The 57,671-nt window shown below is 35.1% G+C and carries 47 protein-coding genes, 1 tRNA gene and 2 pseudogenes; 24 read left to right on the top strand and 26 right to left on the bottom strand.

Translation table 11 applies throughout. The annotated features are described in order from the left end of the window. Positions 1–1,144: 1,144 nt before the first annotated feature. Positions 1,145–3,880: a T9SS-dependent M36 family metallopeptidase gene (locus AABM59_RS06885; protein ID WP_338408241.1), complete on the bottom strand. Its 2,736-nt coding sequence runs from the start codon at positions 3,878–3,880 to the stop codon at positions 1,145–1,147. Positions 3,881–4,178: 298 nt separating this feature from the next. Between AABM59_RS06885 and AABM59_RS06880 the strand changes: the two genes are divergently transcribed. The 3 genes from AABM59_RS06880 (at position 4,179) to rlmB (ending at position 9,595) form a co-directional block, all read left to right on the top strand. After that, entirely contained in the window at positions 4,179–7,214 is a 3,036-nt protein-coding gene (locus tag AABM59_RS06880) for a TonB-dependent receptor (RefSeq protein WP_338408240.1), read from the top strand. A 16-nt stretch (positions 7,215–7,230) separates the two neighbouring features. Further along, positions 7,231–8,790, top strand: coding sequence for a RagB/SusD family nutrient uptake outer membrane protein (locus tag AABM59_RS06875; protein WP_338408239.1), 1,560 nt, complete (start codon positions 7,231–7,233; stop codon positions 8,788–8,790). Positions 8,791–8,860: 70 nt separating this feature from the next. Continuing rightward, on the top strand, positions 8,861–9,595 hold the full coding sequence (gene rlmB, locus AABM59_RS06870; protein ID WP_338408238.1) for a 23S rRNA (guanosine(2251)-2'-O)-methyltransferase RlmB: 735 nt from the start codon (positions 8,861–8,863) through the stop codon (positions 9,593–9,595). Between the two features lie 37 nt (positions 9,596–9,632). Here the strand turns inward: rlmB and AABM59_RS06865 are convergent, their stop codons facing one another. Next, entirely contained in the window at positions 9,633–10,412 is a 780-nt protein-coding gene (locus AABM59_RS06865; protein WP_338408237.1) for a rhomboid family intramembrane serine protease, read from the bottom strand. Between the two features lie 236 nt (positions 10,413–10,648). Here AABM59_RS06865 and AABM59_RS06860 point away from each other — a divergent pair, with 236 nt between their 5' ends. Further along, on the top strand, positions 10,649–11,926 hold the full coding sequence (locus AABM59_RS06860; RefSeq protein WP_338408236.1) for a replication-associated recombination protein A: 1,278 nt from the start codon (positions 10,649–10,651) through the stop codon (positions 11,924–11,926). A gap of 1 nt (position 11,927) precedes the next feature. Here the strand turns inward: AABM59_RS06860 and AABM59_RS06855 are convergent, their stop codons facing one another. From AABM59_RS06855 to AABM59_RS06835, 5 genes are read right to left on the bottom strand one after another with little or no spacing between them, the layout of a single operon-like run. After that, the gene (locus tag AABM59_RS06855; RefSeq protein ID WP_338408235.1) at positions 11,928–12,728 is read right to left on the bottom strand and encodes a hypothetical protein; all 801 of its coding nucleotides are present in this window, start codon (positions 12,726–12,728) and stop codon (positions 11,928–11,930) included. Between the two features lie 2 nt (positions 12,729–12,730). Further along, on the bottom strand, positions 12,731–13,426 hold the full coding sequence (locus AABM59_RS06850) for a YjjG family noncanonical pyrimidine nucleotidase (protein ID WP_338408234.1): 696 nt from the start codon (positions 13,424–13,426) through the stop codon (positions 12,731–12,733). A gap of 3 nt (positions 13,427–13,429) precedes the next feature. Further along, on the bottom strand, positions 13,430–14,122 hold the full coding sequence (gene radC, locus AABM59_RS06845) for a DNA repair protein RadC (protein ID WP_338408233.1): 693 nt from the start codon (positions 14,120–14,122) through the stop codon (positions 13,430–13,432). Positions 14,123–14,128: 6 nt separating this feature from the next. Continuing rightward, a complete protein-coding gene (locus AABM59_RS06840) occupies positions 14,129–15,484 on the bottom strand; it encodes a Mur ligase family protein (protein WP_338408232.1) in 1,356 nt (451 codons plus the stop codon). A 6-nt stretch (positions 15,485–15,490) separates the two neighbouring features. Then, positions 15,491–16,165 (bottom strand): tetratricopeptide repeat protein, encoded by a 675-nt coding sequence (locus AABM59_RS06835; protein ID WP_338408231.1) that lies wholly within the window; start codon positions 16,163–16,165, stop codon positions 15,491–15,493. A 123-nt stretch (positions 16,166–16,288) separates the two neighbouring features. Between AABM59_RS06835 and AABM59_RS06830 the strand changes: the two genes are divergently transcribed. Beyond that, a complete protein-coding gene (locus AABM59_RS06830; protein ID WP_338408230.1) occupies positions 16,289–17,104 on the top strand; it encodes a UDP-2,3-diacylglucosamine diphosphatase in 816 nt (271 codons plus the stop codon). 40 nt (positions 17,105–17,144) lie between these two features. Continuing rightward, on the top strand, positions 17,145–18,137 hold the full coding sequence (locus AABM59_RS06825; protein WP_338408229.1) for a glycosyltransferase family protein: 993 nt from the start codon (positions 17,145–17,147) through the stop codon (positions 18,135–18,137). Between the two features lie 73 nt (positions 18,138–18,210). Here the strand turns inward: AABM59_RS06825 and obgE are convergent, their stop codons facing one another. From obgE to hpt, 4 genes are all read right to left on the bottom strand, one after another. Beyond that, the gene (obgE, locus tag AABM59_RS06820) at positions 18,211–19,212 is read right to left on the bottom strand and encodes a GTPase ObgE (protein ID WP_338408228.1); all 1,002 of its coding nucleotides are present in this window, start codon (positions 19,210–19,212) and stop codon (positions 18,211–18,213) included. Positions 19,213–19,291: 79 nt separating this feature from the next. Further along, positions 19,292–20,566 (bottom strand): hemolysin family protein, encoded by a 1,275-nt coding sequence (locus AABM59_RS06815; RefSeq protein WP_338408227.1) that lies wholly within the window; start codon positions 20,564–20,566, stop codon positions 19,292–19,294. Between the two features lie 25 nt (positions 20,567–20,591). After that, entirely contained in the window at positions 20,592–21,164 is a 573-nt protein-coding gene (locus AABM59_RS06810) for an adenylate kinase (protein WP_338408226.1), read from the bottom strand. A gap of 26 nt (positions 21,165–21,190) precedes the next feature. Beyond that, on the bottom strand, positions 21,191–21,721 hold the full coding sequence (gene hpt, locus AABM59_RS06805) for a hypoxanthine phosphoribosyltransferase (protein WP_338408225.1): 531 nt from the start codon (positions 21,719–21,721) through the stop codon (positions 21,191–21,193). A gap of 223 nt (positions 21,722–21,944) precedes the next feature. Between hpt and AABM59_RS06800 the strand changes: the two genes are divergently transcribed. The 3 genes from AABM59_RS06800 (at position 21,945) to AABM59_RS06790 (ending at position 25,808) form a co-directional block, all read left to right on the top strand. Further along, positions 21,945–23,102, top strand: a complete 1,158-nt coding sequence (locus AABM59_RS06800) for a 5-(carboxyamino)imidazole ribonucleotide synthase (RefSeq protein ID WP_338408224.1) — start codon at positions 21,945–21,947, stop codon at positions 23,100–23,102. Positions 23,103–23,152: 50 nt separating this feature from the next. Further along, positions 23,153–23,635: a 5-(carboxyamino)imidazole ribonucleotide mutase gene (gene purE, locus AABM59_RS06795; protein ID WP_338408223.1), complete on the top strand. Its 483-nt coding sequence runs from the start codon at positions 23,153–23,155 to the stop codon at positions 23,633–23,635. Positions 23,636–23,762: 127 nt separating this feature from the next. Then, entirely contained in the window at positions 23,763–25,808 is a 2,046-nt protein-coding gene (locus AABM59_RS06790) for a M3 family metallopeptidase (protein WP_338408222.1), read from the top strand. A 34-nt stretch (positions 25,809–25,842) separates the two neighbouring features. On the opposite strand, the gene AABM59_RS06785 is transcribed toward AABM59_RS06790, so the two are convergent. Continuing rightward, positions 25,843–26,682 (bottom strand): hypothetical protein, encoded by an 840-nt coding sequence (locus AABM59_RS06785; RefSeq protein WP_338408221.1) that lies wholly within the window; start codon positions 26,680–26,682, stop codon positions 25,843–25,845. Between the two features lie 136 nt (positions 26,683–26,818). Here AABM59_RS06785 and gcvP point away from each other — a divergent pair, with 136 nt between their 5' ends. The 7 genes from gcvP to AABM59_RS06750 all read left to right on the top strand — a co-directional run bounded on the left by gcvP (position 26,819) and on the right by AABM59_RS06750 (position 34,432). Continuing rightward, positions 26,819–29,668 (top strand): aminomethyl-transferring glycine dehydrogenase, encoded by a 2,850-nt coding sequence (gene gcvP / locus AABM59_RS06780; RefSeq protein ID WP_338408220.1) that lies wholly within the window; start codon positions 26,819–26,821, stop codon positions 29,666–29,668. A gap of 50 nt (positions 29,669–29,718) precedes the next feature. Beyond that, positions 29,719–30,081, top strand: coding sequence for a group III truncated hemoglobin (locus AABM59_RS06775; RefSeq protein WP_338408219.1), 363 nt, complete (start codon positions 29,719–29,721; stop codon positions 30,079–30,081). A 139-nt stretch (positions 30,082–30,220) separates the two neighbouring features. Beyond that, positions 30,221–31,279: a ketoacyl-ACP synthase III gene (locus AABM59_RS06770; RefSeq protein ID WP_338408218.1), complete on the top strand. Its 1,059-nt coding sequence runs from the start codon at positions 30,221–30,223 to the stop codon at positions 31,277–31,279. A gap of 95 nt (positions 31,280–31,374) precedes the next feature. Next, positions 31,375–31,899, top strand: coding sequence for a methyltransferase (locus AABM59_RS06765; protein WP_338408217.1), 525 nt, complete (start codon positions 31,375–31,377; stop codon positions 31,897–31,899). 62 nt (positions 31,900–31,961) lie between these two features. Beyond that, a complete protein-coding gene (locus tag AABM59_RS06760; RefSeq protein ID WP_338408216.1) occupies positions 31,962–32,810 on the top strand; it encodes a glycosyltransferase family 2 protein in 849 nt (282 codons plus the stop codon). A gap of 114 nt (positions 32,811–32,924) precedes the next feature. Then, positions 32,925–33,674, top strand: a complete 750-nt coding sequence (locus tag AABM59_RS06755; protein ID WP_338408215.1) for an ABC transporter permease — start codon at positions 32,925–32,927, stop codon at positions 33,672–33,674. Continuing rightward, positions 33,671–34,432, top strand: a complete 762-nt coding sequence (locus tag AABM59_RS06750; RefSeq protein ID WP_338408214.1) for an ATP-binding cassette domain-containing protein — start codon at positions 33,671–33,673, stop codon at positions 34,430–34,432. Before AABM59_RS06755 ends, AABM59_RS06750 begins: the two co-directional genes overlap by 4 nt. On the opposite strand, the gene AABM59_RS06745 is transcribed toward AABM59_RS06750, so the two are convergent. From AABM59_RS06745 to AABM59_RS06725, 5 genes and pseudogenes are all read right to left on the bottom strand, one after another. Continuing rightward, entirely contained in the window at positions 34,429–35,355 is a 927-nt protein-coding gene (locus tag AABM59_RS06745; protein ID WP_338408213.1) for an EamA family transporter, read from the bottom strand. The genes AABM59_RS06750 and AABM59_RS06745 overlap by 4 nt on opposite strands. Before the next feature lie 36 nt (positions 35,356–35,391). Further along, positions 35,392–36,453 carry a mannose-1-phosphate guanylyltransferase gene (locus AABM59_RS06740; protein ID WP_338408212.1) on the bottom strand — a complete coding sequence of 354 codons (1,062 nt, stop codon included), beginning with the start codon at positions 36,451–36,453 and terminating at the stop codon, positions 35,392–35,394. A gap of 137 nt (positions 36,454–36,590) precedes the next feature. After that, entirely contained in the window at positions 36,591–37,190 is a 600-nt protein-coding gene (locus tag AABM59_RS06735) for a SprT-like domain-containing protein (RefSeq protein ID WP_338408211.1), read from the bottom strand. Positions 37,191–37,209: 19 nt separating this feature from the next. Further along, positions 37,210–37,562 (bottom strand): annotated as a pseudogene (locus AABM59_RS06730) (four helix bundle protein). A 25-nt stretch (positions 37,563–37,587) separates the two neighbouring features. Further along, the gene (locus tag AABM59_RS06725; RefSeq protein ID WP_338408210.1) at positions 37,588–38,265 is read right to left on the bottom strand and encodes an SDR family oxidoreductase; all 678 of its coding nucleotides are present in this window, start codon (positions 38,263–38,265) and stop codon (positions 37,588–37,590) included. A 132-nt stretch (positions 38,266–38,397) separates the two neighbouring features. Here AABM59_RS06725 and AABM59_RS06720 point away from each other — a divergent pair, with 132 nt between their 5' ends. Continuing rightward, the gene (locus tag AABM59_RS06720) at positions 38,398–38,976 is read left to right on the top strand and encodes a GNAT family acetyltransferase (RefSeq protein WP_338408209.1); all 579 of its coding nucleotides are present in this window, start codon (positions 38,398–38,400) and stop codon (positions 38,974–38,976) included. Positions 38,977–39,084: 108 nt separating this feature from the next. Here AABM59_RS06720 and AABM59_RS06715 read toward each other — a convergent pair whose 3' ends face one another. Then, the gene (locus AABM59_RS06715; protein WP_338408208.1) at positions 39,085–40,227 is read right to left on the bottom strand and encodes an acyl-CoA dehydrogenase family protein; all 1,143 of its coding nucleotides are present in this window, start codon (positions 40,225–40,227) and stop codon (positions 39,085–39,087) included. 93 nt (positions 40,228–40,320) lie between these two features. Here AABM59_RS06715 and AABM59_RS06710 point away from each other — a divergent pair, with 93 nt between their 5' ends. The 7 genes from AABM59_RS06710 (at position 40,321) to AABM59_RS06680 (ending at position 46,366) form a co-directional block, all read left to right on the top strand. Continuing rightward, positions 40,321–41,394, top strand: a complete 1,074-nt coding sequence (locus AABM59_RS06710) for an anhydro-N-acetylmuramic acid kinase (protein ID WP_338408207.1) — start codon at positions 40,321–40,323, stop codon at positions 41,392–41,394. 141 nt (positions 41,395–41,535) lie between these two features. After that, complete coding sequence (nhaD, locus tag AABM59_RS06705) at positions 41,536–42,912, top strand: sodium:proton antiporter NhaD (protein WP_338408206.1); 1,377 nt, start codon at positions 41,536–41,538, stop codon at positions 42,910–42,912. A 49-nt stretch (positions 42,913–42,961) separates the two neighbouring features. Continuing rightward, positions 42,962–43,666, top strand: coding sequence for a MotA/TolQ/ExbB proton channel family protein (locus AABM59_RS06700; protein ID WP_338408205.1), 705 nt, complete (start codon positions 42,962–42,964; stop codon positions 43,664–43,666). A gap of 2 nt (positions 43,667–43,668) precedes the next feature. Beyond that, the gene (locus AABM59_RS06695) at positions 43,669–44,064 is read left to right on the top strand and encodes a biopolymer transporter ExbD (protein ID WP_338408204.1); all 396 of its coding nucleotides are present in this window, start codon (positions 43,669–43,671) and stop codon (positions 44,062–44,064) included. A gap of 7 nt (positions 44,065–44,071) precedes the next feature. Beyond that, complete coding sequence (locus AABM59_RS06690; protein WP_338408203.1) at positions 44,072–44,941, top strand: energy transducer TonB; 870 nt, start codon at positions 44,072–44,074, stop codon at positions 44,939–44,941. Between the two features lie 26 nt (positions 44,942–44,967). Next, positions 44,968–46,188, top strand: a complete 1,221-nt coding sequence (locus tag AABM59_RS06685) for a folylpolyglutamate synthase/dihydrofolate synthase family protein (protein WP_338408202.1) — start codon at positions 44,968–44,970, stop codon at positions 46,186–46,188. 103 nt (positions 46,189–46,291) lie between these two features. Beyond that, a tRNA-Val gene (locus AABM59_RS06680) sits at positions 46,292–46,366 on the top strand. 50 nt (positions 46,367–46,416) lie between these two features. Here AABM59_RS06680 and AABM59_RS06675 read toward each other — a convergent pair. The 8 genes and pseudogenes from AABM59_RS06675 to AABM59_RS06640 form a co-directional block, all read right to left on the bottom strand. Next, a complete protein-coding gene (locus AABM59_RS06675; RefSeq protein WP_338408201.1) occupies positions 46,417–47,121 on the bottom strand; it encodes a PHB depolymerase family esterase in 705 nt (234 codons plus the stop codon). A 71-nt stretch (positions 47,122–47,192) separates the two neighbouring features. After that, positions 47,193–47,855 carry a GDSL-type esterase/lipase family protein gene (locus tag AABM59_RS06670; RefSeq protein WP_338408200.1) on the bottom strand — a complete coding sequence of 221 codons (663 nt, stop codon included), beginning with the start codon at positions 47,853–47,855 and terminating at the stop codon, positions 47,193–47,195. Then, complete coding sequence (locus AABM59_RS06665) at positions 47,852–49,681, bottom strand: glycoside hydrolase family 2 TIM barrel-domain containing protein (protein ID WP_338408199.1); 1,830 nt, start codon at positions 49,679–49,681, stop codon at positions 47,852–47,854. Before AABM59_RS06665 ends, AABM59_RS06670 begins: the two co-directional genes overlap by 4 nt. Before the next feature lie 32 nt (positions 49,682–49,713). Then, positions 49,714–52,392: a beta-L-arabinofuranosidase domain-containing protein gene (locus AABM59_RS06660; protein ID WP_338408198.1), complete on the bottom strand. Its 2,679-nt coding sequence runs from the start codon at positions 52,390–52,392 to the stop codon at positions 49,714–49,716. Between the two features lie 5 nt (positions 52,393–52,397). Further along, positions 52,398–54,374: a sialate O-acetylesterase gene (locus tag AABM59_RS06655; RefSeq protein ID WP_338408197.1), complete on the bottom strand. Its 1,977-nt coding sequence runs from the start codon at positions 54,372–54,374 to the stop codon at positions 52,398–52,400. 39 nt (positions 54,375–54,413) lie between these two features. Beyond that, the gene (locus AABM59_RS06650) at positions 54,414–56,042 is read right to left on the bottom strand and encodes a cellulase family glycosylhydrolase (protein WP_338408196.1); all 1,629 of its coding nucleotides are present in this window, start codon (positions 56,040–56,042) and stop codon (positions 54,414–54,416) included. A gap of 113 nt (positions 56,043–56,155) precedes the next feature. After that, entirely contained in the window at positions 56,156–57,256 is a 1,101-nt protein-coding gene (locus AABM59_RS06645; RefSeq protein WP_338408195.1) for a glycoside hydrolase family 16 protein, read from the bottom strand. Between the two features lie 105 nt (positions 57,257–57,361). Beyond that, positions 57,362–57,671: pseudogene (locus AABM59_RS06640) on the bottom strand (hypothetical protein); the annotation flags it as partial.

Here is a 57,671-nt window from a genome sequence, read left to right as displayed (position 1 = left end):
AAAAAAATCTATAACAAGTGTGACCTAGGTGCTGGAACGACATTGTTTAATTTAGATCAAAAGAAGGCATATATCGAAACCGAATTAGGTTTACCGTCAGATATTATTTTGTATTTTTATCCCAATAAAAACGACGCTGCTTTAGGTAAAATGTATTAAAAGAATACTGTTTTTTAAATTAAAAGCGCTCTTTATTCAGGGCAAAAATAGCGAGGGGTGTTATGGTACCTGAAAAAAATTTTGGGTTACAGAACTGACTCTAAATACAATTCCAATTGAAAACAAGAAACTTTGTGAAGGGTATACTACTCTGACTATACTATTAGATTCAGGAATAATACCACCATCTATTTCTGGTGATTTTACTTATTTAAGATCAACAAATGAAACTACTACAAACATAACTTTAAATAATAAAGACGAATATACAGACATTATTAAAAATAAAACGAATGTACATCAATCATAAAAGTATTGTTATCTTATCCTCATTAGCAAAAACAAACAACATTTTTATCAAAGATTTGAAACCTGAAAATCAAATAACAGTTGATCTGATGAATACAAAAATTATTGATTTATAATAAAACATAAAAATAAATCCTCTTTACCATTTCAAAACTCACCTTGTTTTGTTATTTCTAACTGGAATTCATGAATTGATTATAAAAAATATTGATAGCTGTGGATAAATAAATTACTATTCTTGATGCTCCAAAATTCTTTACTCCAAACAATCATGGAATAAACGATTATTAGAATTTAAAAGGTGGTAATTCTAATGCATATTTAAACATATTAATTTTTATATACAACAAGTATGAGGAATTACTGAAACTATTAATTCCATCATCTAAGGGTGGAACGGAACTTTTAACACATTCTCTATGCCTACAAACGACTATTAGTACACCATAAAACTAGAAGACGGACGAGAAACTAGAGGGAATTTTAGTTAAAAAGTTAAAAATGGGTTATTATGTCCTAAATAAAAGCAGTCTGGTTTATTAGACAGCGTTTTTTTATTAAAATTTGTCCCTTATAAAATATAATAAAAAAATAGAAAAATATTAATGCAAAAGCTTTTTTAAAGTAGTGAATTAATACTATTATTAGTAGTGGGATATTTTAAAAATTACAAAAATTACTTAATAAATATTTTTTCTGTATAATTAATGGTTTCATTATTAATTCTAAGTATGTACATCCCTTTTTGCAAAAAACTAAGATTAATTATTTTATCCCCTGAGATTCTAGTCTCATAATTTTCGTTTATAGAATCAAAAACTAGTCTTCCGTTTAGATCAACAACTTGAATATTAATTTTTTCAACAACTTTATTGAAATGGATGTTTAGTATTCCTTTAGGAGCTGGATTAGGATATACCCTAATTAAGTCATCATTAATAAATTGATCTACCTTCAAAGTACAACTTACTAAAGGACTAGGTTCTGTAAAATCTTCAACTTGATCATTAATAGCTGCTATATTAGTTCTGTCTCCACTATTATCCCCCGAAGAAGCTTTAACTCCTAATCCTCTTCGAGCAAAAACTTTCCAAATCATGCAATAGTCTTGTCCACCTGTTGTTGCTTGATCCGCTGCGATTATAGCATCTCTTGCTTCAATATAGGAAGGATTACAGGGTTGTATTTTCATGGCATCTAAAACAAGTCGCATCACCTTATTATTTCCACCTGTTCCTGAATAAATATTTGAACTAAAACCATATTTACCTATATAAGACCATGTTAAATCCCATAATGTAGCTGCCCAAATTTCACCAGTGTTATGAGGTGAAACCTTTTCTATATTATCTTCTGGGTCAATAAAAGTTCTCCCATTTGTATCCGCAAAGGTTAACGGGTTAATTGCCATATCTGTAGAATAAGAGTAATTCCTAATACCTCCGCCAGTTGTTGCTTCATTAATAGCGTAAGTCCCAATTCCTTTAGCGGTATTCCCAGAATCTCCAGTTTTTAATTGCATCATTAAAGTGACCCAATCTGACCATCCTTCTCCCATTTGCTCAGGAGAAGTTAAACAGCTTGTGTTTGTTTTACCACCTGTCAATCTATTAGAAATACCGTGAGCATATTCATGTGCAATAATGCCATTATCAAAATCTCCATCAGCATACAAATATAAATTTGTTGGCACTTCTAATTTCACATTAACTACTCCATTAGCCAATTCTAAAATAAAAGAATCTCCAATTTCTTTGGTTATAAAAACTGCTGGAATTGTTATTCCCAATATCTCACTGGAACTCATGGAAAGTCTAGTTGGATTGTTAGGAATACTATCCATCATAATAACCGCAATTGCTCCAGCATCCTGAGCATTTTTTACTTTTAAATTAAAACTACATCCTCCTCTTTTTATTAATGCAATTTTACCAGCTAAGGCTGGCGCATTAATTGGGGACTGACAAGCTGAATTATATCCTGGAGAGATTGGTTTGTTTTTGTATAAAACTAAATCAGAAGAAATGCCATTAGGAGAGGCCGGTACAGGAACTCGATCGGTCCCTTCAAAGACATTCGTTGTTGCCGCTCTAGGGCCGGAAAGAGATTCTGGAGAATTTACAAAAATATATTCAGCAGGAGGAGCTCCAGCTGTCCATAAATACATTTGAAGCCTTGGACTAGTTCCATCACCTGGTGTAGCAAAATTAGCATTATTTAAAGTAGCATTAGCTTGTGAATAGCCATCTTGTGAGTCAGCGTAAACAAAATCTCCAGATGTGGGTTTAGGACCGTCTTTACCATAATTATTTTGTTGGAAATTTCCGGAGGCCTCATCAAAACCATATTGGTACCAAACATCGTGTAAAATGTTTACCATATAAAATAAATTGGTGGATGCTGCAGAAGTATACGCTGTAGGTAAAGATGTCGGACCAGGATATAGAAAATCAAAAATCAAAGAAGCGCCTCCATCGGGATAGTTACCAGTACCATTATTCCCATTAGCATCTTCCTGGACCAAAACGTTATTGCCTCTTGTATATGTATGTTTTAGAGAAGGATTAGTTCCCCCTATAGCATTGGTATCGTGCCAGCCATTAGGAGATGCGAGTGCATCACTTGGCGAGGCTATTAATTGAAATGGACTGTGATTAGGACTTTCATAATTATAAGGGATTACTCTATAGGAACCCGCATTAACCTGTACTAGAGAATTAGCATTGCTTGAAATCACATTATTATTAAAATTAAAAGGATAGTTTGGCGGGTAATAATTTGGGCTTGGTTTTCCAAAATTGCAACTTACAACTAAGTCTTGCTTTTCTAATATTAGTCCGTTTAGTGCATCTATTCTTAAGTCCCAAAGGTGCTTCCCATCAGGAGAATAAAACTGAAATGCCCAAGCTAGTTTTAATTTATTATCTACTGTAGATTGATAAACTAATTTAGCACTAATTAAGTCTTCCTGAATCCCATTACTTAGTTTAAAAGCTTTTTCGTCACTAGTTTTAACTATTGAAAAAGTAGCCAGATCTTTTATTCCTAAATGATAATAGGCGCTTGCTATAGCTTGTAAAACAGATAATCTGGGCACAATTGCATTTATTTTTTTGTCAATATTTTTTTTAAAATTATTGCTAAAACCTATGATATTTCCATCTTTCATTGAGATGTTAGATTGACTATTGAAAATTTCAATCCCTTTATATCGTTGATTTATATAATAATTAGTGATTTTAGTACCTTCAGAAGTGGCTTCGCTTTTAATTACCCAATCAGTAACATCCTTGTTTGATAATCCATATGTTTTCATGTCATTATTAAGCCTTGACTGGATCTTAAGCTTACTCGTTTGGGAAAACCCAGTAAAGGAAATGAAGAGGATAAATAACAGTGCGCTTCTTTTCATGATTTATTATTTTAAATACAAACTTAAATTATTATTTCTATTCAATAGTCATATATAAAACGAATAGAGCAATTATTTATAAAATAAGTTAGCGTGTCTAGTAACAAAAAATAAATTGTATGATTTATTTTTTAAAGTAATTATGTTTATAAAACATAATATATCACGCTATTCATAAATAAAGTAAAAAATGTTTGGTGATTTAACAAATTATTGTGATTTTTGTTGCACTAATTTAAAATCTTAAAAAAAAATGAAACTAAAGTTAAATGGATTCTTAGTACTCTTAGTAGTACTTGTGACGCAAATTACTTTTGCGCAAGAAAGAACTGTTTCGGGTGTTGTTTCTGACAATGCAGGATTGCCTTTACCAGGCGTGAGTGTATTGTTAAAAGGAACTCAATCTGGAACACAAACTGATTTTAATGGGAATTATTCCATTAAGGCCTCGACAGGAGCTGTTTTACAATTCAGTTCTGTTGGTATGAAAACCAGCGAAAAAACCGTAGGCACTTCAAACAATGTAGACCTCGTAATGCAAGAAAGTACAAAAACACTAGAAGAGGTAATAGTGGTTGGTTATGGTTCACAAAAAAAGAGCGAGGTTACAGGATCTATTTCCAAAGTGAAAGGAAGTGAAATTGCTACCTTAGCTACTCCAAGTTTTGAGTCTCAATTAGCAGGTAGAGCTGCTGGAGTTCAAATTACAACTCAAAATGGCGTTTTAGGAGAAGCTCCCCGTATTCGCATCAGAGGTATTGGCTCTATTTCTTCAGGAACGTATCCTTTAATTGTAGTAGATGGTATACCTATATTCACAGGAGACTTGGGTGGTTATGCTTCTACAAACTCATTAGGAGACATTAATCCATCTGACATTGAATCTATTGAAATTTTAAAAGACGGTTCTGCAACAGCAATTTACGGTTCTAGAGCAGCTAATGGTGTGGTTTTAATTACAACCAAAAAAGGAAAGGGTGGTAGATTTACAGTTAATTACAACAACTACGTTGGGGTTGCTTCTCCCGTAGGTTTATTTGACTTGCTTAAAACTCCTGATTTTACTACTATTTCTAATGAGAAAAGATCCAATAGAGGTCAAGCTGATTGGGCAGCGGGAAGTGTAACATTAAATACGGATTGGCAAAAAGCAGTTTTAAGAGACAATGCTTTGCAACAAGATCATTCCTTATCAATGTCTGGTTCAACCGATAAAGCAAATTATTATTTTTCTTTAGGATATTCTAGCCAAGAAGGGGTGACGCTTCCAAATGACATGACTCGTTATTCTATTAGAGCTAATGTTGATCAAAAAGTGAAAGATTGGTTAACTTTAGGTGCAAATATTTCTATCTCTAAAACACAATATGACGGCTTAAATACAGGGGGAAATTCACTGTCTGGAAATATTTTTAACGCGACTCGTCAACATCCAAACGTACCAATTTATGATGTAACTCATCCAACGGGATATAATATTGATTTAATAGATCCTTCAGTTGTGGGGCGTTGGGACAACAATACTACAATTGGTGATAATTTACCTAATATTATGTATGTTCTTGATAACAATGTGTTTAAATCTAATGTTAACAGAACTATTGCTAGTATGTTTGCTGATATAACCATTTTACCCTCTTTGAAATTTAAAACACAAGCAAGTGTAGATCAAGGCCTAACAGATGGTTTTTATTATTATAACCCAGTACACGGAGATGGAAGAGGTTCTCAAGGACGTGTAGGTAATAATTACTTAGATGCCACTCGTTGGAACTGGCAAAATATATTATCATTTAATAAAACCTTGGCAAATGATCATAATATAGCCGTAGTATTAGTTAATGAATATCAAAAACAAAAAATAAGCTCTTTCTATGGTGGAGGTTCCGGTTTAGCCAATGAGTTTTTTAATCAAAATTTAATTTCGGGATCTTATGGAACACAATCTTCTGGCGGTTCCGTTAATGAAAATGGATTTATTTCATACGCAGGACGTTTAAACTATAATTATAAAGGAAAATATTTTATACAAGGGTCTATGCGTTATGATGGAATTTCTTCTTTGCCAAAAGCTAATAAATGGGGAATGTTCCCAGGAGCTTCTGTAGGATGGACAGTGTCTAAAGAGTCATTTATGGAATCATTACAAAATGTTGTTTCTGATTTCAAATTAAGAGCGTCTTACGCTGAGGTAGGTAATACTTCTATCGGAAATTATCCATATTTAGGATTGTACAGTAATGCAAAATATGCTGACATCAATGGTATTGCTTACTCTCAAATGGGTAATGACCAATTAAAATGGGAAACAAGTACCAAATATGACATTGGATTTGACGCATCTTTTTACAATGGTAAATTTAAATTAAGTTTTGATTATTTCTTAAACAATCAAGACGGCTTAATTTTAGCCGCACCAACGCCTCCATCGTTAGGGATTCCAGGAAACTCAGTATCTAAAAACATCGGTAGTTTAGATAACCACGGTTATGAATTTACAGCTGAAGCTACTTTAATTAATAATGAAAATTTTAATTGGTCTATTGACGCAAATTTATCATTAGTCGGTAATAAAATTAAAACTTTAGTAGCAGGTCAAGATATAACATACGAAAATCAAATTCTTAGGGAAGGTGAAACAATGTATGCTTTGTATGGTTATAAATATTATGGCTCAAATCCAGCTAATGGGAATCCTGTTTATTACAAAGCAGATGGAACTTTAGTACAAGGAAACATTCCAACTTCTACTTACAAAGTATTTGATCCTGCAAATCCCGGTGATATAGCAACAGCTTCTTCTCTTGGTAGCTCAGATAAATCTATTTTAGGTGATGTATTACCAACTTATTTTGGAGCATTTAACACTAAAATGACTTATAAAAACTTTGATTTAAGTGCCTTAATTCGTTTCAGTGGAGGTAACGTCATTCATAATTCTACACGTAGAGATTTGTTGAATTTAAACTTTACCAATAACAGTACAGAGATTCTAGGTCGTTGGCAGAGTGTTGCTGCACCAGGAGATGGTATGACACCAAGATTATGGGCGTCAGGTAACACCTTTGTGAATTTAACTGGTAATGCTACTACACGTTTTGTGGAAGATGCAGACTATATAAAATTAGACAACATATCCTTAGGATATTCACTACCTAAATCAATTTTAGATCGTACAGGAATTAATAAATTAAGAATATTTGTTCAAGGACAAAACTTATTTATGATCACTGCTTATAAAGGAATAGATCCTGAAATGGAGTCTACCGGGGTTGATTTAAATGGTACTCCACGTCAACGTGTATTCACAATGGGTGTTAACTTAAGCCTATAATTAATAAAATTTTATCATGAAAAATATATTTAAATCGTTCAAAAATTTCCCTAAAAGGGTATTAATTGTACTTGTTTTAGTAATGGGATCTATGCTGTCTTCGTGTAATAACGACATTATTGAGCTAGAACCATTTACTAGTGTATCTGAGACCTCAGCGTTTTCGACTCCTTCCTTAATTGAATTAAGCGTGAATGGGATGTATAATGCAGCTGCAATAGGATTGTATAATGGTTCCGGCAGGGGTTATCCTTTTGGAGCCGCTCATGTTCAACAAGGGGACAATAGAGGTGAAGATGTAGTGAATACAGCTACATTCTATCAATTAACCTATACCGCTACTTACTCTACAACGACTGCGAATAATGTTTATATGTGGTTAGACACGTATCGTTTAATCAATAGAAGTAACATCATTATTGATGGAGTTACCAAAGCCGTTGCAAATGGTACAATTACAGCAGCAGTAGGAGATGATTATATAGGTCAAGCATTGTATTTTAGAGCAATTGCACATATGGAATTATTAATCCATTTTGCAAAACCATATAAATTTACAACTGGTGCGACACATGAAGGCGTTCCTTACAGAGCACTTCCTTATACTACCCAAGATAATGTTGACATAGGGACACTACAGGGAAGAAACTCGGTTAAAGATTGTTATGATTTAATTGTCAAAGATTTAAATGACGCAGAGGCTAAACTATTACCTAAATCATCGATTACAAGGGCCAGTAAAGAAGCTGCGATCGCAATGAAAACTAGGGCATTCTTGAATATGGGAGATTGGGACAAAGTAATTACTGAAGGATTAAAGTTAACTGGATTTAGCTTAACACCTTCCCCTAACGGACCTTTTGATAATAGTTATAGTAATACAGAATCCATTTTTTCTATGGCAATGTCAGCTACTAATAACCCTGGTGTAAATGCTGCTTTAGCATCACAATACAAAAGACGTAAATTAGTATGTATGAGTCCAATTATTTGGAGAGATTCTGAGTGGTTAGTAGATGATAAACGCAGAACTGACGGCGAGTTAATATTTAAGAGTGGAAGTGTTATATATACAAACAAGTATAAAGATGATGTAAACTATACAGATGCCTCTCCAATTATTCGATATGCGGAAGTGCTGTTAAATATGTCTGAAGCTTATGCCCGTAAATCTACTCCAGATTTAACCAATGCTTTAGCTAAGTTAAATTTAGTAAGAAATAGATCATTAGCCAGCCCTAGTACTCAAGCTTACACATCTGGTGTTTTAAGCACTCCAACGCTAATGGTAAATGCCATTCTTAAAGAGCGTAGAATCGAATTTGTTATGGAAGGTTTAAGATGGGGAGACATTCACCGTTTACAACACGAAACGATTGGAGGTGTCTCTGGCATCCCCGCTAAATTAGCTAACGGAACTCCATCGGCAGCTTCTTTTACTCTAGGAACTCCTTATTCTGGAGCATTAGGAACAACTGCTGTTCCTTATTCAGATTATAGATTTTTATGGCCAATACCTCAAGTAGAGGTAGATGCTAACCCTACCCTAGCGGCAGTACAAAACCCAGGTTATTAATCATTTAACATTATAATCTAATATTATTTAAACCACCTCAAACGAGGTGGTTTTTTTATATCTTTGCGCCATGGAAAAAGAACATCTAATATTCGGAATACGAGCCATTATTGAGGCCATACAAGCAGGAAAGGAAGTCGATAAAGTATTCATTCAAAAGGAAATTTCCGGCGAATTAATGAAGGATTTGATGAAAGTGATGAAACGTGCCAACGTGAATTTTTCCTATGTTCCTGTCGAAAAACTAAATCGATTAACTCCTAATAACCATCAAGGTGCTGTAGCCTCTATTTCACCTATTGGATTCTTAGACTTAGAGCATTTAGTAGAGGCTACGGTAGAATCCGGGAAAGTGCCTTTGTTTTTGATATTAGATCAAATATCGGATGCGCGTAATTTTGGTGCTATTATTAGAACTGCAGAATGTACTGGTGTAAATGGAATTATTGTTCAAAAAGCGGGTTCAGCACCAGTAAATGGTGACACCGTAAAAACTTCGGCTGGAGCAGTATTTAATGTGCCTATTTGCAAAGTAGAGCATATCAAAGACGCCATTTTTTACCTACAAGGTTCCGGAATAAAAACAGTTGCCGCTACCGAAAAAACAGACCAAAACATCTATGATGTTGATTTAAAAGAAGGAGTCGCCATAATTATGGGTTCCGAGGATAGAGGAATCAATCCTTCGGTTCTTAAAATCGTCGATGAAAAAGCAAAATTACCCATGTTCGGAACCATAGGTTCGCTCAATGTTTCTGTAGCTTGTGGTGCCTTTTTATATGAAGTGGTGAGGCAGAGAAGTTAATTGTAGATTTCAGAGTTCAATAAATATAGAAAATGAATTAGAGTTCTGGTTCCTTTTTTTTGTTTTCTACAATCTCATAATTTACAGGAAATCCAGAGGAATAATACTTAAGTAAATCTTCTTCAATCTCAATTATTGGAATATTCACAAAATTTCCATCTTCGTTAAAACGCCGCATAAACTTATCTTCCTGAGGGTTGAAATCAGGATGCTCCCAATCGTATTTGATAATTTTTTTATATTCGGGTGTTTTGTAGATTACGGACAATACAAAACCCGTAATTAATCCGGACAAATGTCCTTCCCAAGAAATTTGATTATCTCTTCCCATGGTATCGGGATTAGGAAAAACATACCAAACTAAGCCGCCATAAACCAAGACCACAGCCAATGATAAAGCAACCAATCGATAATACTTGGTTTGAATTCCTTTGAAAAAGATAAAACTAACCAAAACGTAAATTAAACTACTGGCTCCAATGTGATAGCTCCCCCTGCCAATTAGCCAAGTTATTACTCCCGAAAGTAAAATTCCGTAGCCTATAACTGCCATCGATTGTTTAGCATAAAAATAGCGTAAGGCAGCCAACAAAATCAACAACGGGATTGAATTGTTGTACAAATGATCCATATTAGAATGAATAAATGGACTGAAAACCACTCCTTGCAAGCCCGAAAATGTCCTGGGATAAATTCCGTTTTGGACAAAATCGTAACCAGACCGAACTTCTAGCCAATACACGAACCATAAAAACCAAACAAAGAATAGCGGAAGCGCTAATACGGAATTGGTGTATTTGAAATTGTTATCGTTCATTGAGGGGGTATCAGTTGTCGGTTATATAAATCAAAAATTTAACCAAAAGCAATTTAGTGCTATTTTGTCATATTTAGAAAAAGTATTGGAAATAAACAATTCCCTAGCCCAGATTGAAACGGCATCCTTTTGGGTCGGGGTTCGACCCAAAAGATAAAGTGTAAAGCTGGATTAGCTTCAAATAAAAATAGTATTTTTACAAAAAGATAATTTAGATTTCAGATTTTAAAAAATAAATGGAAGCACCATTAGCAGAGCGCATTCGTCCACAAAAACTGGAAGAATATATAAGTCAGTCCCATTTAGTAGGGCCAAACGGATCGTTGACACAACAAATTGCGAAAGGAATTATTCCTTCATTGATCTTTTGGGGGCCTCCAGGAACGGGAAAAACAACTTTGGCGCAAATCATTGCACAAGAATCGAAACGTCCTTTTTATATTTTGAGCGCGATTAATTCGGGAGTAAAGGATATTCGTGACGTGATTGAAAAAGCTAAGCAAAGTGGCGGACTTTTTACCACAAAAAATCCGATTCTTTTTATAGACGAGATTCATCGTTTTAGCAAATCACAACAGGATTCTTTATTAGCTGCTGTCGAAAAAGGTTGGATAACATTAATTGGCGCCACAACCGAAAATCCAAGTTTTGAAGTGATTCCCGCTTTATTGTCACGATGCCAAGTGTATGTTTTGAATGCTTTTACCAAAGAAGATTTAGAAACTTTATTGCACCGCGCCCTTAAAACTGATGTCTTTTTAGCAACGAAAAATATTACCCTAACCGAAACTGAAGCCTTATTACGACTTTCTGGAGGGGATGGACGCAAGTTGTTAAATATTTTTGAATTAGTCGTAAACGCTTCGGATGAAGATGAAATTTCAATCACTAACGATCGTGTTTTTGAACTTGTACAGCAAAACACGGTATTGTATGACAAAAGTGGCGAACAGCATTACGATATTGTTTCGGCATTCATAAAATCAATCCGGGGCAGTGATCCGAATGGTGCCGTATATTGGCTTGCAAGAATGATAGAAGGGGGAGAGGACGTAAAATTTATTGCCCGACGCATGCTAATTTTGTCCAGCGAAGATATAGGAAATGCAAATCCTACCGCTTTTATTATGGCAAACAACACATTCCAAGCTGTAGCCACTATTGGCTATCCTGAAAGCAGAATTATTTTGAGTCAATGTGCCATTTATTTGGCAACTTCGGCTAAAAGCAATGCATCTTATTTAGCTATTGGAACCGCACAGCAATTGGTTAAACAAACTGGCGATTTGCCGATTCCCATTCATTTAAGAAATGCTCCCACAAAATTAATGAAGGAATTGGGTTATGGTGACGAATATAAATATTCTCACGATTTTGCCAATAATTTTGCCGAGCAAGAATTTCTACCTGATGCTATAAAAGAAACGGTTCTTTATAACCCAGGAAATAATTCTAGAGAGAATAGCACGAGAGATTTTTTAAAAAATCGTTGGAAAAGTAAGTATGGTTATTAAATCAGAATTTAACCTCAATTTTTTCAGAAATTAACTGATCATTTTGGTAATGTTCAAAAAACCAATGATTTTCTTTAGAAACCAAAACCCCCTGAACACTTCCTTTTATTGCCATAAAACTGGCAGAATTAGAAGTTTTATATACTTTCATAACAACTTTTGGCTCTTTATCAATCAACTGATAGCCATACGATGTAGGTTGAGCGTAAAGCAGATCAGCACTTTTGTTTTCAACCATTACCGTTTTATTTACCTCTTTTTCACTAACAACAACGGGAACATACTCTGCAGGAACTGTTGCTGCCACTGGAACCACTGCCATCGGAACCGTCTCGGAAACTGATGGAGTAACTACTGGCGATTTTATCTTGTTTGTATTACCGTTGTATTTATAATTTAAGTCATAAACCGATTTAAAAGCTTCATTTAATGCCTCTGAATAGGCTAATCCCCATTCTTTTTCTTTGCTTTTACCAATTTCAGATTGAAAAATAATTGCACCATAACAATCTCTAAAAGCAATACGAAGTTTAGTTATCAAGAAGGCATTTTCCTTTATCACGTCAACATATAACATGCTGCATCTATCATTGAATTCCGCAGGCATTGTTTCATTGGCATAAAAAGCCCGAAACCCAGCTTTATCTAAATTGAATTTAGTTATCGTCTGAAGTCTATATTGATTATCCGTTTTTAGAAAATCATATTTCATTGGAATTATCACTGCTTTATAATCGTTAACCGATTGCGAAAAACTGTAACTTGCAATAAGAAGAAACAATATCAGGAATTTTTTTTTCATGACTAAAGGTATTTTTTAAGTTCTAATAAATGGTTTATTTGTTTAATGTTTTCTGACACTTGTTCATTACTTTCGGTAAACAATATGGCGTCTAATCCCGCATCTAAAGCTCCTTGAACATCTGCTTCAATACAATCTCCAATCATAATGCTGTTTTCTTTTTTGGCATTGGCCAAATCTAGAGCGTATTCAAAAATAAGAGAATTTGGCTTTTTGACTCCAGCCATTTCAGAATTTGTAATGGTTTTAAAGTACTGCGAAATATACGAATTGTTCATCTTATTTCCCTGAATTTCTGCAAAACCATTGGTTATAATATGCAAGTTGTATTTAGGTTTTAAATAGTCTAAAATTTCAATCGTTCCTTCAAATAAATGATTGTATTTTGGCAAATGGACAAGATATTGTTCCGACAAAAATACGATTGTATCATCGTCAATTACGAATTCCATCAAGTCAAAAGTATCTTTCAATCTTCCAAAACGCAGTTCTTTTTGGGTGATTTCATCCTTTCGATACTTTTCCCAATACTCCCTGTTTATGGGCACATAAAATTGGAGAAAGTTCGTCATATCTACAGCTATATCTTGGGTTTTAAAAATGTTTTCAAAAGCCAAAGCCGAGTTCTTTTCGAAATCCCAAAGGGTGTGATCCAAATCGAAAAACACGTCTGTTATATTTATATTCGTTGCTTTCATTTATTAAAAAATTCCGTCATCATTAAAACTGTAATATCCATTTTCGGCAATAATAATATGATCCATCACATTGATATCCATATTTTGTCCCGCTGCTTTTAATTTTTTGGTTATTTGCTTGTCGGCATCGCTGGGGATCAAAGTTCCAGAAGGATGATTGTGACACAAAATTAGTCCAGTAGCGCCCAATTCGAGAGCGGTTTTAAAAACCAATCTCACATCGACGATAGTTCCGGTAATCCCTCCTTTTCCCTGTTGGGATTTAGAAAGCACTTTATTCGAATTGTTTAAATACAAAACCCAAAATTCTTCGTGTGGCAGTTCGCCAATAATGGGCTGCATTATTTCGAAAATCATTTTACTGGAAGTGATTTTTTTCAATTCGACTGCCTCTTCTCCCCTTCTTCGTCTTCCTAATTCCATCGCGGCAATTATCGAAATGGCCTTGGCCTCTCCTATTCCCTTGAAGTTCATTAACTGCTGAAGAGTTAATTTTCCCAAGGCATTCAAATTATTGTCGACACTCGACAAAATCCTTTTGCTCAATCCCACCGCCGATTCATTGCGGCTTCCAGAACCAATCAAAATGGCAATCAACTCGGCATCGCTCAAAATACTTTTGCCCTTGAGCATCAACTTTTCGCGAGGCTTATCGTCTTCGTGCCAATTCGTTATCGGAAAATTATTTTGTTCCATTTATTATTATTTCATCAATTCTTTTACCTCATCAAAATTCAATCCACCGTAATTTCCTGAACTCATCAACAACAAGGCCGAGTTTTCAAAATTGAGATTGAAAAGATAGTCTTTAAAATCTTTTGGATTGGTATAAATAATTAAATCTTTTCGGTTGAATGCGCTCGCAATTTGTTCATAAGTAACTTCTTCGAGTTGTTTAATTTTTACTGCATCCGGAGAATAGAAAACCACAGCTACATCGGCATATTCTAATGCTCCTTCATATTCTTTTAGGAACTCGGCATTTAAACTGCTATAGGTATGTAATTCTAAACAGGCAACTAAAGTTCGATTTGGATATTGTTCTTTTACAGCTTTTGTCGTCGCAGCAACCTTACTCGGTGAATGCGCAAAATCTTTATAGGCAACTTTAGTTTTACTTTCTGCAATTTTCTCCAAGCGTTTGGAGGCCCCTTTGAAACTGGCAATGGCTTCAAAGAAATCGGCTTCGTCAACGCCCATATTTTGGCAGATCCATTTGGCTCCAGCCAAATTATTCAGGTTATGCGCTCCAAAAACCTCGATAGGCATAGCGCCTTCGGGAGTTTCCAGCAAGGTAACACCGTCTTTCACTTCGTATTTTGGCGTAGTATAAGGAATTTTTCGAATGGGATTCAAAGCTACTTCGGCAACGCGACGTACTTCAGAATCTTCTTCATTATAAACCAAGATTCCGCCATTCGTAATTTTATCAATGAAAATTTCGAATTGTTCTACATAGAAATCATAGGTTGGAAAAACATTGATATGATCCCAAGCTATCCCAGAAATAAGCGCAATATTCGGTTGGTACAAATGAAACTTTGGTCTTCTATCTATTGGCGAAGATAGATATTCGTCACCTTCAAGTACAATAAAATCATTCTCTTCGGTAAGGTGGACCATTGTTTCAAACCCTTCTAATTGTGCACCCACCATATAATCAACTTCGATATTATGAAAATGCATCACGTGTAAAATCATCGAAGTAATCGTGGTTTTTCCGTGAGAACCACCAACAACCACACGCGTTTTGTTTTTGGATTGTTCGTACAAAAATTCAGGATAGGAATATATTTTCAATCCCAATTCTTGCGCCTTCAACAATTCGGGATTGTCTGATTTGGCGTGCATCCCTAAGATTACAGCTTCGATGTCTTGAGTGATTTTTTCAGGAAACCATCCTAATTCTGCAGGCAAAATTCCTTTTTTATCCAATCGGCTTTTTGATGGTTCAAAAATAGCATCATCACTTCCGGTAACTTTGTACCCTTTGTTGTGTAACGCCAAAGCTAGATTGTGCATCGCGCTTCCGCCAATGGCAATAAAATGAGTTTTCATGTTTGTTTATATTTTAATTTTTGCCGCTTTTTCAGGCTGATTCATCTTGTTTATGTACAAATTTGTCAGCATTTGCGAACCTTTTTTTGTGCTCCCTGCTGCAATTGCTTTTTTATATTGTACTTCTGCAGAGGAATATCTTTTGAAATATTCTTCAATTTGTCCTTTGGATAAATACCCGTCAACAGGCGACAACTTATACAATTCATTTGAATGTTTTAGCGCTTTCGATTCGCTTCCACCAATGATTGAAGGAATTTGCAGGTACAACATAACTAATGCCCAATGAGCTTCGATATGTTTAGGATTGAGCGTTATTGCTTTTTCAAACGACTCTTTCACTTCGCCAATCATTCCAAGCGCCCTGAATTTGTTGACTTCCTTTGCTTTCATCCCAAGAGAACCACCGTATTTATAATAATAATTGGCTTCTGAAGGTTTCATTTGTTTTAGTTTTCGATAATACCCAATGGCTTTATCCCAAGATTTATCATGACCTGCAATGTCCCCTAAATATTCGATTGCTTTTAGATTGGAAGGGTTTTCTTTTAAATAATTTTCAAGAATCGGCTGGGCTTGTTCATATTTTCCGTCTCTGAATAATTTCTCCCCTTTTTCAAAATTAGTTTGAGAAAAAATTAGTGACGGTAATAATACTAAAAAGAATATAAGTCGTTTCATTCTCCAAAAATAAAGAATTTTTAAAAGAATTGACCTATTTATTCAGGGATAAAAACAACCTAAATCATAATACAAAATAAACATTACCATAACATGAAGCACTTAGTTTTGTCAAAACTGATTATGAAAAGAAAAAGAAAAATACCTTTAGTTGTAATAAGCGATGTGCATTTAGGAACCTACGGTTGCCACGCCACTGAATTACTTCAATACCTCAAATCTATCCAGCCTAAAACTTTAGTCTTAAACGGTGACATAATTGATATGTGGAGTTTTAGCAAGCACTATTTTCCTATTGCCCACATGAATGTTTTGAGGCAAATAATAAAAATGTCGAATCAAGGAACTCGTGTCATTTACATTACCGGAAATCACGATGAAGCTTTGAGAAAATATTCCGATTTTATTCTGGGAAATTTTGAATTGGTCGATAAATTAATATTGAATTTAGACGGCAAAAAAACCTGGATTTTCCATGGTGACGTATTCGATTCTTCGACACAAGGTTATGCAAAAATAATAGCCAAACTTGGCGGAAAAGGCTACGACCTATTGATATTGTTAAATAGTTTCATCAATTGGGTTTTGGTTCTTTTAGGGAAAGAGAAACGAAGCTTTTCTAAAATGATTAAAGACAGCGTAAAAAAAGCGGTTTCATTTGTTTCGAATTTTGAAACTACAGCCGCAGAAATTGCCATCCAAAAAAAATACAGCTACGTGGTTTGCGGACACATACATAAACCCCAAATGAAGGAAGTAAAGAATGATCACGGAAAAGTCCTGTATTTAAATAGTGGTGATTGGATTGAAAACCTTACTGCATTAGAATACAAAAAAGAAAAATGGTCGATTTACCGATACAAAAAATCAGACTATTTACAGCACGAAAACCAAGAGGACAAAATAATCAATGACATTGTTGACAAAATTTTATCTTAAAAATAATTAAAAAAAGTAGCTATCAGTTAATCAAAAAAAAATGAAAATATTTTACGCCATACAAGCCACCGGCAACGGACACATTAGCAGAGCTATGCAATTGTTTCCTTATTTAAAAAAATTTGGAACAGTAGATTTCTTTTTGAGTGGCAACAATGCCAGTCTAAATGCTGATTTACCTGTAAAATTCAAAAGCTATGGTTGCAGTTTGCATTACTCTAAATGTGGAGGATTGAATTATTGGGATATTGCCAAAAACGTTCGGCCTATCCAAATGTATAAGGACGCAAAATCATTGCCACTGAAAGATTATGACGTAGTCATAAACGATTTTGACTCCATCACTTCACTTGCGTGTAAAGTGCAAAAAATACATTCTGTACAGTTTGGACATCAAGCCAGTTTTGTTTCAGATGCTACTCCAAGGCCCGAAAAAAAGAGTATTATGGGCGAAATGATTCTTAAACATTATGCGCCTTCCGAGAAGCATATTGGATTGCACTTTGAAAAATACGATTCCTTTATTCATCCTCCAATTATCAAAGATGAAATACTGAATTCAAATCCAAAAAACTTAAAACACATCACTGTTTATCTACCTTCTTTTCAACAAGATTGTCTAGAAAAAGCATTCGGAAAACACAAATACATTGAATTTCATTGGTTTTTGAATGATGTAAAATCAAAATATACAGTTGGAAATATCACCTATTTTCCAGTAAATCAAAGTGATTTTAATGAAAGCTTGATCAACTGTCATGGAATTATTACGGGTGGCGGATTTGAAACTCCAGCCGAAGCATTATATCTTGGCAAAAAGATACTCAGTATTCCAATTCGCAAACATTATGAACAAGAATGTAACGCTGCCGCATTAAAAAAATTGGGTGTTCCGGTGGTTTATGAAGTTGGTGATAACTTTGACTTTATTATAGAAAATTGGCTGAATACGGAAGTGAAAAAGCCATCTATTCAAGCCAATAACATTAATGAAACCTTGCAGTATTTATTTGATACTTACAATAATAAATAGTTCCAATACATTTAAAAGTACAAAAAAAGGGTTCTATTTCTAGAACCCTTTTTGGTATATAAAATATCACTATTTAATCATTCAGCATTTTCCAAAGTTTGTCTTTTAACTCCGATAAACCTTGTTGAGCAACAGATGAAATAAACATATAAGGAATATCTTTAAATTCCTTATCTAATTCTACCTTCAATTCCGCCTTGAGTTCATCATCGAGCATATCGCATTTTGAAATCACCAATAAACGCTCTTTGTCAAGCATTTCAGGATTGTATTTCGTTAATTCATTTACAAGGATATCATATTCGGCTTTAATATCTGGAGTGTCAACAGGAACTAAAAATAACAAAGTAGAATTACGCTCAATGTGTCTCAGGAAATAATGTCCCAATCCTTTTCCCTCTGCAGCCCCTTCGATAATTCCTGGAATATCTGCAATTACAAAGGATTGAAAATCACGATACGCTACGATTCCAAGATTTGGTTTTAAGGTTGTAAACGGATAATCGGCAATCTTCGGTTTAGCAGAAGTCAAAACCGATAATAAAGTTGATTTTCCGGCATTTGGAAAACCTACTAAACCAACATCCGCCAAAACCTTTAATTCTAAAACAACGTCCATTTCTACTCCAGGCAAACCCGGCTGAGAATACCTTGGTGTTTGATTTGTAGAACTCCTAAAATGCCAGTTCCCAAGCCCTCCTTTTCCACCACGAGAAAGAATTTGTTTTTCACCGTTTTCCGTAATTTCGAATAAAGTTTCTCCAGTTTCTTTGTCTTTAACAACTGTTCCTAGTGGAACTTCGATAAATTTATCATCGCCATCTGCGCCTGTACTTCGGTCACCGCCCCCATCACCACCGTGACCGGCTTTGATATGACGTGCAAATTTAAGATGGAATAAGGTCCAAAGTCCTTTGTTTCCAACCAAATATACGTGCCCACCACGACCGCCATCACCTCCATCAGGACCGCCCTTTTCAATAAATTTTTCTCTATGTAAATGCGTAGATCCCTTTCCTCCTTTTCCGGATGAAACATATATTTTAACGTAGTCTACAAAATTTCCTTCTGTCATTCTAATTTTAGATTTTAGATCTTAGATTTTAGATTTCAATGCAAAACTGCAGCTGAAACCTGAAAACCGCTACCTGTTTTTAATTTTTCAAGGCTTTCACCATCACTTTATCAATCTTCACGCCATCCATATCAATGACTTCTAATTCAAATTTTTGCCAAACTAATTTTTCTCCTTCTTTTGGAATGTGAGAAAGCTCGGTCGTTATTAATCCACTCACCGTTGTCACATCATAATCATTTATCAACTCGTCCAATTCAAAATAGGTCAAAAAATCGTGCAACGAATAATGCCCGTCAACTAACCAAGTACCATCTTCTCTTTCGATTAAATGAAAGTCATCTTTGTAAAATTCGGATGCATCGCCAACCAACGCTTCCAGTATATCATTCAGGGTTATAATTCCTTGAAAAATTCCATACTCATCAGAAACAAATGCATAATGAATTCCTGATTTTTTAAATTTCTCCAATGCCTTGTATGCGGTAGTATGCTCCATCATAAAGGGCGCTTCTGTCATAATATCGGACAAATTGAAAGTTTCATTTTCAAAATAGGCAAAAATATTTTTCAAATTGACAACCCCAACAATATCATCGTGATTTTCTGCATAAACTGGATAAATCGAATGCAATTCTTTAAGCATGAATTCCCTAACTTGACTTTTATTTGAATGCAGGGGCAACAATATCACCGATTTTCGATGCGTCATTAAGGAGTTTATTTTTCGGTCTCCAATATGAAAAACACGCTCCACAATATCCTGCTCTATCTCCTGAACTTCACCTACTTCGGTTCCTTCCTTGATAATTGCTTTAATTTCTTCCTCGGTAACTTTGCCGTCAGCAGTGGGTTTTATTTTTAGAATGTCTAATAAAAAATCTGTTGAATGCATCAACAACCAAATAAATGGTGCCGTGATAATCGATACCATTTTCATAGGCAAAGCAACAGCTTTCGCAATAGATTCTGGATGATTTAACCCAATTCTTTTGGGTAATAATTCCCCCAAAACCAAAGAAAAAAATGTCAAAATCACTACCACTATCGCAACAGCAATTGAATGAGAAAATGGTTTTAACACTTCAAAAGCGCTAATAAAAATTTCTACATCTGTGGTTATTTTTTCGCCACTGTATATACCTGTAAGTATCCCGATGAGAGTTATTCCAATTTGAACTGTCGACAAAAATTTATTGGGTGAATTAGCTAAATTCAAAGCAACTTGGGCGTTTTTGTTGCCTTTTTTAGCTGAACTTTCCAATCGACTTTTCCTAGCCGAAATCAGTGCAATTTCTGACATAGAAAAAACACCATTCAAGAGAATTAGAAAAAATATGATTAGAATTTCCATAATTGTATTAGAAACGAATTTCCTTTTATAATCTTTCGACTACAGCACTAAGTCGTTCTGTAATTTCGGCAATTGTACCAATCCCATTTACAGGATAAAATTTGTTTTGTTTATTGTAATACTCCATTAAAGGAGCCGTTTTTTCATTGTATTCTTGGTACCGATTCCTTATTTTTACTTGATCTTGATCGTCTGGTCTTCCAGAAGTCTTACCTCTTTCTAATAGTCGTTGGATCAGAATTTCGTCATCGGCCTCAAGTGCAATTGTTGCAGCAACTTCCCAATTTTTGGTGGAAAGAAAAGCATCCAAAGCTTCGGCTTGGGCCAAAGTTCTCGGAAAACCATCAAACAAAAACCCTTTTGTATTCGGATTTTTATTTACTGTATCTTCAAGTATTTTGATTGTCACTTGATCAGGAACTAAATCGCCATTGTCCATATAGCTTTTGGCTAATTTCCCTAATTCTGTTTCATTTTTTATGTTGAATCTAAATATGTCGCCAGTAGAAAGATGGGTCAAATTGTATCTTTCTTTCAAAAATTCGGCCTGAGTTCCTTTTCCTGCACCAGGTTTCCCAAATAAAACAATGTTAATCATTTTTGTAGTTATAAGTTGTAGTTGTGTTATTCGCTTAATTGATATATTTCCGGCAAATTTCTTCCCAATCCATTGTAATCCAATCCAAAACCAACAATAAATTTATTTGGAATTCTGATTCCAATATAATCTATTTTAATTTGTTGTTTGTATGCTTCGGGTTTAAAAAACAAAGTAGCAATCTTAAAATGCTTCACGTTTTGTTTCTTAAATAATTCTTTTAAAGCCACCAAAGTGTTTCCTGTATCAACGATGTCTTCAATAACCACAACAGTTCGTCCAGTTAAATCCTGATCCAAACCTATCAATTGTTTAACGTCATTTGTTGAAGTAATTCCTTCGTACGAAGCCATCTTTATAAAACTCACTTCACAAGAAGATTTGTAATGTTTCATAAAATCAGAAACTACCATAAAGGCACCGTTCAAAACACCTATAAATATTGGTGTTTCATCAGCAAAATCATCCTCTATGAGTGCGGCTAATTTTGCAATGGCAAAATCTATTTCTTGGGCAGAAATAAATGGAACAAAATTTTTATCGTGTAATTGTATCACTTTTTTTAATTTTAAAATAATTGGCAAAGATAGGTATTTCTATACGTTTAAAAAAACCGAATTTGGACTTAAAATATATTTAAACCTTGAAGAAAACAACATCAAAAAAAGAGATTAAAGCAGCTATTATTTAAGGACTTTAATGATATTTAGAAGAAACTCAATTAGCATTTTTCAATTCAACCTTTATGAAGTATCTTTGCCTATAACAAACAACAAAACAATGAACTATTTTTCTTCCGATTTTAAATTGGGGATTCTCGGTGGCGGGCAACTTGGCAAAATGCTGTTATTTGACACTCGAAAATTCGACATTCAAACCTACGTTCTCGATCCGAGCGACGAAGCGCCTTGTAAAATAGCTTGTAATAAATTCTTTCAAGGTGATTTAATGGATTTCCACACCGTTTATACTTTTGGGAAACAAGTCGATGTTTTGACTTTCGAAATAGAATTAGTCAATATCGAAGCATTAGAAAAATTAGAAAACGAAGGTAAAAAAATTTTTCCTTCTCCAAAAACCTTGAAATTGATTCAAAATAAGGGTGTCCAGAAAGACTTTTATAAAAAAAACAACATTCCAACATCTGATTATAAAAGGTTTGATAATTTAAAAAAAATGGTGGTTCAAATTATCGACTCCAAATTAAAATTCCCTTTTGTATGGAAATGCACCCAATTTGGATATGATGGAACCGGAGTCAAAATTATAAGGAAACTTGAAGATTTAGATAATTTGCCCAACGTAGAGTGTATCGCTGAAGAAATGATCAAATTCAAAAACGAATTAGCTGTTATCGTTTGCCGAAGCCCTTCTGGAGAAATCAAAACGTATCCAGTTGTAGAAATGGAATTTCATCCCGAAGCAAACCAAGTGGAATACGTGATTTGTCCGGCACGAATTGACGACAAAGTAGCCGCAAAAGCTAGAGCAATTGCCTTGGATGTTTCCGAAAAATTCAACCATGTGGGACTTTTGGCAGTTGAAATGTTCCAAACTTACGATGATGAAATATTGATAAATGAAGTTGCGCCAAGACCTCACAATTCTGGGCATTATTCCATTGAAGCTAGTTATACATCTCAATTTGAAAATCATTTGCGAGCTATTCTTGATTTACCTCTTGGAAATACCAATAGCAAAGTTGCTGGAATTATGGTAAATTTAGTAGGCGAAGAAGGATTTTCAGGTGATGTAATTTACGAAAAAATAGAGGAAATTATATCCTGGAATGGTGTTACACCACACATTTACGGAAAAAAACAAACACGCCCTTTTCGAAAAATGGGTCACGTCACGATAGTGAATGAAGATATCAATAAAGCTAGAAAAATTGCAGAAGATGTTAAGAATACAATAAGAGTAATCAGTGTTCAGTAATCAGTGTTCAGTCGCAGTTTTGCAACTTTAAACTTTAAATTTTAAACAAAATGAAAGTAGCCGTAATAATGGGAAGCATATCTGATATGCCCGTAATGCAAGAAGCAATCGACATCCTAAAAGGTTTTGATATCGAAATAGAAGTTGATATTGTTTCGGCGCACAGAACACCCGAAAAATTGTTTGATTTTAGCAAAAGTGCCCATACTCGCGGAATTTCTGTAGTAATCGCTGGTGCTGGTGGAGCGGCACATTTGCCAGGAATGGTCGCCTCAATGTCACCACTTCCAGTGATTGGCGTTCCCATAAAATCAAGCAATTCTATTGATGGCTGGGATAGTGTTTTATCTATTTTGCAAATGCCAGGTGGTGTTCCTGTAGCAACTGTTGCTTTAAACGGAGCAAAAAATGCTGGGATTTTAGCGGCACAAATCATCGGAACATCAGACAAATGCGTTTTGGATAAAATCATCTTATACAAAACAGGATTGAAAGAAGCTGTTATTATTGCTTCTGAAAGTATAAAAAAATAAATCGACTACACAATTAAGAAATTAAGGTTCATTAAGAGTTACAACTTAATTTGCTTCATTTCTTAATGGTTTAAAATTAAAAATAAACTACAGGGTTTCAAAAACCTTGCAAAAAAAAACAAACCCAATGAGTGTCTTGACAAACCATTTCAATACAAAATACAATACTGCGCCTTTTTCAAAAATTAAAAACGCAGATTTTATTCCTGCTTTCCAAAGAGGAATCGAATTAGCCAAAAACGAAATCGATGCTATTATTAGAAACCCCCTCAAACCCACTTTCGAAAACACAATTGAAGCTTTGGCTTTCAGCGGTGCTGTTTTGGATAGGATTTCAAGTATTTTTTTTAACCTAAATTCGGCAGAAACGAGCGACGAAATGCAAAAAATTGCCCAGGAAGTTTCTCCATTATTGTCTGAATTCGGGAATGATGTTCGACTAAATGGCGATTTGTTTGCAAGAGTAAAAGCAGTGTACGAAAAACGAGACAAATTAAAACTTAACACGGAGCAAACTAGGCTTTTAGATAAAAAATACAAAAGTTTTTCTAGGAATGGAGCCAATTTATCGGATAATAAAAAGGTGCTATTACGAGAAATCGACAAAGAATTATCGAAATTGAGTTTGCAGTTTGGCGAAAATGTTTTAGCTGAAACTCAAGCTTTCAAATTGCATATTACTAACGAAAATGATTTGGCTGGTTTGCCGGAAGGAACTCTAGAAGCTGCACGTTCTTTGGCGAAAAACCTAGAAAAAGATGGCTGGATTTTCACTTTGGATCATCCCAGTTACCTTCCGTTTGTGACCTATGCCGATAATCGCGAATTGCGTAAAAAAATGGCCATTGCCTTTGGCGCAAGAGCTTTTCAGAACAACGAATTCGACAATCAGGAAATAGTTTTAAAAATTGCAAAATTGCGTTTCGACAGAGCGCAAGTTTTGGGTTATGCCACGCACGCCCATTTTGTTTTGGAAGAAAGAATGGCTGAAACTCCAGAAAAAGTAATTTCTTTTTCGAATGATTTATTGGCCAAAGCCAAACCCGCAGCCGAACGAGAATTTGCTCAATTAACCGCTTTCGCAAAGAAATTGGACGGAATTGACCAATTAGAAAAATGGGACGGTGCGTATTATTCAGAGAAATTAAAACAACAATTATTCCGTTTGGATGATGAAATATTAAAACCGTATTTCCAATTGGAGAAAGTTTTAGATGGCGCTTTTGCAGTCGCACAAAAACTATATGGAATCACATTTGAGGAAATTATCGAGATTGACAAATACCACCAAGACGTAAAAACCTTCGAAGTAAAAGATGAAGATGACGAATTAGTAGCTGTTTTCTATACCGATTTTTTTCCAAGAAAAGGGAAACGCAACGGGGCTTGGATGACCTCTTTCAAATCACAATACATAAAAAAAGGCGTAAACGAAAGACCCCATATTTCTAACGTATGTAATTTTACTCCTCCAATTGTATCTTCTGAGAATACGGAAGCTAAACCTTCCCTTTTAACATTCAACGAAGTGACGACCTTGTTTCACGAATTTGGCCATGCTTTACACGGAATATTAGCCAATACCACTTATCCAAGTTTATCTGGAACATCGGTTTATTGGGATTTTGTGGAATTGCCAAGCCAGATTATGGAAAACTGGTGTTACGAGCCCGAAGCTTTGGCTTTGTTCGCTTATCATTACAAAACTGGCGAAATGATTCCGATGGAATTAGTGCACAAAATCAAGGAAAGTGCTAGTTTTCAGGAAGGAATGGCCACAATGCGCCAATTGAGTTTTGGATTACTAGATATGAGCTGGCACGGTCAAGACCCTTCAAATATTACCGATATTAAAGCATTCGAGACAGAGCAATTTACAGCCACGCAATTGTATCCTGCCGTGAAAGAAAACGCAATGAGTACTGCTTTTTCGCACATTTTTCAGGGAGGCTATTCTTCTGGATATTATAGTTATAAATGGGCGGAAGTTCTGGATGCAGATGCTTTCGAATATTTTCAAGAAAAGGGGATTTTCAACAAGGAGGTAGCGACAAAATTCAAGGAAAATGTACTTTCAAGAGGCGGAACCGAACATCCAATGATTTTGTACAAACGCTTTAGAGGACAAGAACCAAAGCCGGAAGCATTATTGAAACGAGCGGGGTTGTTGTAAATCATAAACCGAAGGCAGCAATGCTTCGGTTTTTTTATTGGATGAAAAGCAATAAAATCCACCAAAATATCGGCACGCTTTCGACCCAAAAAGAAGTGTAATACTTGGAGCGTTTTTCATTGACAAAAAACAGAAATAGACCTATTACATTGGCAACCACAAAAATCAATATCAATTGCAATACAGAAGATTGAAAATTAATATTGAAATCGGTGTTGCTATTGGAAATTTCCAATCCACAAAAAATAATCAATAAAACATATCCAAGAAATTTAGTCCGCTTCACTCCTATTTGTTGTGGAACAGTTTTTAAATGAGGATCATCATTCGCCAAATCAATGATTTCAAATATGAGTATCAACACAAAAACGAGAATAAACCGTTGGACACATTTTAAGTAAAAATCGGAAGTTATTGAAATTCCGGCATCCACAATGGGCAATACCAGAGTTACTCCAACCCAACATAAAGCTACAATGTAAATTTTTACACCAGCCCAATTTCGGGCGTTTTTTTTATTTGGAAAAAAGGGGAGCGTGTATAATAAGGTAAGAACCAAAAAAGCAACAGCAATAATTTGCGTAATACGTTGCAAGTGAAAAAAGTAAAATCCAACAGCAAAAAAAGAAAAAAAACTAAAAAAAATGATGGCTCTTAAGCTGCTTCGCAATTGTAATTTATTAGCTCGAACTAAGCCGTCATATTTTACAAAATTATAACCTACAATAGTTCCAAAAAAACCAAAATAGGCCAGTGTTTCATCAGGAGAAATTTGAAACATTTGTTGAGTCACACGAACTAGTGCAAAACAAGATAATGCCACGTGAATACTGCTGTCAATATAAAAATTGAATGCTTCTTTAAAAAATTTCATTGAACAAAAATAACAAAACTGTTAATAAAAATACGTTTTGGTTGAAAAATTACTAAAAATCAATTGCTTAGGACCTCTTTTTTCTGATAATAATCCATAAATTTGCGCTTCAAAAAAACAACACTTTTATTACTACATGAAAACAGATGCTTTTGCTTTAAGACACATTGGGCCAAGAGAAAATGATCTTCAAATTATGTTAAAAACAATTGGAGCAGCAACGCTGGGCCAATTAATTTCTGAAACCATTCCAAATGACATTCGCTTAAAAAATGGCTTAGATTTAGAGCCGGCAATGACTGAATATGAATTTTCAAATCATATTGCTGCGTTGGGAAATAAAAATAAAATGTTCCAATCCTACATTGGTTTGGGATACAATCAAGCCATTGTCCCTGCTGTAATTCAAAGAAATATTTTTGAAAATCCAGGTTGGTACACAGCTTACACGCCATATCAAGCGGAAATTGCACAAGGTCGTTTAGAAGCCATTTTGAATTTCCAAACGATGGTTATTGAATTAACTGGAATGGAAATCGCCAATGCTTCATTATTAGACGAAGCTACTGCTGCGGCTGAAGCTATGGCGTTATTATTTGATGTTCGTTCCCGTGACCAAAAGAAAAATAATATTTGTAAATTCTTCGTTTCTGAAGAAATTTTACCTCAAACGTTATCCGTTTTACAAACACGTTCTGCTCCAATCGGGGTAAAATTAGTGATTGGAAACCACGAAAAGTTCGATTTTTCATCTGATTTTTATGGTGCCATTCTTCAATATCCGGGAAAATTTGGACAGGTTAGCGATTACGCAGGATTTATTGCTAAAGCAAAAGAAAACGAGATAAAAGTTGCCGTTGCAGCGGACATTTTGAGCTTAGTAAAATTAACACCCCCAGGAGAAATGGGCGCCGATGTAGTTTTAGGAACCACGCAACGTTTTGGAATTCCGCTAGGTTACGGTGGTCCTCACGCTGCCTATTTTGCGACTAAAGACGAATACAAAAGAAGCATGCCGGGAAGAATTATTGGCGTGACTGTTGACACGGATGGAAATCGTGCACTTCGGATGGCATTGCAAACTCGAGAACAACATATTAAACGCGACAAAGCAACTTCTAATATTTGCACGGCACAAGTTTTATTATCGGTAATGGCAGGAATGTATGCTGTTTTCCACGGCCCAAAAGGCCTGCAATATATTGCCAATAAAATTCATGCTTTGACAGCGACTTTGGCAAACGAATTAGAAAAATTAGGATTACAACAAACTAATACTGCTTTCTTTGACACTATTGTCATTAAGGCTGATGCCAAAAAAGTACGCTCCATAGCAGAACAAAACGAAGTCAATTTTTATTATATTGATGACAATACGATTTCAATTTCATTGAATGAAACTACAAGTATTGCCGATTTGAATAAAATTATTTCAATTTTCGCTTCTGCAAAAGATACGCAGGCAACCACAATTGTGAAGTTATCAGAAACCATTCATTTTCCTTCAAATTTAGAAAGAACTTCAACTTTCTTACAATACGATGTTTTTAATAAATACCATTCAGAAACAGCTTTAATGCGTTACATAAAAATGCTGGAGCGAAAAGATTTATCATTGAATCACTCAATGATTTCCTTAGGTTCGTGTACTATGAAGCTGAATGCAGCAGCAGAAATGTTGCCTTTAAGCAATCCACAATGGAACAATATTCACCCTTTTGCACCATTAGATCAAGCACAAGGATACCAAGAAATGTTACGAAAATTGGAACAACAATTAAATGTGATTACTGGTTTTGCAGGTACAACTTTACAACCTAATTCGGGAGCTCAAGGAGAATATGCTGGACTTATGGTTATTCGTGCGTACCATCAATCTCGTGGAGATCATCACAGAAATATCGCTTTAATTCCATCGTCGGCACATGGAACAAATCCAGCTTCGGCGGCCATGGCAGGAATGAAAGTTATTGTTACTAAAACATTAGAAAACGGAAATATTGACGTGGACGATTTGCGTGAAAAAGCAATTCTTCACAAAGACAATCTTTCTTGTTTAATGGTAACTTATCCATCTACTCATGGTGTTTTTGAAAGTGCTATTAGAGAAATTACGCAATTAATTCACAATAATGGCGGGCAAGTTTATATGGACGGTGCCAATATGAATGCGCAAGTAGGTTTGACAAATCCAGCAACAATTGGAGCAGACGTTTGCCACTTGAATTTACATAAAACTTTCGCAATTCCTCACGGTGGTGGAGGTCCTGGTGTAGGTCCAATTTGTGTTGCACCACAATTAGTTCCATTTTTACCATCGAATCCATTAATTTGTACTGGAGGAGAAAATGCAATTACTGCCATTTCTGCAGCGCCTTGGGGATCAGCTTTAGTGTGTTTGATTTCTTATGGATATATTTCAATGTTAGGTGCAGAAGGAGTTACAAATGCTACAAAATATGCGATTCTAAATGCCAATTATATTAAAGAGCGTTTAAACGGTTATTATGATACTTTGTATTCTGGCGAAATGGGACGTGCAGCTCACGAAATGATATTAGAATGTCGCCCTTTCAAACAAAAAGGAATTGAAGTAACTGATATTGCCAAACGTTTGATGGATTATGGTTTCCACGCACCTACGGTTTCATTTCCTGTGGCTGGAACATTGATGATTGAACCAACCGAAAGTGAAAACTTGGAAGAATTAGACCGTTTCTGCGAGGCGATGATTGCTATCAGAAAAGAAATTGAAGCAAGCACTTTGGAAGATCATGATACCGTTTTGAAAAATGCGCCACATACATTAAGAATGCTAACTGCCGATGTTTGGAATTTTCCTTATACCAGAGAGCAAGCCGCTTTTCCATTGGAATATATTGCAGAAAATAAATTCTGGCCAACGGTTCGTAGAGCAGATGATGCATATGGAGATAGGAATTTAGTTTGCAGTTGTGCCCCAATTGAAGCCTATATGGAAGAATAACACTCCACTTAAATGTCTCGAGAAATTAAGACATTTTTTAAATAAAAACATTGAGAGACATTCAATCACGAGAAGATTTGCATCTATTAATGAGCGAGTTTTATCTAAAATTACTGGCTGACAGTAAAATAAACTTTATTTTTATCAAAGTGGCAAAGATAGATTTGGCACCCCATTTATTGGAATTGGTCGACTTCTGGGAACAAATCCTTTTTGATACGGGAAAATATAGAAAAAATGTGCTCCAGATTCACACCGATCTAAATCAAAAAACAAGACTCTCGGAAGAACATTTTTCCATTTGGCTCCACTATTTTAATAAAACGATTGACAAAAACTTTGCTGGTCTAATAGCTGAAAAAATGAAAACTAGAGCATTATCAATCGCAACCGTAATGAAGATTAAATTATAGATTAAATTCAATTTTCACTAAAAGCCTGTTTTTTATTAGAAATACAGCCTTTTATAATTATATATTTGCAAATTATGTTTTATATAAAAAAATCATTTTTTATATTTAAATTTGTGTAAAAATTTTTTATTTATTTCCAATGAAAATAAAAATAACCGGAATAGGAAGTTACATTCCCGAAACAATTGTTGCCAATACTGATTTTGACAAACACATCTTTTTAAATGAAGATGGCAGTCTATTTGGCTCTCCCAATGAGACAATCATAGAAAAATTTAAAAGCATAACCGGAATCGAAAAAAGACGATATGCCGCACCTGATCAATGTTCGTCAGACTTGGCTTTTTTAGCTTCTGAAAAAGCAATTGAAAATGCAGGAATCGATCCTGATACCATCGACTATATTATTTTTGCACACAATTTCGGCGATATCAAATATGGAACAAGTCAATCAGATCTAGTTCCTAGTTTAGCCGCTCGCGTTAAACAAAAACTCCAAATAAAAAACCCTAAATGCGTAGCCTACGATATTATTTTTGGATGTCCTGGTTGGATAGAAGGCGTGCTTCAAGCAAATGCTTACATAAAATCCGGAATGGCAAAACGATGTTTGGTAATTGGTTCTGAAACTCTTTCGAGAATAATTGACCCACACGACAGGGATTCAATGATTTATTCTGACGGAGCAGGAGCAACAATAATCGAAGCTTCCGATGATGAAACCGGAATGTTGGCCTACGAAAGTGCCACTTTTGCTTATGAGGAAGCTGGTTATTTATTCTTTGGAAAATCATACAGCCCAGATTTAGACGAAGATGTTCGCTACATAAAAATGTATGGTCGAAAAATATATGAATTTGCTTTAAGCCAAGTTCCAGCAGCAATGAAAAGTTGCTTAGACCAAAGCGGATTAGACATTAATGACGTGAAAAAAATCCTGATTCATCAAGCTAACGAAAAAATGGATGAAGCAATAATTCATCGTTTTTACAAATTATACGACAAATCTGTACCTAAAGACATTATGCCAATGAGCATTCACGAACTTGGAAACAGCAGCGTGGCGACCGTTCCTACTCTTCTGGATTTATTGATTCAAGGAAAAATAGAAAATCAAGAAATCCACAAAGGAGACGTTGTTATTTTCGCATCCGTTGGAGCAGGGATGAATATTAACGCCTTTGTTTATAGATATTAATTTCATTTGAAGCAATTTCCCGCTATCCGTTTCAATCTTTTTTCGGCAAAAACCTCAAAAAGGATTTCCACTGCTATCGGGGCTAAAAAACCAATATGTACGAGAAAACTTTTCCAAATAAACGATTCAACCGCACTTTAGAATTTCTAAAAAAACACATTTCCACAACCGAAATCATCTTGGATTTAGGCGTGGAAAATCCTTTTTCTAAAATAATGGTTGGAAACGGATACACTGTAAAAAATACTACAGGAGAAGACATTGACAACAATCAAACCGCATTGCAAAACGAAAACTACACTGTTTTTACCGCTTTTGAAATATTTGAACATTTATTAAATCCCTACACCATATTAGAAAATGTAAAATCTGATAAATTACTTATTTCAATTCCTTTAAGATTGTGGTTTTCTCCAGCTTATCGAAGCAAAATAGATATGTGGGACAGACATTATCACGAATTTGAAGATTGGCAATTGGATTGGCTTTTAGAAAAAACAGGTTGGAAAATAATCGACAGATCGCAATTTACCCATCCCGTAAAGAAAATTGGTTTTCGCCCATTTTTAAGGTTAATTACACCAAGATATTATATTGTTTACGCCGAAAAAATAAAATAAATAGCTTTGTCGAAGTTTAGAACATTGACAAAGATTAAAAAAAAAAGAGTAAAAAAAATTTAATGAATTTCTACATCGTCATCCCCGCACATAACGAAGAAGCATTCATTGCATTAACATTGCAATCCTTGATTTCGCAAACGTTCCTGCCAAAAAAAGTAGTGATTGTGAATGACAATTCCAACGATAAAACTGCCGAAATAGTCTTAGCTTTCTCCAAAGAAAATTCATTCCTTACTTTAGTAAACAAAACTTCCGAAGCCATTCATATGCCAGGAAGCAAAGTGATTCAAGCTTTTCATAAAGGATTTGAAACCTTAGATAATGACTATGACATCATTGTAAAACTGGATGCCGATTTAATTTTGCCCAGCAATTATTTTGAACGAATTGCATCTATTTTCGAAGAAGATCTAAAAGTGGGAATGGCTGGCGGATTTGCCTACATCGAGAAAAAAGGCGATTGGATTCTGGAAAATCTTACTGATAAAGATCATATTCGTGGCGCTTTTAAAGCTTACCGAAAAGAATGTTTCGAACAAATAGGAAACTTGAAACCAGCAATGGGTTGGGATACCGTTGATGAATTACTGTGTAAATTTTATGGTTGGAAAGTGGTTACCGATGAAAGTTTGAAAGTAAAACATCTGAAACCAACAGGTGCCAATTACAATAAAACCGCCCGTTACAAACAAGGAGAAGCTTTTTACACCTTGGGGTATGGATTTTTTATAACAGCAATAGCTTCTGCTAAATTGGCGATGATGAAAAAGAAACCTTTTCTCTTTTTGGATTATATTCAAGGTTTTTTGAAGGCTAAATCGGCACGAACTCCTTTGTTGGTTACCAAGGAACAAGCCAAATTCATCAGAAATTATCGTTTACAGAAAATGAAAGAGAAATTATTTTAATATTTCGTCTCGCTGTAATTAAAAACAAAATCTAAAATTCCAACAAAATAGAGTATTTTTGCATACTAGTATTCTTTACTGAATATTGCAAATTGTAAACTGAACACTAAAAAAATGATGCTTCTTCGCTATTTGTCACAGATAGGAAAATATTTTTTGATGTGGAAAGAAATTTTCAACAAACAGACAAAATGGCCTGTGATGAAAAATCTTATCTACAAAGAAATTGACGACTTAATTATTGGATCACTTGGAATTGTGGCTTTCATTTCCTTTTTTGTTGGAGGCGTTGTTTCAATTCAAACAGCACTTAATCTTAACAATCCATTAATTCCAAAATACCTCATTGGGTTTGCGACGCGACAATCCGTAATATTAGAGTTTGCCCCAACTTTTATCTCCATTATTATGGCTGGAAAAATGGGTTCGTTTATTACCTCGAGTATAGGAACAATGCGTGTTACAGAGCAAATAGATGCTTTGGAAGTTATGGGAGTAAATTCGCTTAATTATCTTGTTTTTCCAAAAATTATCGCCCTGCTCCTTTACCCTTTTTTAATAGGAATAAGCATGTTTTTAGGAATTCTTGGGGGCTGGATGGCGGCAGTTTATGGAGGTTTCACATCGAGTATTGAATTTATCAATGGTGCACAAATGGAATTTAACCCATTTCATATTACTTATGCTTTTATTAAAACATTGATATTTGCCATGTTATTGGCAACAATTCCCTCTTTCCATGGTTATTATATGAAAGGCGGCGCACTCGAAGTAGGAAAAGCAAGTACAGTTTCATTTGTTTGGACATCAGTGACTATTATTTTAATAAATTATATAATAACCCATATGTTACTAGGCTCATGATAGAAATAAAAAACGCAGAAAAATCATTTGGAGGCAGCAAAGTTCTTAAAGGTGTTTCGGCTATTTTTGATACTGGAAAGGCAAACTTGGTTATTGGACAAAGTGGTTCTGGCAAAACGGTCTTGCTAAAAAGTCTACTGGGAATTCATACACTAGATGTAGGAACAATTTCATTTGACGGCAGAATATATTCTGAACTTAAAGAAGATGAGAAAAGAGCGTTACGAACAGAAATAGGAATGGTTTTCCAAGGAAGTGCTTTGTTTGATTCGATGACAGTAGCTGAAAATGTGGGTTTTCCATTGAAAATGTTTACCAACGATGACAATTCAAAAATTCAGAAACGGGTTGATTTTGCTCTAAAAAGAGTCAATCTAGTTGATGCACACAACAAATTACCGTCGGAAATTTCAGGTGGAATGCAAAAACGGGTAGCCATTGCTCGTGCTATAGTAAATAAACCAAAATATTTATTTTGCGACGAACCCAATTCTGGTCTAGATCCAAATACAGCCATTTTGATTGATAATCTTATCGAAGAAATAACCAATGAATACAATATCACGACCGTTATTAATACCCACGACATGAACTCAGTAATGGAAATTGGAGATAAAATAATTTTTTTAAAGAATGGTTTTAAAGAATGGGAAGGTGCCAAAGAAGATATTTTTAGAACCGACAATCAAGCTATTGTCGACTTTGTGTATTCCTCAAATTTATTCAAAAAAGTTAGAGAAACATACCTAAAAGTCTAATTAACTGGTTTTCTATTTAATATTTTTGTTTTATATCCTGTCCAATTTATTAAAACTACCCCAAATAAAATTATGAATAAGGCCAATAGTTGCTTTGTATTTATAGTTTCATTGGCAAACATCCAACCTAAGAGAATTGCAATTACTGGATTTACATACACGTAAGTTCCAACTTGAATTAATGGACGCTTAGTGATCAACCACATATAAGCCCCAAAAGCTAAAATTCCAAAAATAGCAAGATAGGCGGTGCTTAGCCAAGATAATAAAGATACATTGCCAACTTGAAAATCTTTCATTTCCCCCATAAAATAGGAGATTCCTAAACAAATAATTCCCGCAGAAATAAATTGTAAAGAAACATTCATCAAAGTAGACAAGGTTGTGGGATAGTATCTTGAAAACAAGGAGCCTAATGTCCATAATATCCCCCCAATTGTAACAGTGGCAATTCCCAATACGAAATGTTCCGAAACAATAGAGTTATTTCCTTCGAAAAGTATAAATACTCCCGAAAAACCAATGATTAATCCCATTAACGTGGTAACATTGGAGAAATTTTCTTTCCATTTTGGGAAATCTAGTATCAGAAACCAAAACGGCAAAATACAAAACACAATCGACACTATTCCTGAGGCAACAAATTGTTCTGCCCACATTATAGAACCTGTTCCGCCAACAAGCAAAAGTGTTCCGTATATAGAATTTTTCAAAATGTCGTTTCGTTGTGGCCAAATCAAATTCCCTTGCTTTTTGAGCGGACCAAGCAATACTAACCCTGACACTACGAATCGAAAACCCATCAACATAAAAGGAGGAATTGTTTCTAATCCCAAAAAAATGAAGTAATACGTACTTCCCCAAATGATGTAAATAGCAGCAAAAGCTAGATAAATTAAGGGTTTATTTTCTTTTTTTGGCACTGAATTTTATCGTTGAATTAAGATTTTGAACAAGTTTTAAAACAATTTTATCTTAGAAACAATTCCTTTTATTTCCTGCTCTTTACTTTTAGGGTAAATTAACAAAACATTGTCCTTGTCAACAATAATATAATCTTCAAGTCCATCAATAATTACCAGCTTATCTTTGGATGTACTGATAATATTACTCGTAGCATTTTGCAATAAAACCGTAGCATTTACCACTGCATTATTATTTTCATCTTTATCTAATTTTTCGTGCAAAGAACCCCAAGTACCTAAATCATTCCAGTCGAAAGTAGCAGGAAGAACATAGACGTTCTTGGCCTTTTCCATCACAGCATAATCAATGGATATGTTTTCGGCCAATGCGTAGTTTTCTTCGATAAAAGATTTTTCTTCAGCCGTGTTGTAGCTTTCAAATCCTTTAATAAACAAGCCACTCATTCTTGGCTGAAATTTCTCAAAAGCTTCGGTGATTGCTTTCACACTCCAAATAAAAATTCCCCCGTTCCACAAAAAATTTCCACTATTAAGGAAAGATTTTGCCGTTTGATAATCGGGTTTTTCGCGAAATTGCGACACTTTTTTTACAGAATTAGTATCCGTTTTATTATATTCAATATAACCGAAACCCGTGTTTGGAAATGTTGGTTGGATCCCGAGAGTCATCAACGCATTTTCTTTGGAACAAAAATCAAAACATTGTTGCAAATTTTCGGAAAAAGCATTTTCATCTTCTATCCAATGATCGCTTGGCGCTACAACCATAACCGCGTTGGGATTTTGTTTTTGAATTTTTAGTGAAGCGTATAAAATACAAGGCGCAGTATTTCGCATTGCCGGTTCGAGCAGGACTTGCTCTTGTTTCACCATTGGTAATTGTTCTAAAACAATCGAATTGTATTTCTCGTTGGTTAAAATCAGAATGTTTTCGACCGGAATAATTTTAGACAATCGACTAAAAGTTTTTTGGATTAGGGTGTCACCCGCACCCAACATATCGTGAAATTGTTTTGGAAATTCAGCAGTGCTTACCGGCCAAAATCGTGAACCAACACCACCAGCCATTAATATTGCGTAATAATTTTTATTCATTTTTTTAGTTTCAATGTTCTAAACTAATCTGTTTTTTTATTAATGATGTAAATGTATTTATTATATGAAAAAAAGATTAGATATTTTAGAATGCCGTTTTCTTTCTTTGAATCTTCTATTGCTATCGAAAAACAACATTAACCGGGAATTATTTCCACCTCGGCATTTGGATTAAAAAGATACGTTTTTCCGGAACATATTTCCAAGCATTCGAAACGTTTAGTTCTTAAGGCTCCCTTCTTAAAAATCTTTCCGTTATGAATCCTAAAAACACTTCCGTAAGGAATTTCAAAGATATGGTTTTTATCGTTTTGTATGTCAAATTGTTTGAGTGCTAGGGATAAAGTTGCATCAGTGTCGCTACTAGCAGAGGGGTTTTTGAAATGCCGTGCCAATAATGGCAATAAATGATGCGGGAAAATCTCCGGGCGAATAAACGGAACCATCAATCTTTGAAAGGAATATTTCCACTCACTTCCATGAGGCTTGATATTGCGGCCGAATTTCTCAAAGGCAACCAAATGTGAAATTTCGTGAACCAGCGTAATCAAAAATTTGTATTTATTCAAACTTGCATTGACCGTTATCTCATGTTTACCACTCAATCCTTTTCGATAATCTCCATGCCGAGTCACGCGTTCATTTACGATTTTTAGATGCACTTGATTGACCACGATCAATTCGAAAACTGGTTTCACGGCGTGTTCGGGTAAATATTTTGAAAGGGTTTCGCTCAAGATAGTTATGAGTTATAAATTATGAGTTTTTCTTAGAGGTAATTATTATACTTCTTATTATTTTCAATACTTCATTACTTTGTTGATGAATAGAATTAAATTCTGTTTCAGAAATATAATTCGTTTCTTTTAATAGTTCTAACCAATACATCGTTTCATCACATTCTTTTTGTGAAATAGATAATTTATGTGTAAATCGGCTTTGCTTTGAGCATTTATAGCTTCACGAACATTTGCTCCAACAGAAGTAATGGAGCGCAAAAACTGTTTACTCATAACAAACTCTTTCTTTTCAGAAATCAAAAATTTATAAAAATTAACTCCTCCTATCGCTAACTCAAAACTTTTCTTCTTGATAATACTTTCACTCATAACTTATAATTCATAATTTATAACTCTAAGGATTTGTCGATGAAACCTGCAACACTTTTCCGTTGTAATATTTATTCCCTGTCAAGGCAAAATCAAAAATATAATCGGCCATTTCTTTTGCAGTAATTGACGCTTCATAGCCCGGAAAAGCTTCCTCTAACATCTCGGTTTGTACTGCTCCAAGCGCCAATACATTAAATGCAATTCCTTTTTCTTTGTATTCTTCGGCCAATAATTCTGACAAAGTAATTACGGCTCCCTTACTAGAACTGTATGCTGAAAGCCCCCCAAATTTTAGACTTCCTTGGATTCCTCCCATAGAACTTATGGTAACCACGTGACTCCCTTTTTGCAAATAAGGCAAACAAGCACGGGTCAAATTGGCCACACCAAAAACATTGACTTTATAAATATTTTCAAAATCTTCTTGCGATGTTTCTGAAAAGGGTTTCAATAACAAACTTCCTGCATTATGAATAATGATATCTACTTTTTTCCAAGAATGGGAAAGGAAATTCTCAACCTTTTGCATTTCGTTTTCATCGGACAAATCGACCGAAAGGCACGTAACATTTGGGTTTTCAATAAGTGCTTGAGGCGTTTTTCTGGAAACAGCCAAGACATTGTCACCGGTTTTTGCAAACTGCAAAGCCAGTTCGTAACCAATACCTCTTGAAGTTCCTGTGATAATGATGTTTTTCATCTAGCGAAAATAAGAAAAAAACTTTAAAAAAATCGATGTTTCGTTAAAGTGATTCTTTAATTATAATATTCTGAATTCTGTTTTTTTTCATAATTTTGTTCAGAATTTAAACAAATTTTGAATTCGTTGAAAATGATAGGAAACTTACAATTAGAAGTGGCAAAATTAAGTGATATTAATGGCGTTTTAAATTTACAAAAATTATATCTCGTTTCTAATTTAAACGAAGAAGAAAAGAAATCGGGATTTGTCACCACTCCTTTTTCTGTGGAACAACTGACTCATGTTATCAATAATGAAGGCTTGTTTATCGCTAAAGACAACAATAAAATAATCGCTTACATTTTTGCAGAAAGCTGGGATTTCTTCAGCCAATATCCTATTTTCGAACATATGATCAGCCTGTTTCCAATGCTTGAATTTTTAGATTTTGAAATTAATTCAACCCGTAGTTTCCAGTATGGTCCCATTTGCATTGACAAAAAATATAGGGGAAAAGGATTGATTAATCAACTCTTCGAGTTTATGCGAATTCACGTTGTAAAAAAATATCCGTTGAGTTTGACTTTCATCAACAAAACCAATATTCCCTCATATAAAGCTCACACGGAAAAACTCAACTGGGCGGTTATTGGTGATTTTGAATTCAATAACAACAACTATTATATTTTGGCTTATGATATGAATAAGCCCACTTTAGCCAGCCATTGAATTCCTTTCAATCTTGATTGTTTTGGAGAGGATTTATAAAATAAACATCAAAAAAAACCTTTCAAATTTCTGAAAATGAAAGGTTTTTTTTATATGATAATCTCCTCCTTATCCCGCAATTATACTTCGGGAAATTACAATTTTCTGAATTTCGGAAGTGCCTTCATAGATTTGAGTAATTTTCGCATCACGCATCATTCGCTCTACGTGATATTCTCTCACATAACCGTTTCCACCATGTATTTGAACCGCTTCGACAGCCGTGTCCATTGCCGTTTGAGAAGCAAAAAGTTTTGCCATCGCTCCACTTATATCATAATTATTATGATTGTCTTTATCCCAAGCCGCTTTCATACAAAGGTGCCGCGAGGCTTCAATATTCACCGCCATATCGGCAAGTTTAAAAGCAATTGCCTGATGATTACAAATTTCTGTGCCAAACGCCTTTCGTTCTTTCGAATATTTCAACGCCAATTCATAAGCCCCAGAAGCAATACCCAATGCTTGAGCAGCAATACCAATTCTTCCTCCAGCCAATGTTTTCATCGCGAATTTAAAACCAAAACCGTCTTCACCAATTCTATTTTCCTTTGGCACCTTCACATCGTTAAACATCAATGAATGCGTGTCTGAAGCACGAATTCCCATTTTATGTTCTTTTGGACCAACAGCAAAACCTGCCATATCTTTAGTCATAATCAAAGCATTAATTCCTTTGTGCTTTTTATCCACATCGGTTTGGGCAATTACGATATAAAATGAAGCCGTTCCTCCGTTAGTAATCCAGTTTTTTGTCCCGTTTACTAAATAATGGTCGCCCATATCTATAGCTGTAGTTTTTTGTGAAGTGGCGTCACTTCCGGCCTCAGGCTCACTTAAGCAAAAAGCGCCGTGAATTTCTCCGGAGGATAATCTTGGTAGCCATTGCTGTTTTTGCGCTTCGGTTCCAAAAGCCTGCAGACCCCAGCAAACAAGAGAATTATTTACCGACATGACCACCGAAGCCGAAGCGTCAACCTTTGAAATCTCTTCCATTGCAATAACATAAGAAATTGTATCGAGGCCGCTCCCCCCGTATTTTGGATCTACCATCATTCCCATAAATCCAAGCTCACCCATTTTTTTGACTTGCTCGGCAGGAAAAATTTGTTTTTCATCTCGCTCAATTACACCAGGTAAAAGTTCGTTTTGAGCAAAATCTCTAGCGGCTTGTTGAACCATTAATTGTTCTTCGGTAAGATTAAAATCCATAGTTATATAAAATAAATGTTTTTTGTTATAAAAATATCCTCAAAGGTACTTTTTTATAATGGGATTTTCAATTTTGATTAGTAAATTTGGACGATGAAAAAAAACAACTATAACGTTATCGGAGTTATGTCAGGAACTTCCCTTGACGGCGTAGATTTAGCCCATATTCAATTCCATTTAAGCAACCAGAAATGGGCTTTCAAAATCCTTGAAAGCGAAACCGTTGGCTATAGCCAAAGCTGGATTAATTATTTGAAATTAGCAATTGATTATACTGAAAATGAGCTAATAAAACTAGATACAGCATACACAAAACTTCTGTCTAACATAATTTCTAATTTTGTCGAAAAGCATAAAATACAGAATCTCGATGCCGTTTGCTCTCACGGACATACTATATTACACCAGCCTGAAAAAGGATTAACGCTTCAAATAGGTAATTTAGCCGAAATCTCAAGCTTGATTCAACAAACTGTAGTTTGCGATTTCAGGATCCAGGATGTTGCTCTTGGTGGACAAGGTGCTCCTTTGGTTCCTATTGGGGATCAGATATTGTTTTCTGAATATGATTATTGCATCAATTTAGGCGGCTTTTCAAATATTTCATTTGAAGAGAATGGAATTAGAATCGCCTTTGATATTTCGCCTGTAAACACAGTGCTAAATTATTATGCCAATCAAATAGGATTGGATTATGATGATAAAGGTGCCATTTCAAGAACGGGAAAAATCAACGAAGATTTGTTTAACAATTTAAATGCGTTGGGTTTTTACCATCAAAAAAAACCAAAATCTTTGGGCTTTGAATTTGTTAAGGAAATCGTCTTGCCAATAACCGAAAGTTTCGAAATTTCTATTGAAGACAAATTACGAACCTTTACACAGCACATCGCTTTTCAAATCGCTTTAGCTTTGCCTAATAAAAAAGGTCAAATGTTAGTCACTGGAGGTGGTGCTTACAATGATTTCTTAATGGAACGTATAGAATCCTATTTGCCTGAAATAAAAATTACAATTCCTTCAAAAAAAATATTAGAATTTAAGGAAGCCTTGATTTTCGCTCTGTTAGGAATTCTAAAACTACGAGGGGAAATAAATGTTATGAGCAGTGTTACAGGAGCAAAGATGGATCATAGTTCTGGGAAAATTTATTATATTCAAGAATAAAGGAAAAAAGATGTTAAATCTTGGTTCTGAAGTTTAAACTATTTTTTCTGATAATTAACAAAAAACTCTAGAATTAAATTTCAAAAAATTACATTTGTAATAATTAAGCATTTACATAAAAACAATTAATTTATCATATTTATGGAAGTAATTTTAGTTTTTTTATTCATAATTGGCTACCTGCTAATTACATTGGAGCACCCTTTAAAACTCGACAAATCAGTACCTGCCTTATTAATGGCTTCAACAATGTGGGCCTTTTTGTCCATCGGATTTAATTTAGGTTGGTTTTCGGTTATTAACGAAAGTGGAGCCGTTTTTAATGTTGCCAATGGGGATCTTGAACTCCAAAAGGAAGGGTTTTTAAATACGCTGTCAGGTCAATTTAGCGCCACAGCCGAAATCTTGATTTTCCTGATTGGTGCAATGACCATTGTTGAACTCATTGATTTGCATAAAGGTTTCGATGTTATAAAAAGTGCTATAAAAACTAAAAGCAAAGTCCAATTGCTATGGATTTTAGGAATTATAGGCTTTTTCCTTTCTGCTATTATCGATAACTTAACCGCTACAATTGTATTGATTACTGTATTGCGAAAATTAATTCACCACAAGGACGAACGTCTTTGGTTTGCTTCCTTAATTATTATTGCAGCTAATGCTGGCGGGGCTTGGTCACCAATAGGAGATGTTACTACCACAATGCTTTGGATAGGAAATAAAATTACAGCTGGAGGATTAATGGAATATGTAGTCCTCCCTTCAATCGTGAGTTTTTTGATTCCCTTTGCAATCGCATCAAGGCTAAAAGCATTTAAGGGCGATGTCAAAATTTCTGAAATTAACGTAAGCCAAGAGGAAAAACGACTATTGAGTAGTTCAAAAATGCTCTATTTGGGTCTTGGCGCCATCATTTTTGTTCCCATATTCAAAACCATCACTCACCTTCCTCCTTATTTGGGAATGATATTTAGTTTGGGAGTGGTATGGTTGTTTTCTGAATTTATACATCCCGAAGAAAGTTTTGACAAAACGAATAACAAAAGATATTCAGTAAACACAGCGTTATCAAGAATAGAAATTTCAAGTGTCTTGTTTTTCTTGGGAATATTAATGGCGGTTGGGTGTCTTGAAGTGTTAGTTTTTGGAAGTGTTTTAAACGTTCAAACGGGGACTTTGCGTTTTGCTGCCGAAAGTTTATCCAATGCAATTCCAAATATGGATACAGTAATCATATTATTAGGAATGTTGTCATCCGTAATCGACAATGTACCTTTGGTAGCGGCCACAATGGGCATGTACACTTTTGAAATTGACCACCCAGTTTGGCATTTTATTGCTTATTGCGCGGGAACAGGAGGAAGTATGCTTATCATTGGTTCTGCCGCTGGGGTTGCCGCAATGGGAATGGAAAAAATAAACTTTATTTGGTATCTTAAAAAAATAACTTGGCTAGCTTTCGTTGGATTTATAGCTGGAGCGCTTATTTTTATTGGAATAGAACATTTTTTTAGGTAACAATTTATTGTAAATTTCAACGTTTTAAGTTCAATATAAATATATAAATATGATAGCTTTTCTTCAAATCGATTCAACGGCCGTAGCAGCAAATATCGCAGAACAACTAGCGACAAAACCAGAATTATCTGTAATGGATATTGTTTTTAGTGGCGGAATCGCAGGGCAAACTATTATGTCCGTAATTTTCATCATGCTCTTTTTCGCTATTTATTTATACTTCGAAAGACTGTTAGCCATCAATGCAGCTTCGAAAATTGATTCTAATTTCATGAATAATATCAAGATAAATATTATGAGCGGAAAGATTGATTCAGCAAAAATGCTTTGTGCCAAAACGAATTCGCCGGTGGCTAGATTGATAGAAAAAGGCATTTCGAGAATAGGAAAACCCCTTGCCGATATTCACACTGCTATTGAAAACGCTGGGAAATTGGAAATTTACAAGCTAGAAAAAAATGTCAGTATGCTGGCAACTATTTCTGGTGCCGGACCAATGACTGGTTTCTTAGGAACCGTTGTGGGAATGGTAATTGCTTTCCACAAAATGGCAGAAAGCGGCAACAATAAAATTGAAATGAGCACTTTATCCGAAGGGATTTATACAGCAATGATGACCACCGTTGTAGGTTTAATCGTTGGAATTATTGCTTATGTGGGTTACAATCATTTGGTTTCAAAAACAGATAAAATTGTAAACCAAATGGAAGCTAACGTAGTTGAATTTTTAGATTTATTAAACGAACCCGCTTAATTATGAATTTAAGAGGAAGAAATAAAGTTTCGGCTGAATTCAATATGTCTTCTATGACGGATATTGTATTTTTGTTGCTCATATTTTTTATGATTGCTTCTACAACAATAACTTCGAATAATGCATTGGATTTGGTTTTGCCAAAATCCTCCGGTAAATCAGATGAAGTAAAAAATGTTTCGGTAAGCGTTAATAGAAACCTGGAATATTTCATTGACAAGAATAAATTTGCCGAAAACACATTGGAAGAAAAACTAAAAACAATGCTTGCCAACCAAGCCGACCCAACGATACTTTTACACGTTGAAGAAGGTGTTCCCATCGAAAGAGCAGTGAGCGTAATGGATATTGCTTATCGAAATAAATTCAAAATTGTTTTGGCTGTAAGCCCAAAATAGATCCCGAATGAAAATTTTAGAAACTGAATACGAAAGAAAATCATTTGCATTAACGACAGCCTTTTTTATATTGCTGTTTTTGCTATTGGTATTTCTAAAGCTTACCACTGATCCAGCTGCAGTAGTGCTTGAAGGTGGCGGTGGTGGCGGAGAAATTGCAATAAATTTTGGAAATAGCGAAGTAGGTTCAGGTAAAAATTACAAATCCAAAGACTTATCGGTTCCTGTCGTAAAATCAGTTCCTGTTAAAACAACCGCTCAAGTTGAAAAAATTTTAACTCAAGAATCTACCGATGCACCCGTAATTTCCCAATCAAAAAAAAATGAAAAAGTAATAACTCCAAAACCTGCTATAAAGGAAGTTCCCAAACCTTCAAAATCTACAACAGATGCTTTGTCAAGTATAATGAACGGATCGAACAAATCAGGCGATGGAAACGTTAAAACAGGTGGAAATAAAGGAAAATTAACTGGCGATCCAAATGCAAATGGCTATAGCGGAAGTGGCGGTTCAGGAAATGGAACTGGCGGAGGAGGTGTTTCAGGTACTGGATTAGGGAACGGAAGCGGTTATGGTAACGGATCCGGAAGTGGAACTGGAAACGGAAATTATCAATTGGGAAATAGAAAAGCGCTCAATAAACCCGAACCAAGGTATCTTTGCAACGAACAAGGAATTGTCGTTGTACAAATAGCAGTCGACAGAAACGGGAAAGTCATCACTGCAAATCCCGGAATAAAAGGCACAACAAATACAGCAAAATGTCTGCTGGATCAAGCGAAAATTGCCGCTTTGAACACAAAATGGCAATCTGATGATAGCGCCCCCGACACCCAAATTGGCAAAATAATCTATAACTTCAAATTGACACAATAAGCTATTTGTCAATAGAATTCTAATAAATGAATTATCAAGAAACAACAAGCTGGATGTTTAATCAACTCCCGATGTACCAACTTCAAGGTGCTTCAGCCTATAAAAAAGATTTGACAAATGCGTATTTACTTGTAAAACATCTCGAGAATCCACAACAAAAATTCAAATCCATTCACGTTGCGGGAACAAACGGCAAAGGTTCCACCTCGCATATGCTGGCATCGATACTTCAGGAAGCAGGATATAAGGTGGGATTGTATACATCTCCCCATTTGAGAGATTTTAGAGAGCGCATCAAGATTAATGGTATTGAAATCTCGGAAGAATTTGTTTGTAATTTCATCAATACAAACAAACTGTTTTTCGAAGCCAATGACATGAGTTTCTTTGAAATGACGGTGGGATTGGCTTTCGATTATTTTTACAAAGAGAAAGTAGACATCGCCATTATCGAAGTAGGAATGGGCGGAAGACTCGATGCCACAAATGTCATTACTCCTCTTATTTCCGTAATTACAAATATTGCATTAGACCATACTCAGTTCCTTGGAAACACCTTAGAAAGTATTGCTTTCGAAAAGGCGGGAATCATAAAACCCGGAATTCCGGTTGTCATTGGTGAGTATACGAATGAAACGAAGCCCATTTTTTTGGCAAAAGCAAAGGAAAATCATTCTGAAATCTATTTTGCATCTGATTTAATTTTGCAGTCCTATTCATCAGATTTATTAGGAGATTATCAAGTTCACAACAAGAAAACCGCTATTGAAACCATTACTGTATTAAAATCTCAAAAAATATTTAAAATTTCTGAAGACAATGTCAAATACGGTTTGTTGAATGTTATAAAAAAAACGGGGCTGCAAGGTAGATGGCAACAACTGGGTGAATCTCCAAAAACTATCTGTGACACGGCGCACAACAAAAACGGTTTAGAAATCGTGATGAAGCAAATTAAAAAAGAAAAATATGAAACTTTACATGTTGTTTTGGGCGTTGTAAACGACAAAGATTTGGAAGAAATTTTGCCGCTTTTCCCAAAAGAAGCTAAATATTATTTCTGCAAACCCGATATTCCTCGAGGTTTGGAACCACAAATTCTAAAACAAAAAGCATCCGAATTTGGATTGAAAGGAGAAGTATTCAATTCTGTTTCAGAATCTTATAAAAAAGCAGTACAAACTGCCACTAAATCCGACTTTATATACATTGGCGGAAGTACTTTTGTTGTGGCAGAAATTTTATAGTTTTTTCTAGCTTTTACTTGTGAATATGAAAAAGTGATGTATATTTGCACCCACAAACAAGTTCACCGAACACTTATAAAATAAAGGTTTAGTGAGGTAATTAGGGCGATTAGCTCAGCTGGTTCAGAGCACCTCGTTTACACCGAGGGGGTCGGGGGTTCGAACCCCTCATCGCCCACAAAAAACTTCATTAGAGATAGTGGGGTTTTTTTTATGAGATAATTAGACCTAATTTGTCTTTTTGCTTTGCTTTAACATCCAATTGTAAATCTCAGGATTGTCATAAACACGTGTCCAACTATCGTGAAAAGCATTGTCAAATATTTCTAGTTTTATATCTTTGTTGCATTCCCTAAGTTTTTTATAAATGTCAATCGAGTACTGCACATCGACAACTTCATCAATCAATCCGTGGTAAATTCGTATCGGGATGTTGGCCAATTTACAATTTTCAATCATTGGTACTCTATCCACAAATCCAGCAATTGGAACCAATGCAGCAAACATTTCAGGATAGGCAAAGGCCAAATTCCACGCTCCCCAAGCGCCCATGCTTAAGCCTGTGAGATAAATTCTGTTGCGATCTATTTTGTTTTCGGCGGTAATTTTTTGAATCAACAAATAAATTTCTTCTGAATTCCAATATTTACCATCAGGACATTCTGGGGCCAAAATATAAGCATCCAGCTTATTGGTTTTCAAATACTTTAACGGCCCATGAGTTTTAATTTTTTCTAAATCATCGCCCTTTTCACCAGAACCGTGAAGAAAAATAATAAGAGGTTTGTTTTCTTTGCCATTATCCGGTTTAGATAAGATGTATTTCAGTTCAAAATGGTTTGTAATTTCAAATTTAAAATGGCCTGTTGTTTCCTTTTGTCCAAAACAAGAAAAGGAAATAACCAGTAATAATAATTGGATTGTATTTTTCATTTTTAATAAATTATGTTGATAAAGCGCTTAATTTTATAGGAAATAAATCAAATCGATTGCGTGCCAAATAGTTAAAATTTCAGGTTTGGAGCAATCTCTTTTTTCCAAATTTTATAGCCTTTTGAATTCATATGCAAGCTGTCTTTTATAAAAATTTCTCCCTTCGGTTTTCCTTTTTCATCCAACATTTTATCCCAAATATTGATAACTAAAGTATTTTTCTTCGTCTTTAAAAACGTTTCGATTCGCTTATTGCCATCTATCATTTTTTCTCTTAAATGCCAGCGTGAAGGGCTTGGTTTCATAGAAACATAAGCAACAAAAACATCTGGAAATTTTTTCTTAATTATTTTGAAAAGCTTTCCAAACCTGTTATATACAGTTTCACCCGTAACTTTATCGTCATTGGCAATGTCATTTTCTCCACAATAAATCACAATCTGTTTTGGATGATGTGGATTTAAAATTTCGTTTTTATATTGGATTAAATTCAACAAGGTAGAACCTCCAAAAGCTCTGTTTAGTATCAGATGGTTTGGAAAATATTCTTGCACATCTTGCCAATAAGTAAAAGAAGAACTTCCAATAAACAGAATTTCATGCTGCATTGGAATATTTTGTTGGTCAATTTTATTGAATTTCTGAATATCCTCCCAATATGGTTTTTCGTTTATCTTGCATCCAAAGAATGAAAACAACAGCAGCAAAAACAGCATTTTAATTTTAAGGTTCATTTTGATGCTGATTTAGGTGTAAATCTCTTGCTTTTTTTCTCGTAAAAATCTTTCAATACAAAAAACGCCTTCTTTTTGTTTCCCTCATTCGAAATCAATCCTTTCCGGTTGTACCCATCTTGAATTTCTGGAAGCAATCTTCTTGGTGATCGAAAATCGACCAAAATCCAAGGACTTATTCCGCTAATATTTGGAATTTTATCAATCATTTTCAGGTTTTGAATGTACAAATACTCTTGAAATTCTTCTGTCCAACGATCCATTTTCTCGCCGTGTAAACCTTGTTTTGCACCTCCTCCAAATTCTGAAACCACAACCGGTTTATTGTATTTTGAGGTCCATTGAATCTTTTCGGCATCTACAAGATTTCCTCCATACCAACCCAAATATTCATTGAAAGCAACGATGTCAAGATTTTCGGCAATAGCATCATCTACAAAACTATCCAGACCATTGCTTTTAGTGAGCAAAGCAGCACTTATCAGTCGAGCATTATCCAAAGACCTTGCCTTGATAGCTAAATTGCCGATAAAAGCATTCCGCACATCAGAAATGGGTGTTTCGTTTGCTATAGACCAAATAATGGTGGAGCATCTATTTTTGTCCCGAGTTATCATTTCGACCAACTGGTTTTCGGCATTTTTATAGGTGTCCAAACTGGTGAAATCAACCGTCCAATACACGGGAATTTCCTCCCAAACCATCAATCCGATTTTATCAGCCAATCGCACCATATTTTCATTGTGCGGATAATGTGCCAATCGCACATAATTACAACCCAATTCCTTTGCCCAAGTCAACAATCGAACTGCATCGGTTTCAGATTTGGCTCGACCACCTTTGTCGTTTTCTTCGTGAATGGAAATACCTCGCAGGAAAACAGGTTTTCCGTTCAGGACAACCTTGGCGTCGCTGGTTTCTATGGTTCTAAAACCGATGTTATCTTTGAGAATTTGATTGTTATATTCTACCGAAACATCGTATAATTTCGGGCTTTCAGGTGACCAATATTGAATTTTTTTGTTAATGATTTCAAAACTTACTTTACCATCGAAATCAATTTTTCCTTTGTAATTAATTTTGAGTTCAGGAATTTTGACAGTGACAAATTCGGCACTTTTGTCAAAATTATTGATTATTACAAATCCTGAAATCGTGTTTTTATCTCCTTTTTTGAGTTGGATAAAATAATCTTGAATATACGTTTTTGGTTCTTCAATCAACAAAACATCTCGCGTGATTCCACCATAATTAAACCAGTCCGTATTAGTAGTAGGCACGGCTTCCTTTCGGCGCGTGTCGTCGACTTTCACCACCAAAAAATTATCTTTATCCTTGATAATTGATGAAACTTCAAAATTAAAAGGCGTAAAACCACCTTCGTGAACACCCAGTTTTATACCGTTGAGATACACCTCAGCTTTGTAGTTGACCGCTCCAAAATAAACAAAAAGTCGCTTGTTTTCTTTCAAGTCATAATCAAAAGATTTCTTGAACCAGACCGTTCCTTCGTAATAAAAAAGATTCTCCTTTTGCGAATTCCAATCGCCCGGAATAGTCATTGTTGGTGATTTGTCAAAATCATATTCTACTAATTCCTGCTTGTTTTGGGCGTGATAATTGCTGTAATAGGCCGATTTCTGCAAGCCTTTTTGCTGGTCGAAAGCGTCTTGATGAAAACTGTAATAACCCGTTTCATATTGATCCACAATGTAATTCCATTTGCCGTTTAAGGAAGTTGTTTCTCTATTCGGAATATTGGTAATCAATTCTTGTGAAAAACTGAAAAGGGGAAAAAGTAGGAGAATGTGTTTGAGCAATTTCATAGTTTATTATTTGTATTATTTATATAACATTATCATTTCGATTTATGAATTATCATTCTTTTTTTAGAAGCATTTAACGGCAACCAAACTTTCACGACTCCGCCAGTTTGGCTTGCATCGGCGTAAGGAACTAAATTGATATATTCTTTATCCTTTATTTTTACTTGATAAACCTGTTTTCCTATCCATTGTATTGGCAATACATTAAGGATACTTTTGTTTTCAAAAGTGTAAAACGCGTTTTTTTGTTGGGTTTCCATAGTTGATTTTGTGTTTAAAGAACTATCATACGCCAAAACCTGCGGTCCTCTTTGAAAAGCGATTTCATTTGGATAACTTGTTCCTCCGTTCAATATTTTAATTGGCATATCGAAAGAAATAGCAATTTTTTCGCCACTTTTCCAAAGTCGATTAATTTGTAGATATTCATTGGCTTTGCCTTTGTATGCTGTGTTTCCCACTTTCGCCACAAAAGAAGTACACCAAGACGGCACTCGTAATCCAATTGAAAAAGTCGCGGTTTCTGAAGTGATAACAGTTGCCGTCAACTCACCATTCATTGGGAAATTACCCGCCACTTGCACCGACAAATCGATATTTTTTTTATCTAAAGTTGTAATCTTTTCTTTGTAAGATGCGGCTTCATACATCATTATCGTTGGGACATTTTTCACGTTTCCAAAAGTAAAATAAGGAATCATCGCAATTCCGCGGGGAACACTCGATGTGCAGCAGCTGATGTAACAAATGAAAGGTTTTTTGTCCATCAAGGGCGTATAATAACTCACGCAACCCGTTTCCGGATTTTCGGCCGCCAGCAAATGGTTGTAAATTGTTTTTTCAATTTGTTCGGCATATTTTGTTTCGCCTGTTGCGTCCAACAATTGCTGATTGAATTGAATCCAAGTTGTAGTTACACAGCCTTCGCCCATATGGTTATTGTCCGATGCCGGCAATACATTATCATCCTGAAAATGTTCCCAAGAACTGGTGGTTCCGGTGACATACAATCTTTTGTCAACGATATCCTGCCAAGCAATTTCGACAGGTTTCAATAGTTTTGCGTCTCCCGTAACTCGGTATAATTTTGCCAATCCCACAAAATTCGAGAGCATTTCATACGCTTTGTTATTGGCCACTTTATTAACTTGTCCCTTTGTCAATAAGGAACTGATTATTTTTGGACCATTTTCGTGTTCCCAAGCATCAACAATGTAATAGCAAAAATCAAGATATTTTTTCTCGCCCGTGTATTTGTACAATTCAATCATTGGATCCAAAATACTTGTTGCAGCCATTCCTATATGTTCTCCGGCCAAAATAATATCGCGTTGCCCGGGATTGTTCCCAAAAGTGGTGCACATTAAATCGCCCATTTTCTTGCAAGCGTCTAATGCAGGTTCATAACCAGTCGTTTCATAATACGCAAGCAATCCATATAAATTGTATTTGTGCGACCAAACATCCCAACTTGTCCAGTAATCATTGGGCGTGTAAGTCCCTAAATAGCCGTCTTCCAATTGCGTGTTGATGAGTTTGTACATCATTCGATCCATCTGTTTTTTAAGTTTTGGATCGTGAGTGCTTTTCCAAACATTACAGGCGGTTTCAAGATATTTACCCACGTGTTCGCCAGCCCAAGGATGAATTCCGGGTCTTTGCATATAGGAACCAATCAAACCTTCTTCATCCACTTTCAAGAGGCGTTCCACCAAGTTTTGGTCCATTCGCTTTCCTAAATAACCTTTCATTTTTTGATTTTCGAAAGGGATTGAAGTGTATAAATCTTTAATTTTATTTTCAACTACAGTTTTTGGCCGCTTCCCAACGGGAATTTCGATATGGATATTAGCCAGATATAGTTGTTCGTTTTTGCTTGTAAGCGTACTATTATTATCATTAATTTGGTAAGCAACGATAACAAAATCATCACTTTTAGGTTCGAAATTGGTAAACGCAATAACCGTTTCTGCTCCCATTCTGGAATAAACACGCACCGGTTTTGTTTCTGTAAATAATACGGTTTTTGCTTTGTTAGAAACCCAATATTTTATGGTTCCTTCAAATGGCGTTTCGCTTTTATTGGTAAATGAAACTCTTGTCGTAAATCCATTATTAGGTGTTTCTTCAATGTTTTGATGAATAGAAATAGCATCGGCCCAGCCAATTGGCTCTAAACTATAAGGTCCCGTGTACATCCCGAATCCTCCTATGTCAGGACTAAAAATCCGAACTGCAATCGTATTTTCCTGATCCCATTGAATGGTGTTTTGAGCAAGAACATATTGCCGTTCTGCATCCCATTTGGTTTCATAAGATGGAGGAAAACCACCGGTTTGTCCCACCAATTTTCCGTTAAAATAGGTTTGATCTACATCGTCAATTTTTCCCAAGTTTAGCTTTATGCCTTTGCCGTTCTGGGTTTTCATCGTCGATGGAATCACGATTTTGATTCGATACCAAGCATACACATTTTTTTCAACCTCAGTAGTTGCCCAAGATTTTCCCAATTGTTTCCTTTCCCAATCGTTGTCATTATAGGCTTGATTGGACCAATCTTTAGCATCCCCCATTTTAAACTTGGCCTCATTGGGAAGATTGAGCATTTGCGCTTGAGAAATAGAAATGCTAATTAGCACTAAAAACAAGGCTATTTGCGTTTGCTTCTCCAGTTCGAGCATAGCTCTCGGGTTTGTTTTAAATATTCCCATATAGTTTAATTAATTGCCAATTTGTATTTCACGTCTTTGGTTATCGTTTTCCATTCATCGGTTCTAAAAGGAACGGCAGGAAATCCTTCCTTGTTAAATAAATTGCTTTCCGTTGCATCACCTACCCAACTGTAATGGACTGCTGCAGGGTTTGGCACTTTGTCACTAGAAAGAATTACTTTATTGTCTAGTATGAATGCCTTGGCGTAATAAAATACTTGGTCTTCACCAGCAATTTCAAAACCTTTTATATAACCATATTTATCAGGTGTAACTAAACCACCTCCTATATCATTAAAAGAAACAACTATTTGGTTTTCTTTTATTTCCATTGATTTATACATTGGTCCAGAGCAAACCATTGGTTTTTGATATACGTTATTTAAGGCAAGTGCTGCCAATCGTTTACCTATATCTTGTTTGTTCCTTGGATGAATATCATATGGATTAGTAACCAAATCAGTAGTTACAACCATACCAGTATTTGGAACATTCAAGGTCATTGTTTGGGCTTCTTGAATTTCTGCCCAATCGCAACCAATATTGCTATTTCCTTTGGCATTAAATGAAGCTAACTGTACAAAATAAAACGGAAAATTATCTCTATTCCATTTTTGACGCCAGTCGTTTATCAATAACGGAAAAGCTTTTCTATATTGGTAAGCTCTCCCCGCATTTGATTCACCTTGATACCATAAAACCCCTTTAAAAGCAAAAGGAATCAATGGATTGATCATTGTATTATAACATAATGAAGGAAATGAATTTTCATTGACTGATCTTTTTATGGCTTCAACCTGAAATTTCCAAATTCCGCTTAATGAAAGTATTGTACTGCCTACAGTTAATTTAAGATCCGCTGCATCACCATAAATTCCGCCACCGCCACCATTATCGGTTACTCTAACAGCAATTACGTTTACTCCTTCTTTTAATATTCCGGCAGAAATTGTATATTTTCTTTGTGCATCCCAACTATTCGTACTTCCCACCTCTACACCGTTGATATATGTCACATCATTGTCGTCAATTGCTGAAAGTTCTAAAACAGCTTCTTTTTTACTATCGTCAGCTGATAAAACTATTGATTTCCGCAACCAAACCACACCGTCAAATTCACCTAAACTTTGTTGTTCCCATAGTCCTGGCTGGTTCAATTCTGGCCAATTTGAATCATCATATTCTGATTTTTTGAAACTAGCTGCACTTGCAGCATTTATTTTTGCTCCTTGTACCGTTTCTATTCTTTTATCAAAACCATTCACTTTTAGTTTTGAAAGTGAATCTAAACTTACTTTTGGCATTCCTGCAATCATTTCTGCAAACTCTTCACTACTTTCAAATGCCTCACGACTTATCCAAGTTTCGATATTAGTTCCTCCCCAAGATGCATTTATCAATCCGATTGGAATTTTTAATTCATTATAAATATTCTTTGCGAAAAAATAGCCAGCTGCTGTAAAACCTCCAACAGTGGTTGAATCACAAATTTGCCAGCTTTCACTTGAATTTACATTATTTTGAGGTAATGTATTCACCAATTTATCGATTTTGATGTGCCGAATCATTGGATAATTTGCTTCGGCCGTTTCTTTCTCAAAATTGTTTACACTCCATTCTTTGACCCTCCCTACTGGCATTTCCATATTCGATTGTCCGCTGCAAAGCCAGACTTCGCCCACCAAAACATTTTTTATTTCGATAGTGTTGCTCGCTTTTATAGTCAAATTATAAGGTCCGCCAGCGGTTTCGTTGTCTAACCGAATAATCCATTTGCCATTTTTATCGGCCTTCGTTTTTTTGATTTGCTTGTCAAAACGGACTTCAATTTTCTCATTGGCTTTTGCCGTTCCCCAAATAGGAATCAGCGCATTACGCTGCAACACCATATTGTCGCTGAAAATTTTTGCAACAGAAACTGAAGCATGAATTGAGATACTGCTAATCAGTGCGACCAATAGAAATAAATACAGCTTTTTCATTTTTTAATTTATTTTAATATGTTTTTAACCCAATTTCACTTATTTAATTTCAATCCAGTCCAGATTAAGTGCGTTCGATTTAACCAAAACTTTAATTTTATTTTTTCCTTTTTCCAAATTAAAATTTCCCAACATCACTTCAGACAAATCCTTATGGTTTACCGTGAAATTTATTTTTTTTTCATTAATTTCAATAATCAATTTGGTTGGTTTTGCTCCACTTGATACTTTCAACGAAAATCGATATTTCTTGCTTTCTAAACTAATAAAATCATAAACCACCCATTCTGATTTTTGAAGTTCAACGGATTGATCTGACCAAAACTGGGTTTTATCCTTGCTGTCTAATTTAATTTTTACAGGCTCATTTGTTCTGTAAAATTTAGATTTATTAAGCGTATCCAACACAAAATAAGAACGATTAAAACCTTCGAATCCATAATTCTCGGCTTCTATTTTCCCTGGAATTCTGGTATTTATAGCATTACATACATCTTCAAAATAGTCGCAATTGGCTATTTTTATATTTTCGAGTAAGTCGTTGAATGCTTTTTCAGCAATTGCACTGTCAGGCTTTGGGCCATTCTTTGTATATTCAGAAATCAAATCCCAATTATCTGGTTTCTTGATGGAGTAAGGCGTGTTTTCGGTATCCATTTTTTTCCAAGGCCATAAAGAAAACCCAATGTTATTTGTTTCCAAATATTGCGATGAAGCCCAATGAATTGCATTTCCTTTTTCGCCCATTTCTCCAACCCAAATTGGCGTATTCAATTCCTTTCTTTTGATTAAATATTCATCGATATTATTCAAATTATCAGGTCTTCCCCAGCAATAATAGTGAAATTGGTAAAAAACATTAGAATCAAATGGCTTATCAAAAAGTGACCAATCGTTTGACCAATCAAAACCTTCCAAGGTAATCATATGTTTGGTATCTATTTTTCTAATTTCGGTGGTTAATCTTTGATACAAAGGAACTAATAAGTGCTTGTATTTTAAATCGGCACCTGTTGCTTTTGGCAATGGCTCATTCAATAAATCGTAAGCAGCAACAGTAGGTTCATCCTTGTATCTTTCGGCGATTTTAACCCAAAGATTTACAAGTTGATCTTCGTATTTTTTATCGATGAAAAGTTCTGGTATATCATTTGGACTATCATCAATATTGGCACCTGTTTGTCCGCCGGGAGCTCCGTGCATATCGATAATAACATATAATTTATATTTTTTGCACCACTGAATTAAATTATCTAAGATCTGAAATCCTTCTTCAACATAAACAGAATTTTCGCCTTCTGTTAAAAATAATCTTGAATTTAATGCTGGTCTAACCGAGTTAAATCCCAACTCAGCAATTCGTTTAATATCAGCTTCAGTGATGTAATTTTGTCGGTACGTTTTCCAAAAATGGTTCGCTTTTTCTTGTCCTATTAAGTCCGAAACTACTTTTTCAATTCTACGAGGACGATCTCCCAAACCTCCAAACTTCCACATATAACCTTCGGGTAAAAGCCAGTTTCCAAGACCAACTCCTTTTAGAAATATTTTATCTTCTGATTCGTTTACCATATCGTAACCTGAAGTATGCAAAAAAGTTAAGTTGGTTTGTGCTTGTGAACAAACGCAAACGGTAAATACCAAGATTAAAGTGCTTATTGTTTTCATTATTTTGTAGATGAAGAAGTGTTAAGATTCTGGATTTATATTTAGTTATTAAAACTATGTTGCTAAAAAACCTTCAAGTAATTAGAGTATTGAAATAGAATTAAATAAAACAATTAATTATAGACTCTTACATAGTCTATTTCAAAAGTAGAAGAAACAAAATTTGGATCTATTGCTCCACCATAACTTCCTCCCATTGCACAATTAAAAATCAAAAAGAAATTTTGATTAAATGGTACGCTACTGTTATTTGCAAATGATAAAAACAATTGATTATCAACATAAATCTTTATGTATGTTTCTCTCCAGTCTAACGAATAAATATGAAATTCTGTTTCGGCATTTGAAATTGTGGTGTTGCCACCAAAAGGGTTTCCGCCAGAATGTCCAGGATAATGTAATGCCGCTGTAATTTTATTGACTCGATTTCCTGCATATTCCATAATGTCAGTTTCGCCACAAGCGGGCCAACTGACAGTGCTAATATTATCTCCAAGCATCCAAAGAGCAGGCCAAGTTCCACCACCTCCAGGTAGTTTTGCACTGATTTCGACTCTGCCGTATTTAAAAGAAAATTTACCTTTAGTGAGCATTCTTGCAGAAGTATAATTACTGCCTAAATAAGCTTCTTTTTTGGCTGTGATTTTCAATATTCCGTTTGAAATGGTTACGTTTTCTGGGCGACTTGTATAATATTGGGATTCATTATTTCCCCAACCGCCAGATCCTGTTCCTGTATCGTATCCCCATTTGGAACTATTTGGGGCTCCATCTACATTAAATTCATCTGACCAGAGTAAAGAGGCTGAATTGCCTTTTAAAACTGTTATTGAAATTGTTGTTTTAATGTTCTCTCCAAAATTATGCGCATACACATCTACAGAATAAGTATTGATTCCTGATGTTGAGTAAGTAACAGTAAAGTCACCAGTTGTTTGATATTTTGATTCCCCGTTACCAAAATTAACGGTATAAGCTGTGGCGTTTGTTGCAGAAACTGAAAAATTTACTTTTCCGCTACCATCACCATTAGGATTTTGTGTGTTTGCACCAACAATTTCGGTAGTAACCACGAGATTAGACGGTGTTGTTACAGTTGTCACTCCTTCACCACTTCCAACGCTTCCATTTTCTCCACTACAGGACAATAATAAAAAAAAACAAATTAATGAACAACCATTTAATAGATGAATTGACCATCTAGAATTTTTCAAGAAAAATCTATTTCGTAACATTTGAATACTCTGATTAGAATTAAAAAAAATGAAAAAAAAACCCAGAACCAAATAAATAGTTCTGGGTTTTATTAGTAAGAGAATTTATGGTTTTGGTATCAGTACCAAATACCAAGCATTTCCAGGATTAGTCCCTTGTGATCTAAGGTACATTTTATTTGAATTTATAGTCAAAATTTCATATTCTTTTGAACAAGAACCATATCCAATAAAAGTATCCACTCCAGCTAAATTAATGCTTGTCTGGGTCGTAGTTGAATTTGTTCCGGTTGGTACGACTGGCACTCCAGATGTTGCTGGGCCAAAAGAAAATTCAGAAGTTCCACCAGGATAATCGAAACACCCTTCTCCTTTATTACTTGGTATTCCAGGAAGCCCCCCCGCCAAAGCACCT

Origin of the sequence: uncultured Flavobacterium sp. (genome assembly GCF_963925185.1) — a bacterium.
Lineage (GTDB): Bacteria > Bacteroidota > Bacteroidia > Flavobacteriales > Flavobacteriaceae > Flavobacterium.
The sequence above is the reverse complement of the archived record's forward strand: the minus strand, read 5'-3'. Positions and strand labels throughout refer to the sequence as shown.

Bases quoted from the DNA above. Each gene is read 5' to 3' on its own strand.
- AABM59_RS06750 (WP_338408214.1), top strand. From the start codon at position 33,671: ATGATAGAAATAAAAAACGCAGAAAAATCATTTGGAGGCAGCAAAGTT.
- AABM59_RS06865 (WP_338408237.1), bottom strand. From the start codon at position 10,412: ATGAACGATAACAATTTCAAATACACCAATTCCGTATTAGCGCTTCCG.
- AABM59_RS06675 (WP_338408201.1), bottom strand. From the start codon at position 47,121: ATGAAAAATACAATCCAATTATTATTACTGGTTATTTCCTTTTCTTGT.
- AABM59_RS06855 (WP_338408235.1), bottom strand. From the start codon at position 12,728: ATGAAAAAAAAATTCCTGATATTGTTTCTTCTTATTGCAAGTTACAGT.
- AABM59_RS06885 (WP_338408241.1), bottom strand. From the start codon at position 3,880: ATGAAAAGAAGCGCACTGTTATTTATCCTCTTCATTTCCTTTACTGGG.
- AABM59_RS06840 (WP_338408232.1), bottom strand. From the start codon at position 15,484: ATGAAAACTCATTTTATTGCCATTGGCGGAAGCGCGATGCACAATCTA.
- AABM59_RS06700 (WP_338408205.1), top strand. From the start codon at position 42,962: ATGATAGCTTTTCTTCAAATCGATTCAACGGCCGTAGCAGCAAATATC.
- AABM59_RS06790 (WP_338408222.1), top strand. From the start codon at position 23,763: ATGAGTGTCTTGACAAACCATTTCAATACAAAATACAATACTGCGCCT.
- AABM59_RS06690 (WP_338408203.1), top strand. From the start codon at position 44,072: ATGAAAATTTTAGAAACTGAATACGAAAGAAAATCATTTGCATTAACG.
- AABM59_RS06720 (WP_338408209.1), top strand. From the start codon at position 38,398: ATGATAGGAAACTTACAATTAGAAGTGGCAAAATTAAGTGATATTAAT.
- AABM59_RS06710 (WP_338408207.1), top strand. From the start codon at position 40,321: ATGAAAAAAAACAACTATAACGTTATCGGAGTTATGTCAGGAACTTCC.
- AABM59_RS06715 (WP_338408208.1), bottom strand. From the start codon at position 40,227: ATGGATTTTAATCTTACCGAAGAACAATTAATGGTTCAACAAGCCGCT.
- rlmB (WP_338408238.1), top strand. From the start codon at position 8,861: ATGGAAAAAGAACATCTAATATTCGGAATACGAGCCATTATTGAGGCC.
- AABM59_RS06725 (WP_338408210.1), bottom strand. From the start codon at position 38,265: ATGAAAAACATCATTATCACAGGAACTTCAAGAGGTATTGGTTACGAA.
- radC (WP_338408233.1), bottom strand. From the start codon at position 14,122: ATGGAACAAAATAATTTTCCGATAACGAATTGGCACGAAGACGATAAG.
- AABM59_RS06850 (WP_338408234.1), bottom strand. From the start codon at position 13,426: ATGAAAGCAACGAATATAAATATAACAGACGTGTTTTTCGATTTGGAT.
- AABM59_RS06740 (WP_338408212.1), bottom strand. From the start codon at position 36,453: ATGAATAAAAATTATTACGCAATATTAATGGCTGGTGGTGTTGGTTCA.
- AABM59_RS06825 (WP_338408229.1), top strand. From the start codon at position 17,145: ATGAAAATATTTTACGCCATACAAGCCACCGGCAACGGACACATTAGC.
- AABM59_RS06660 (WP_338408198.1), bottom strand. From the start codon at position 52,392: ATGGGAATATTTAAAACAAACCCGAGAGCTATGCTCGAACTGGAGAAG.
- AABM59_RS06685 (WP_338408202.1), top strand. From the start codon at position 44,968: ATGAATTATCAAGAAACAACAAGCTGGATGTTTAATCAACTCCCGATG.
- AABM59_RS06815 (WP_338408227.1), bottom strand. From the start codon at position 20,566: ATGGAAATTCTAATCATATTTTTTCTAATTCTCTTGAATGGTGTTTTT.
- AABM59_RS06770 (WP_338408218.1), top strand. From the start codon at position 30,221: ATGAAAATAAAAATAACCGGAATAGGAAGTTACATTCCCGAAACAATT.
- AABM59_RS06755 (WP_338408215.1), top strand. From the start codon at position 32,925: ATGATGCTTCTTCGCTATTTGTCACAGATAGGAAAATATTTTTTGATG.
- AABM59_RS06810 (WP_338408226.1), bottom strand. From the start codon at position 21,164: ATGATTAACATTGTTTTATTTGGGAAACCTGGTGCAGGAAAAGGAACT.
- AABM59_RS06860 (WP_338408236.1), top strand. From the start codon at position 10,649: ATGGAAGCACCATTAGCAGAGCGCATTCGTCCACAAAAACTGGAAGAA.
- AABM59_RS06800 (WP_338408224.1), top strand. From the start codon at position 21,945: ATGAACTATTTTTCTTCCGATTTTAAATTGGGGATTCTCGGTGGCGGG.
- AABM59_RS06785 (WP_338408221.1), bottom strand. From the start codon at position 26,682: ATGAAATTTTTTAAAGAAGCATTCAATTTTTATATTGACAGCAGTATT.
- AABM59_RS06650 (WP_338408196.1), bottom strand. From the start codon at position 56,042: ATGAAAACAATAAGCACTTTAATCTTGGTATTTACCGTTTGCGTTTGT.
- AABM59_RS06765 (WP_338408217.1), top strand. From the start codon at position 31,375: ATGTACGAGAAAACTTTTCCAAATAAACGATTCAACCGCACTTTAGAA.
- AABM59_RS06670 (WP_338408200.1), bottom strand. From the start codon at position 47,855: ATGAACCTTAAAATTAAAATGCTGTTTTTGCTGCTGTTGTTTTCATTC.
- AABM59_RS06830 (WP_338408230.1), top strand. From the start codon at position 16,289: ATGAAAAGAAAAAGAAAAATACCTTTAGTTGTAATAAGCGATGTGCAT.
- obgE (WP_338408228.1), bottom strand. From the start codon at position 19,212: ATGACAGAAGGAAATTTTGTAGACTACGTTAAAATATATGTTTCATCC.
- AABM59_RS06835 (WP_338408231.1), bottom strand. From the start codon at position 16,165: ATGAAACGACTTATATTCTTTTTAGTATTATTACCGTCACTAATTTTT.
- AABM59_RS06760 (WP_338408216.1), top strand. From the start codon at position 31,962: ATGAATTTCTACATCGTCATCCCCGCACATAACGAAGAAGCATTCATT.
- nhaD (WP_338408206.1), top strand. From the start codon at position 41,536: ATGGAAGTAATTTTAGTTTTTTTATTCATAATTGGCTACCTGCTAATT.
- AABM59_RS06665 (WP_338408199.1), bottom strand. From the start codon at position 49,681: ATGAAATTGCTCAAACACATTCTCCTACTTTTTCCCCTTTTCAGTTTT.
- purE (WP_338408223.1), top strand. From the start codon at position 23,153: ATGAAAGTAGCCGTAATAATGGGAAGCATATCTGATATGCCCGTAATG.
- AABM59_RS06875 (WP_338408239.1), top strand. From the start codon at position 7,231: ATGAAAAATATATTTAAATCGTTCAAAAATTTCCCTAAAAGGGTATTA.
- AABM59_RS06695 (WP_338408204.1), top strand. From the start codon at position 43,669: ATGAATTTAAGAGGAAGAAATAAAGTTTCGGCTGAATTCAATATGTCT.
- AABM59_RS06655 (WP_338408197.1), bottom strand. From the start codon at position 54,374: ATGAAAAAGCTGTATTTATTTCTATTGGTCGCACTGATTAGCAGTATC.
- gcvP (WP_338408220.1), top strand. From the start codon at position 26,819: ATGAAAACAGATGCTTTTGCTTTAAGACACATTGGGCCAAGAGAAAAT.